General features: G+C 65.1%; 50 protein-coding genes and 1 pseudogene (1 of these 51 only partly in view). 30 read left to right on the top strand and 21 right to left on the bottom strand.

The window, feature by feature from the left end; genetic code table 11:
• Positions 1–30: 30 nt before the first annotated feature.
• A complete protein-coding gene (locus BFL43_RS14110; protein WP_084889713.1) occupies positions 31–1,173 on the bottom strand; it encodes an IS630 family transposase in 1,143 nt (380 codons plus the stop codon).
• 100 nt (positions 1,174–1,273) lie between these two features.
• On the opposite strand from BFL43_RS14110, the gene BFL43_RS14105 reads away from it, so the two are divergent.
• Positions 1,274–1,621, top strand: coding sequence for a hypothetical protein (locus tag BFL43_RS14105; protein WP_084889720.1), 348 nt, complete (start codon positions 1,274–1,276; stop codon positions 1,619–1,621).
• A 12-nt stretch (positions 1,622–1,633) separates the two neighbouring features.
• Here BFL43_RS14105 and BFL43_RS14100 read toward each other — a convergent pair whose 3' ends face one another.
• Complete coding sequence (locus BFL43_RS14100; RefSeq protein ID WP_084893149.1) at positions 1,634–1,870, bottom strand: DUF3263 domain-containing protein; 237 nt, start codon at positions 1,868–1,870, stop codon at positions 1,634–1,636.
• Between the two features lie 220 nt (positions 1,871–2,090).
• On the opposite strand from BFL43_RS14100, the gene BFL43_RS14095 reads away from it, so the two are divergent.
• The 6 genes from BFL43_RS14095 to BFL43_RS14075 all read left to right on the top strand — a co-directional run bounded on the left by BFL43_RS14095 (position 2,091) and on the right by BFL43_RS14075 (position 6,725).
• Positions 2,091–2,981 carry a universal stress protein gene (locus BFL43_RS14095; RefSeq protein WP_084893148.1) on the top strand — a complete coding sequence of 297 codons (891 nt, stop codon included), beginning with the start codon at positions 2,091–2,093 and terminating at the stop codon, positions 2,979–2,981.
• 1 nt (position 2,982) lies between these two features.
• Entirely contained in the window at positions 2,983–3,939 is a 957-nt protein-coding gene (locus BFL43_RS14090) for a bile acid:sodium symporter (RefSeq protein ID WP_084893147.1), read from the top strand.
• 99 nt (positions 3,940–4,038) lie between these two features.
• Complete coding sequence (locus tag BFL43_RS14085; RefSeq protein WP_084893146.1) at positions 4,039–4,566, top strand: hypothetical protein; 528 nt, start codon at positions 4,039–4,041, stop codon at positions 4,564–4,566.
• Entirely contained in the window at positions 4,535–5,698 is a 1,164-nt protein-coding gene (locus BFL43_RS14080) for a type III PLP-dependent enzyme (protein ID WP_084893145.1), read from the top strand. Before BFL43_RS14085 ends, BFL43_RS14080 begins: the two co-directional genes overlap by 32 nt.
• 91 nt (positions 5,699–5,789) lie before the next feature.
• On the top strand, positions 5,790–5,942 hold the full coding sequence (locus BFL43_RS28980) for a hypothetical protein (RefSeq protein ID WP_168176634.1): 153 nt from the start codon (positions 5,790–5,792) through the stop codon (positions 5,940–5,942).
• A 6-nt stretch (positions 5,943–5,948) separates the two neighbouring features.
• The gene (locus BFL43_RS14075) at positions 5,949–6,725 is read left to right on the top strand and encodes a glycoside hydrolase family 16 protein (protein ID WP_206186666.1); all 777 of its coding nucleotides are present in this window, start codon (positions 5,949–5,951) and stop codon (positions 6,723–6,725) included.
• On the opposite strand, the gene BFL43_RS14070 is transcribed toward BFL43_RS14075, so the two are convergent.
• Positions 6,716–7,678 carry a hypothetical protein gene (locus BFL43_RS14070; RefSeq protein WP_084893144.1) on the bottom strand — a complete coding sequence of 321 codons (963 nt, stop codon included), beginning with the start codon at positions 7,676–7,678 and terminating at the stop codon, positions 6,716–6,718. The genes BFL43_RS14075 and BFL43_RS14070 overlap by 10 nt on opposite strands.
• The gene (locus BFL43_RS14065; RefSeq protein WP_143695316.1) at positions 7,675–8,703 is read right to left on the bottom strand and encodes a nitronate monooxygenase; all 1,029 of its coding nucleotides are present in this window, start codon (positions 8,701–8,703) and stop codon (positions 7,675–7,677) included. The genes BFL43_RS14070 and BFL43_RS14065 overlap by 4 nt, the downstream gene beginning before the upstream one ends.
• 47 nt (positions 8,704–8,750) lie before the next feature.
• On the opposite strand from BFL43_RS14065, the gene rnhA reads away from it, so the two are divergent.
• Complete coding sequence (gene rnhA, locus BFL43_RS14060; protein ID WP_084893143.1) at positions 8,751–9,215, top strand: ribonuclease HI; 465 nt, start codon at positions 8,751–8,753, stop codon at positions 9,213–9,215.
• On the top strand, positions 9,212–10,153 hold the full coding sequence (locus tag BFL43_RS14055) for a D-isomer specific 2-hydroxyacid dehydrogenase family protein (RefSeq protein WP_240498254.1): 942 nt from the start codon (positions 9,212–9,214) through the stop codon (positions 10,151–10,153). Before rnhA ends, BFL43_RS14055 begins: the two co-directional genes overlap by 4 nt.
• Before the next feature lie 4 nt (positions 10,154–10,157).
• On the opposite strand, the gene BFL43_RS14050 is transcribed toward BFL43_RS14055, so the two are convergent.
• Positions 10,158–11,894 carry a sodium:proton antiporter gene (locus tag BFL43_RS14050; RefSeq protein ID WP_084893141.1) on the bottom strand — a complete coding sequence of 579 codons (1,737 nt, stop codon included), beginning with the start codon at positions 11,892–11,894 and terminating at the stop codon, positions 10,158–10,160.
• Positions 11,895–12,082: 188 nt separating this feature from the next.
• On the opposite strand from BFL43_RS14050, the gene BFL43_RS14045 reads away from it, so the two are divergent.
• On the top strand, positions 12,083–13,198 hold the full coding sequence (locus BFL43_RS14045; RefSeq protein ID WP_084893165.1) for a PQQ-dependent sugar dehydrogenase: 1,116 nt from the start codon (positions 12,083–12,085) through the stop codon (positions 13,196–13,198).
• Between the two features lie 75 nt (positions 13,199–13,273).
• Here BFL43_RS14045 and BFL43_RS14040 read toward each other — a convergent pair whose 3' ends face one another.
• On the bottom strand, positions 13,274–14,026 hold the full coding sequence (locus BFL43_RS14040) for an isocitrate lyase/phosphoenolpyruvate mutase family protein (RefSeq protein ID WP_084893140.1): 753 nt from the start codon (positions 14,024–14,026) through the stop codon (positions 13,274–13,276).
• A gap of 208 nt (positions 14,027–14,234) precedes the next feature.
• On the opposite strand from BFL43_RS14040, the gene BFL43_RS14035 reads away from it, so the two are divergent.
• From BFL43_RS14035 to BFL43_RS14025, 3 genes are read left to right on the top strand one after another with little or no spacing between them, the layout of a single operon-like run.
• Positions 14,235–14,633, top strand: a complete 399-nt coding sequence (locus BFL43_RS14035; RefSeq protein WP_143695315.1) for a VOC family protein — start codon at positions 14,235–14,237, stop codon at positions 14,631–14,633.
• 12 nt (positions 14,634–14,645) lie between these two features.
• Complete coding sequence (locus BFL43_RS14030; protein ID WP_143695314.1) at positions 14,646–17,552, top strand: DEAD/DEAH box helicase; 2,907 nt, start codon at positions 14,646–14,648, stop codon at positions 17,550–17,552.
• A complete protein-coding gene (locus BFL43_RS14025; RefSeq protein ID WP_143695313.1) occupies positions 17,549–18,292 on the top strand; it encodes a hypothetical protein in 744 nt (247 codons plus the stop codon). Before BFL43_RS14030 ends, BFL43_RS14025 begins: the two co-directional genes overlap by 4 nt.
• Here BFL43_RS14025 and BFL43_RS14020 read toward each other — a convergent pair.
• A complete protein-coding gene (locus BFL43_RS14020) occupies positions 18,282–19,139 on the bottom strand; it encodes an SDR family oxidoreductase (RefSeq protein ID WP_084893138.1) in 858 nt (285 codons plus the stop codon). The two genes, BFL43_RS14025 and BFL43_RS14020, sit on opposite strands and share 11 nt — an antisense overlap.
• A 125-nt stretch (positions 19,140–19,264) precedes the next feature.
• Here BFL43_RS14020 and BFL43_RS14015 point away from each other — a divergent pair, with 125 nt between their 5' ends.
• The 3 genes from BFL43_RS14015 (at position 19,265) to BFL43_RS14005 (ending at position 21,237) form a co-directional block, all read left to right on the top strand.
• Positions 19,265–19,642 (top strand): helix-turn-helix domain-containing protein, encoded by a 378-nt coding sequence (locus BFL43_RS14015; protein WP_084893137.1) that lies wholly within the window; start codon positions 19,265–19,267, stop codon positions 19,640–19,642.
• A 107-nt stretch (positions 19,643–19,749) separates the two neighbouring features.
• Positions 19,750–20,703, top strand: a complete 954-nt coding sequence (locus BFL43_RS14010) for an alpha/beta fold hydrolase (RefSeq protein WP_084893136.1) — start codon at positions 19,750–19,752, stop codon at positions 20,701–20,703.
• A 96-nt stretch (positions 20,704–20,799) separates the two neighbouring features.
• Entirely contained in the window at positions 20,800–21,237 is a 438-nt protein-coding gene (locus tag BFL43_RS14005; protein ID WP_084893135.1) for a DoxX family protein, read from the top strand.
• Between the two features lie 24 nt (positions 21,238–21,261).
• Here the strand turns inward: BFL43_RS14005 and BFL43_RS14000 are convergent, their stop codons facing one another.
• From BFL43_RS14000 to BFL43_RS13980, 6 genes are all read right to left on the bottom strand, one after another.
• Positions 21,262–21,873, bottom strand: a complete 612-nt coding sequence (locus tag BFL43_RS14000) for a response regulator transcription factor (RefSeq protein ID WP_143695312.1) — start codon at positions 21,871–21,873, stop codon at positions 21,262–21,264.
• Positions 21,870–21,995, bottom strand: a complete 126-nt coding sequence (locus tag BFL43_RS29770; protein ID WP_276206111.1) for a hypothetical protein — start codon at positions 21,993–21,995, stop codon at positions 21,870–21,872. Before BFL43_RS29770 ends, BFL43_RS14000 begins: the two co-directional genes overlap by 4 nt.
• Positions 21,992–23,077 carry a histidine kinase gene (locus tag BFL43_RS13995; protein WP_168176638.1) on the bottom strand — a complete coding sequence of 362 codons (1,086 nt, stop codon included), beginning with the start codon at positions 23,075–23,077 and terminating at the stop codon, positions 21,992–21,994. Before BFL43_RS13995 ends, BFL43_RS29770 begins: the two co-directional genes overlap by 4 nt.
• Positions 23,029–23,871, bottom strand: a complete 843-nt coding sequence (locus BFL43_RS13990; RefSeq protein WP_240498253.1) for an ABC transporter permease — start codon at positions 23,869–23,871, stop codon at positions 23,029–23,031. The genes BFL43_RS13995 and BFL43_RS13990 overlap by 49 nt, the downstream gene beginning before the upstream one ends.
• A 4-nt stretch (positions 23,872–23,875) precedes the next feature.
• Positions 23,876–24,787 (bottom strand): ABC transporter ATP-binding protein, encoded by a 912-nt coding sequence (locus tag BFL43_RS13985; RefSeq protein WP_084893162.1) that lies wholly within the window; start codon positions 24,785–24,787, stop codon positions 23,876–23,878.
• Between the two features lie 114 nt (positions 24,788–24,901).
• Positions 24,902–26,026, bottom strand: coding sequence for a citrate/2-methylcitrate synthase (locus tag BFL43_RS13980; protein WP_084893132.1), 1,125 nt, complete (start codon positions 26,024–26,026; stop codon positions 24,902–24,904).
• Between the two features lie 100 nt (positions 26,027–26,126).
• On the opposite strand from BFL43_RS13980, the gene BFL43_RS13975 reads away from it, so the two are divergent.
• The 3 genes from BFL43_RS13975 to BFL43_RS13965 are packed head-to-tail and all read left to right on the top strand — an operon-like array spanning position 26,127 to position 28,554.
• On the top strand, positions 26,127–27,365 hold the full coding sequence (locus tag BFL43_RS13975) for a citrate synthase (protein WP_084893131.1): 1,239 nt from the start codon (positions 26,127–26,129) through the stop codon (positions 27,363–27,365).
• Between the two features lie 31 nt (positions 27,366–27,396).
• A complete protein-coding gene (locus tag BFL43_RS13970) occupies positions 27,397–27,804 on the top strand; it encodes a carboxymuconolactone decarboxylase family protein (RefSeq protein ID WP_084893130.1) in 408 nt (135 codons plus the stop codon).
• A gap of 3 nt (positions 27,805–27,807) precedes the next feature.
• Positions 27,808–28,554, top strand: coding sequence for a DUF429 domain-containing protein (locus BFL43_RS13965; RefSeq protein ID WP_084893129.1), 747 nt, complete (start codon positions 27,808–27,810; stop codon positions 28,552–28,554).
• Positions 28,555–28,566: 12 nt separating this feature from the next.
• Here BFL43_RS13965 and BFL43_RS13960 read toward each other — a convergent pair whose 3' ends face one another.
• Both BFL43_RS13960 and BFL43_RS13955 read right to left on the bottom strand, forming a co-directional pair.
• The gene (locus BFL43_RS13960) at positions 28,567–29,052 is read right to left on the bottom strand and encodes a PPOX class F420-dependent oxidoreductase (RefSeq protein WP_084893161.1); all 486 of its coding nucleotides are present in this window, start codon (positions 29,050–29,052) and stop codon (positions 28,567–28,569) included.
• An 81-nt stretch (positions 29,053–29,133) separates the two neighbouring features.
• On the bottom strand, positions 29,134–30,657 hold the full coding sequence (locus tag BFL43_RS13955) for an acyl-CoA synthetase (protein ID WP_084893128.1): 1,524 nt from the start codon (positions 30,655–30,657) through the stop codon (positions 29,134–29,136).
• Positions 30,658–30,754: 97 nt separating this feature from the next.
• Between BFL43_RS13955 and BFL43_RS13950 the strand changes: the two genes are divergently transcribed.
• Positions 30,755–32,275 (top strand): amidohydrolase family protein, encoded by a 1,521-nt coding sequence (locus BFL43_RS13950; RefSeq protein ID WP_084893127.1) that lies wholly within the window; start codon positions 30,755–30,757, stop codon positions 32,273–32,275.
• 175 nt (positions 32,276–32,450) lie between these two features.
• Positions 32,451–33,950, top strand: coding sequence for a SulP family inorganic anion transporter (locus tag BFL43_RS13945; RefSeq protein WP_084893160.1), 1,500 nt, complete (start codon positions 32,451–32,453; stop codon positions 33,948–33,950).
• A 2-nt stretch (positions 33,951–33,952) separates the two neighbouring features.
• Here BFL43_RS13945 and BFL43_RS13940 read toward each other — a convergent pair whose 3' ends face one another.
• Positions 33,953–34,162 carry a dodecin gene (locus tag BFL43_RS13940; protein WP_084893126.1) on the bottom strand — a complete coding sequence of 70 codons (210 nt, stop codon included), beginning with the start codon at positions 34,160–34,162 and terminating at the stop codon, positions 33,953–33,955.
• A 326-nt stretch (positions 34,163–34,488) separates the two neighbouring features.
• Between BFL43_RS13940 and BFL43_RS13935 the strand changes: the two genes are divergently transcribed.
• The 4 genes and pseudogenes from BFL43_RS13935 to BFL43_RS13925 all read left to right on the top strand — a co-directional run bounded on the left by BFL43_RS13935 (position 34,489) and on the right by BFL43_RS13925 (position 37,801).
• Positions 34,489–36,633: an FUSC family protein gene (locus tag BFL43_RS13935; RefSeq protein ID WP_084893125.1), complete on the top strand. Its 2,145-nt coding sequence runs from the start codon at positions 34,489–34,491 to the stop codon at positions 36,631–36,633.
• A 144-nt stretch (positions 36,634–36,777) separates the two neighbouring features.
• Positions 36,778–36,951: a hypothetical protein gene (locus BFL43_RS28975; RefSeq protein WP_168176637.1), complete on the top strand. Its 174-nt coding sequence runs from the start codon at positions 36,778–36,780 to the stop codon at positions 36,949–36,951.
• On the top strand, positions 36,941–37,303 hold the full coding sequence (locus BFL43_RS13930; RefSeq protein ID WP_084893124.1) for a hypothetical protein: 363 nt from the start codon (positions 36,941–36,943) through the stop codon (positions 37,301–37,303). Before BFL43_RS28975 ends, BFL43_RS13930 begins: the two co-directional genes overlap by 11 nt.
• Positions 37,304–37,444: 141 nt before the next feature.
• Positions 37,445–37,801, top strand: a pseudogene (locus BFL43_RS13925) (UBP-type zinc finger domain-containing protein).
• A 34-nt stretch (positions 37,802–37,835) separates the two neighbouring features.
• On the opposite strand, the gene BFL43_RS13920 reads toward BFL43_RS13925, so the two are convergent.
• Positions 37,836–38,261: a VOC family protein gene (locus tag BFL43_RS13920; RefSeq protein ID WP_084893123.1), complete on the bottom strand. Its 426-nt coding sequence runs from the start codon at positions 38,259–38,261 to the stop codon at positions 37,836–37,838.
• A 103-nt stretch (positions 38,262–38,364) separates the two neighbouring features.
• On the opposite strand from BFL43_RS13920, the gene BFL43_RS13915 reads away from it, so the two are divergent.
• The 5 genes from BFL43_RS13915 (at position 38,365) to BFL43_RS13895 (ending at position 43,966) form a co-directional block, all read left to right on the top strand.
• On the top strand, positions 38,365–38,952 hold the full coding sequence (locus BFL43_RS13915; protein WP_084893122.1) for a TetR family transcriptional regulator: 588 nt from the start codon (positions 38,365–38,367) through the stop codon (positions 38,950–38,952).
• A 66-nt stretch (positions 38,953–39,018) separates the two neighbouring features.
• A complete protein-coding gene (locus BFL43_RS13910; protein WP_084893121.1) occupies positions 39,019–39,894 on the top strand; it encodes an NAD(P)H-binding protein in 876 nt (291 codons plus the stop codon).
• A gap of 64 nt (positions 39,895–39,958) precedes the next feature.
• Positions 39,959–40,846: an alpha/beta hydrolase gene (locus BFL43_RS13905; protein ID WP_084893120.1), complete on the top strand. Its 888-nt coding sequence runs from the start codon at positions 39,959–39,961 to the stop codon at positions 40,844–40,846.
• Positions 40,847–41,034: 188 nt separating this feature from the next.
• Positions 41,035–42,600: an MFS transporter gene (locus BFL43_RS13900; RefSeq protein ID WP_084893119.1), complete on the top strand. Its 1,566-nt coding sequence runs from the start codon at positions 41,035–41,037 to the stop codon at positions 42,598–42,600.
• Between the two features lie 220 nt (positions 42,601–42,820).
• Positions 42,821–43,966 carry a hypothetical protein gene (locus BFL43_RS13895; RefSeq protein ID WP_143695311.1) on the top strand — a complete coding sequence of 382 codons (1,146 nt, stop codon included), beginning with the start codon at positions 42,821–42,823 and terminating at the stop codon, positions 43,964–43,966.
• A gap of 24 nt (positions 43,967–43,990) precedes the next feature.
• Here BFL43_RS13895 and zwf read toward each other — a convergent pair whose 3' ends face one another.
• The 4 genes in view from zwf to BFL43_RS13875 are tightly spaced (at most 46 nt apart) and all read right to left on the bottom strand, a layout consistent with a single transcriptional unit that may run on beyond the window.
• Positions 43,991–45,463, bottom strand: a complete 1,473-nt coding sequence (gene zwf / locus BFL43_RS13890; protein ID WP_084893117.1) for a glucose-6-phosphate dehydrogenase — start codon at positions 45,461–45,463, stop codon at positions 43,991–43,993.
• Positions 45,464–45,509: 46 nt separating this feature from the next.
• Positions 45,510–46,061 (bottom strand): NAD(P)H-dependent oxidoreductase, encoded by a 552-nt coding sequence (locus BFL43_RS13885; RefSeq protein ID WP_240498252.1) that lies wholly within the window; start codon positions 46,059–46,061, stop codon positions 45,510–45,512.
• Positions 46,045–47,328, bottom strand: coding sequence for a hypothetical protein (locus BFL43_RS13880; RefSeq protein WP_084893116.1), 1,284 nt, complete (start codon positions 47,326–47,328; stop codon positions 46,045–46,047). The genes BFL43_RS13885 and BFL43_RS13880 overlap by 17 nt, the downstream gene beginning before the upstream one ends.
• A protein-coding gene (locus BFL43_RS13875) for an alpha/beta fold hydrolase (RefSeq protein ID WP_168176636.1) crosses the window boundary here: on the bottom strand, positions 47,325–47,546 show its 3' end. 528 nt of this gene lie beyond the right edge of the window; the window shows 222 of its 750 coding nt (coding positions 529–750); its start codon lies off the right edge, out of view; it ends in the stop codon at positions 47,325–47,327. The genes BFL43_RS13880 and BFL43_RS13875 overlap by 4 nt, the downstream gene beginning before the upstream one ends.

Below are 47,546 nucleotides of genomic sequence, written 5' to 3'. Positions count from 1 at the left end.
AGTGGTCTGAGCCGTTAGTTCGTCGGGGGGTCATGCCGCCTCGCTGCTTTGATCGATCAGTTTGAGTTGGCGGTGGAGGTCCCGGCGGGTGTATTTCCAGGCGAAGGGTTCGGCGGTGCGGTTGTAGCGTTCGGCGAAGGTGTGCAACCGGTTCTCGACTGAGGTGAGGTCGGGAAAGTCATTGGGCGTGAGGACTTTGCGTTGGACGATGGAAAAGTAGATCTCGACTTGGTTGAGCCATGATGCGTGCACCGGGGTGTGCACCATGACCGCGTTCGGGTATCGGGCGGTGAGGCGGTCGATCGATGCTTGTCCGCGGTGCGAGGAGCCGTTGTCGACGACCCAAAACACCCGGTCGGCGGACGCGTACGGTTCGCTCGTCATGACCTGATCGACGAGGGCGGTGAACTCGGTGATGCCGGTGCTTTGCTCGCAGCGGCCGAAGACCCGTGCGGTGTGGACGTCGTAGGCAGCGAGGTAGGTGAGCGCGCCGCGGCGGCGGTAGTCGTGGCTGACGCGCATCGGGCGACCTGGTGCGGCGGCGGTGGTGCGGTGGCAGCGGTCGCGGGCTTGGATCGACGGCTTTTCATCGGCCGAGATCACAAACTCGTTGCTGCCCAACGGTTTGCCTGCGTAGCGGCGTGCGTACAGGTCGAGAACGACAGATGCTCTCATCTCGAAGTTCGGGTCGCGGGCGGCGATCCAGGAGCGATGCTGCCACGGTTTGAGCGCATCCTCGTCCAGCCACCGGCGCACCGTCGACACCGAGACGGTCATGCCGTCGCGTGCGAGTTGGGCGGCGAGTTCCGGGGTGGACCACCGTGCGATCGGAATATCGTGATCGGCCGGGATCTGACACGCCCACGCTTTCACTGCAGCGATGTCAGCGGGGGTGTAGATCGGTGGCCGGCCCGACCGTGGTGCGTCGGCGAGGGCATCGATACCGTGATGGTGGAACCGGCTGCGCCACTTACGGACCGTGTCGGGATGAACGTCGAGTTCGATGGCGATACTTGCGTTGGTGCAGCCGTCCGCGGCGAGCAGCACGATCAGAGACCGCAGCACTGTCTTCTGCGGTGTCGACCCACACCTCACCCATGTTTCGAGAACCTGACGGTCGCTGGTGGACAGGACGATCACGCAGGCCGAGGGTCGAGCGGTTTTGTCACTCATGCCTCAAAAGGACACCTGAGTCACACCTGTCTCGGGCCGCGGCACGCCGATGATCCGCGAAATGTTGGGTGGACCACACGGATCGGGCACGATCGGATGCGTGCCGACACCACCGGAATCGACGAAAAGCTCACTGCGCCTCAAGCTCAGCGGCCACGCCCGAACGAGGTGGCCGCAACTCGCGCGAGTCAACGTCCGATTTCGTGGCGCGTTCGCCTACGTCGACGGTGTACTACCGGACGAGTCGGTCCTGGTGTTGATGCGGCTGCGATACAACGGCTCCGCTAGCAGATGGGGCTTCGCGATCCACCTCGCGTCCAAGGGCAAGTACGAAGATTCGCTGCTGCCTACAGGCGACTTCACCGGCAGCCCTGAAGACGCACTCGACACCGCATGCGGGCTCTACCTCGGCGACCCGACAGCCTGGCAAATACCCCCGACGAACTAACGGCTCAGACCACTAAGTCGCCAGGCGATCGGCAGCGACCTGTTTCATCGCAGCGAAGGTCGAGCGATCGACGTCCGCCGCCTCGTTGCCGTCGAGGATGTCGCTCAGTCGCCGAAAGTACTCTCGTTCGGCGATGCCGAACTCGACGAGGATGTCTTCGGCGGTCCCGCCGCCGTACGGATACCAGCGTCGGGCGAAGTCCAGAATTTCGAGATGCCCGGCCGGTAGGTCATTGCCTGTGATGGTCATACCTCAATTATCCAGCTGTCCAGAGAATTTCGCATCCTTGATCCCCTAAGTCTGGCCAAAGGGATTAAATAGATGAATGGGCCATGAACTGCGGATTAACGTGGTGTGAGCCTGGAGCAAGAACCCGCCACCGGTACTGTCATGTCCAGTTCGGTGAGCACCGAGCGCCGGGAATCGCCCAGAAACCGACGACCCCGGCCGCCAGAAACGAGGACGTGAGATGAGTACCGACACAGGCGCGGTGGTCGTGGGTATCGACGGATCAGAGGCTGCGCTCGGCGCAGCGCGCTGGGCCGCGGACTTCGCCGCCAAGAGCGGCTCACCCCTGCAGTTGCTGCATGCAATCCCACGACTCGAGTGGTACTTCGCCAATGCCATGGTGTTCAGTCCGGACGCGCTCGCCGATGAACTCGCCACCGACGGCGACAAAAAACTCGACGTGGCCGAAGCCGAGATCCGCGCCTCCCATCCCGAGTTGCCGGTCACGAGACGGATTGTCAACGAGGCGGCCGCCAAGGCATTCGCGGTGGCATCGGACACGGCCCGGCTCATCGTCATCGGGTCTCACTGGTCCAGCGCTGCAAGTGACCTCATCCTCGGCGGTCACGTCATCCGTATCGTCAACCAGGCCACGTGCCCGGTGTTGGTCTGGCGAGAGACGGAAGCGACGCGGACGGGTAAACCCCTCCCCGTCGTCGTCGGTGTCGACGAGTCCGACAACTCGCTGCGAGCCCTGCGTGCCGCGTTCGCCACCGCTGAAGTTCTCGGTGCGCCACTGACCGTCGCCCACATGTGGGAGACCGGAGCGGCCGTCGGCCTCGGCTACGGCGAAGGTCCGGTCGACTGGAACCTCCTGCATCTGCTGCAATCGACGCAGGAAGAGAAGCTCAACGAAATCGTTGCGCCGCTGCGCAAGGAATTCCCCGGCGCGCACGTCCACAAGGTCTACACCGACGTCGGACCGGCCAAGGGCCTCAAGGATCTGTCGAAAGAAGCCCAGCTGGTGGTCGTCGGCAGCAAGGGCCACGGCAAACTGTCCGGCGCCATACTCGGCTCGGTGAGCCAGAGCCTGATCCACCACGCGGAGTGCTCAGTCCTGGTGACGCCCTGAGGTGAGCGGTCTGGTCGACCGCCTCGAGCACCACCAGGTCGCGATCTATCTGATCGCCATCGCCGCGGGCGGCGCAGTGGGCTGGGCGGCAACCGATCTCGGCCCTGTTCTCGAGCATGCGATCAACCCGCTGCTCGGGGCGCTGTTGTACGTCACGTTTCTCCAGGTGCCGATCGCCGACCTGGGTAAAGCGCTGCGCGACACCCGGTTCCTGTCGGCGCTGCTGGTGATCAACTTTGTGGTCGTGCCCCTGGTGGTGGCGGTGATGTTCACGATGTTGCCTGCGCAGCAAGCCGTGCAGATCGGCGTGCTGCTGGTACTGCTGTGCCCCTGCGTCGATTACGTCATCGTGTTCTCGGGGCTGGCCGGGGGCAGCAGTACCCGCCTGATCGCGGCCACCCCACTGTTGCTGGTGGCCCAGATGGCGCTGCTCCCACTGTTTTTATGGCTCTTCCTCGGTTCCGAGCTGGCCAAGATCGTCGAGTTCCGGCCCTTCGTGGTGGCGTTCGTCGTTCTCATAGTGGTCCCATTGGCTCTGGCCTGGGCCACCCAATGGTGGGCGGCGCTCAGACCTGCCGGCGCGCGTGTCACCGAGGCGGTGAACACCACCATGGTCCCGCTGATGGCGGCGGTGCTGTTCGTGGTGGTTGCCTCCCAGGTGCCCGCGCTCGACGGAAACCTCTCCGATGTCGCGTCCGTCGTGCCTTTCTACGTTGCCTTCCTGGTCATGATGGCGCTCCTCGGAACAGCACTTGCAGCCGCGTTCCGCCTCGACACCGGGCGCGGGCGAGCGCTCGTCTTCAGTGGTGCCACGCGCAACTCACTGGTGGTGCTGCCATTGGCATTGGCCCTGCCTGCCGGATTCGAGGTCGCGGCGATCGTCGTGGTCACCCAGACGCTGGTCGAGGTGATCGGCATGGTCATCTACGTGCGCGTCATCCCGCGACTGGTCGCCTGAGCACGAGAGCTCTACGCGTGCTCGCCGCCCTCGCGACGCCGGACTGAGGTAGCGCGCTACCCGTGTGCCGCAACCCCTGCGCCGGGCAGGGTCTGTCGTATGGACTCGAAGCCCAGTCGCGGCGCGAAGCTCAAGGAATGGATCCGCCGGTACCTGCCCTGTGAAATTGCCGGAACGATAGGAGAATTCGGGGGCGCCGGTCTGGTGTATTGGACCACCGGATCTCTGGCCGCAGCTGCTTTGGCCGGGACGATCGGCGCGTCCATCGGCTACTACGCCATCGCCTTCGGTACGGCCGCCCGGCGCTATCACCACGCCGATTCGCGGCGCAGCGGTCCGCTCCGTGGGGTGGTCGCGGCGCTGCTCGCCCTGCGTAGTCTGCTGGTCGAGTTCGGGCCCGCAGAGGCGGTGGACTCGCTCGCTGTCCGACCGTTCGCCTTCTACGTCGGTCCGCTGCTGCTGGGCAGCACCATGGCCGGCTGGATTGCCGCAAAGTTTTTCGCCGACATCATCTTCTACCTCTGCACCATCGTCAGCTACGAGCGATTCGGTTCGCTCATAGCCAGGAAACAGACCATCCCCGAGGAGGCACACGATGGATCCATTGATTCGATCACGGTTGCGTGAAGAACTGCGCGACGTAGCCGCGACACACCACTGGGACGACCTGCTACGTCAGCACGGCACCCCGCTGCTGATACTCGACCCCGCCCGCGCCGCCACGCGGTATCGCCTCCTGCAGGCACATCTGCCGGATGTCGACCTGCACTACGCGATCAAGTCCATGCCCCACCCCGCGGTGATCAACGCGGTGGCCACCTGCGGCGGATCCTTCGACGTCGCCAGTGCCGGCGAAGTCGATCACGTTCGCTCCCTCGGTATTTCGATGTCGCGGTGCATCTACACCCATCCGGTGAAGAAGCCACACGACATCGAGCACGCCTATCAGGCGGGGATCCGCCGGTTCGTCGTCGACAATCCCGGCGAGGCCCACAAGTTCCGGGGCCGTCCACCCGACATCGAGATCCTGGTACGCCTCGCCTTCGCCAACCCCGATGCCAAGTCCGACCTGTCGGTGAAGTTCGGTGTCGACGTCTCGGAGGCGGAGCAGCTGGTCAAGGACGTCCTCGCCACCGGCGTCCGCTTCATTGGCTTCAGCTTTCACGTCGGCAGCCAAAGCGCATCAATACAGCCGTTCCGGACCGCGCTCGCGGCAACCTCGGACATCATCGACCAGGTCGAAGCTGCTGTGGGCGTACGGGTTCAGGTACTCGACATCGGCGGTGGCTTCCCGGTGACATACCGCGATCCGATGCCGTCGATCGCCGAGGTGGGCGCGGTGGTGCGTGAGATCCTGGGGCCGAGGCCACGCCGACTGCGCATCCTCGCCGAACCCGGACGGTTCATTTCAGCGGCGTGCGGCACCCTGCTGACCAGTGTGGTCGGGACTGCGATCAGGAACGGGGCAACCTGGCACTACCTCGACGACGGCCTGTACGGCAGCTACTCCAACGTCCTGACCGAACATGTCCATCCACCGCTGCTGGCCCTGGGTGAGATCACCGGTTCGGCCACCGTCGCCGAACCCGTCGTCCTCGCCGGACCCACCTGCGACAGTGTGGACGTCATCGCTCGGGACTACCCGATGCCGGTGCTCCGGGTCGGCGACGTGGTGGTCAGTCCGATGATGGGCGCCTACACCACGGTCACGGCCAGCGGATTCAACGGGATCAACCCGACACCGGTCGTCGTCGTCTGACTCGCCGCAAACTGTTCTCGGATCCTCAACCTGACGCGGGTATCGGTGCCGCGACGTACGGTGGAGTGCAGAAACACACACACTGTGAGGCGTGATGACATTTCCATTCGAGGACTCGGAACCGATCGGCGAAACCGAGGAACTGCGCAAGCAGTCGGCCGTCTACGAAGCCGGCGAACACGGCCATGAGATCAATCGCGGCCACGCGCTCGGTGGAACCGAGGGTTCCACCGACGGGCAGTAGCCGTCGGTGGGCGTTCAGTCCGTCGGCCGCACCCTGGTGTTCTCCGAAGAGTTCGATGACCCCGACCTCGATCTAAATGTCTGGCTACCTCACTACCTGCCTGCCTGGAGTTCCCGAGCGACGACCGCAGCGACGTACTCCCTCTCGGATTCATGCCTGCACCTGAGCATCCCCCGCGAGCAAAGCCTGTGGCCGGCCGAGCAGCACAGCCCACTTCGGGTCTCGGCCGTCCAGTCCGGCAACGGCTCCGGTCCGGTCGGCGGAACACTCGGCCAGCAGCCACCACACGCCGGTGCCGTTGTTCGCGAAGAACAACCCGCGTTCGCCGGCTGGACACCGTCGGGCGGCTACCTCGAGACCCGCATGCGTGCGACCATCTCGCCGCGATCGATGTTCGCCTGGTGGATGGTCGGCCTCGAAGACATCCCGGCTCGCAGCGGCGAGATCTGCGTCGCCGAGATCTTCGGCGACACCGTCACTGCGCGGCCATCGGCGGCCATCGGTACCGGGCTACACCCTTTCCGGGACCCGGATCTGATCGACGACTTCGAGGCGCTGGCGGTACCCATCGACGTCACCGAGTTCCATACCTACGCGGTGGACTGGACGCCCGACGCCACAGCCTTCTACGTCGACGACGAACTCGTTCGACGCTGCCCGGATCCACCGACCTACCCGATGCAGATGATGTTTGCTGTCTTCGACTTTCCCGATCGGTCCGACGGCAACGATGACCACCTCGTCCCCGAGCTGGTCATCGACTACGTGCGCGGCTACGCCTGACGAGTCGGTCGTAGCAGCGCCAACGACCGCAGCGCGATACCGCCGACGATCGCAGTCGCCACCCCGAAGAGCAGCCAGATCCAAGCGATCTCGCCCGGAGGATGCGTCAACGCCAACCAGTGGATCCCATACGTCGCGGCCGCAGCAGCCGTGAAGGTGAAGGACCAGAAGCCAAGGGAAAAGCGCACTCTGCGGTACCGCGGCAACAACAGCAGCTGACTGCCGATGAGCAGTACTGCGATACCCAGCAATGCGATCTGAATACGGTCGTCGGAGCTGTCCGGTGCCGTGATCGCAAACCAGGCGTTGCCCCCGACCACGGGTGGGGCTGCGAAGATCGCCATCGTGGGCACCAGCGCATCCGGTAGCGGCGCGAAGAAGGCGTGCCTCGCCACGAGAGCAGCGCCGACGAGGAACCAGGCCAAGACCGCTGCGCCGAACACCCCGATAGCGGTGTTCGGTGCACCGATGGTCGCCAGCGACTGTGCACCGACGAATCCGGCCGCGACGATCGGCAGAAGGTGACCCGAGTGCAGGTCTTCTATCGAACCCATCCCGAGCAGTACGTTGTGGATGAAGCCGAGCGCCAGCACCACCGCGACGACGAAGCCGGCGATCACCACACCGCGTCCAACTGCTGGAGCTTCAGCAAACAGCCGGTCTCCCAGCAACATTGCGGTTGCCGGTGCCAGCGCGACAAATGGGCCGGTGACGGGGTACCGGAAGTGTTCCACGTAGTGGACCGGGTTCCCCGCACGAGCGCAGAAGCGGACGACGTTGATCACGAAGACGACGGTGGTGATGATCCACAGCCCGTCGGCCGCACCCACCGGCAGCCCGGTGTGCGCGGCGGTGATCGTCCACGTACCAGACAGACCCGCGAGTCCGAATCCCACCCCGAAGATGCCGGGGGACAACCCCTTCGGCTGAGATTTCGCCCCCGTCTCGCTCATCGCCGAACGCGGCTGCTCAGCGCTTCGACGATGGCCGCGGCGGCATCCGGCCGGGCATTGGCGAAGCCGGTACCCGCCCAGTGGTTGGTCGCGTGGGCGTCACCCGCCTGCACTGCGGCGCGGCGCAACGGTCCGGTGAGATAGTGGATCTGCGGGTACGCCAAGGGCGCGGTCTGATCGTGGTTCTCCATGAACCGGTTCTTGAGACCTCGGGCGTAGCGCCCCGAGAATGCCTTGGTGACAGCGGTTTCGGTGAACTGTGCATCCTGCAGCGCTGCCCGCGACACCGGATTCGTGCCGGCCTCGTCGCTCAGCAGCAGCGCCGTTCCCACCTGTGCCGCCACCGCCCCGAGACCCACGACCCGCTCGACCTCTTCGGGGGTGCCGATCCCACCTGCCGCAACCACCACGGCGGCGCGCTCGAGAACTGCCGCGAGCAGAGCTTCGAGCGAGTCTGTCGCCGGCTGCGCCAGCGGATCGAACGTGCCGCGGTGCCCTCCGGCGCCCGGACCCTGCGCCACGAACGCATCGACCCCACGGGCCTTCGCGATCTCGGTTTCGGCCTCCGTGGTGACCGTTGCCACGGTCGTGATCCCCGCGGCTCGCAGCCGGGCGATGTCGTCGGCACTCGCGCAGCCGAAGGTGAAGGAGACGACCTCGGGTTTGAGGTCGAGCAGCACCTCGACCTTCGCCGGGTAGTCGTCGTCGGTGTAGCGGGGCTCGCCGAGTTCGACCTCGAATTGCGACGCCAGTTCCGCGAGCTCCTCGGCGTACTCCGCGATCTCCGCCGGCTTTCCGGTGTCGAACTGCGGCACAAAGAGATTGACCCCGAGTGGACCGGTGGTCAGGTTCCGCGCGGTGTCGATGTCCGCGGCCAGTTTTTCTGCTCCCAGCAATGCGCCCGCCAGAAAGCCGAGTCCGCCGGCTCCACTGACCGCAGCGGCCAGCGCCGGAGTGCTCGGACCGCCTGCCATCGGTGCGCCGACGATCGGGGCGTCGAGCCCGCGTAGGTCGAACATGGTCACCACCCGCCTCCTCCATCTTGTCCTGAGGCGACGGTAGCCTTCTCGCCATGGCGGACGACAACGATGTGACCATTCCGGTCGAGATCTCGACCGACGGCGCATGCCTCGGCAATCCCGGTCCCGGCGGTTGGGGTGCCGTCCTGCGATACAAGAACCACGAAAAGCGGATCTCCGGACCGGAACCGGCGACCACCAACAACCGGATGGAACTCACCGCCGCCATCAAGGGCCTCGAGGCCGTCACCAAGCGGTCGACGGTGATCCTCTACACCGACAGCACCTACGTCCGGAACGGCATCATGAAGTGGGCCGCGGGCTGGCAGGCCAACGGTTGGCAGACGAAGGACAAGAAGCCCGTCAAGAACAGTGAACTGTGGCGCGAACTCATCGCCCAGTGCGAGCGGCACGACGTCGAGTGGCGATGGGTCAAGGGTCACGCGGGCGACAAATACAACGAGATCGCCGACGAACTGGCGACCTCTGCGGCGCGCACCCTGAAGGAGCCCGTGTGACCGGCGCCGAACCGACATCCGGCGGGTTGATACCGGTCGCCCTGTTGCCCGACACCGACCCGTACATCTCCGAGGCGATCCTGACAGCGGGAGGCGAGCTGACCGGGCTCGACGACGCCCGGGTTCTGGTCTGGACGGGTGACGTGGCCGGTTTCCCCGAGCCGCTCCCCGATCACATCGAGTGGGTGCAGCTGCGCCTGGCCGGGATCGAGTCGTTTCTCAACGCCGGGTTGCTCGACGACAAGCGGATCTGGACCAACGCGTCGGGCTTCTACGCCGAGAACGTCGCCGAACACGCCCTCGCCCTGCTCCTGACGGGTCTTCGGCAGATCAACACCGCAGTACGTACGCGCTGGGACAAGGACGCCGTGGACACATCGGTGCGCTCACTGCACGGGTCGACGGTCGCCATCGTCGGCGCAGGCGGTATCGCCCGGTCACTGATCCCGAGGCTGGCCGCGTGCGGCGCCGCCGTGATCGCGGTGAACCGTTCCGGGCGCGATGTCGAAGGCGCGATGGAGACGTTGCCGTTCGATCGGCTCGACGAGGTGTGGTCGCGGTGCGACCACGTCGTACTCGCGGCGCCGTCCACCGACGAGACCCGGCACCTGATCAACGCGAAGGCTCTGGCCGCCATGCGCTCTCACGCGTGGCTGATCAACGTCGCCCGCGGGCCACTCGTCGACGAGAATGCCCTGCACCGGGCCCTGGTTGACGGTGAGATCGCGGGCGCCGCACTCGATGTCACCGATCCTGAGCCACCCGCTGCCGACAATCCGCTGTGGGATCTGCCGAACGTGATCATCACCCCGCACGTGGCGAATCCGTCGTCGGGCCTCACACGAGCCTTGGCGCCGTGGGTCGGCGAGAACCTGCGACGATTCGCGGCCGGTGGCGACGACATGCTCGCCAGGGTGGACCCGAACGCCAGCTACTGACTGCTCACTCCGACTCGTCGTCGCTGAGCTGTTCGAGTCGGGCTTCTTCGAGGTCGAGCAGGTTCTGCGCGTGAGTCAGTGACTGCGAGCTGTACACACCGAGCTTCCTCGCCTTGAGCAGTGCCTCGCGTTCGGCGGCGAGCACCAGCAGCCGCAGCGCGAAGTATTGCGCGCGGCCTCGCTTGTTGGCGTCGGCAGCGTTCTCGTCCGCGGCTTCGCGGCTCGATTTGACCCGGCCGACGATGCTGTCGGCCCGCACCAGATCGATCACCACGTCCGGTATCGATTCACCCACCCCACCGAGCACCGCTGGGTCGACCAGCGCCTGCGACGCGGCGTCCTGCAGTTCAGTGACCAGCTGTGAGTACTCGTCGCGTAACCGTTCCGGATCGTCCGGGGCCACTTTCGCCATCCGGATCACGCTCGGGAGCGTGAACCCCTGCAGCAACAGGGTCGTCGCTGCGACGACGAACGCGATCAGGATCAGCTGGGGTCGGTGCGGGGTGTCCTGGGGCAGGGTCTGCGCGGCGGCGACCGTGATCGCACCTCGCATCCCGGCCCACCCGAGCACCACCCCGCCGCGCCACCCGAGCGTCTCGTTGAGGTGGAACGCGAGATCGGCGGACACGCGCGCCACGCGCGTCTCCATGTAGTCCAGCCGACGTTGGGTGAACCGTTCATCGGGCTCTCGGGCGTCGAGACGGGCCTGGATCTCGTCGAGCCGCCCCACCGCGTCGGATGCGCGCCGGGTGTCGCGTCGGAGCAAACCGACCATCGGGCCGACGAAGGCGATCCGGAGCGCGATCACGATGGCAGAGGCGACCAGACCGATCGCGACCGCGGTCCAGGTGCTGAACTCGCTCTCCTGCACCTGCTCGACGGCTTTCTTGAGTTCCATCCCCATGAACAGGAACACCGCGCCCTCGAGCAAGAACGCGAGGGTGCGCCAGTTGGTCGTCTCCGCGAGCCGATCCTGCGCCCGCAGATACCGCGATCCCAGGTGCCCGGTGATCAGTCCCGCAACCACCACCGCGAGCACTCCCGAGGCGCCGACCTCCTCCGCAGGTATGTAGGCGACGAACGGCACCACCAACGAGATTGCCGTCGTGAGCACCGAATCGTTCAGCAGACCACGGATCCGCACGTTCACGTAGCCGACGATCGCACCGACGACCACGGCTGCCAGCACCGCGAAGACGAAGTCGCCTGCGACGCCCCACAGGGTGACCGTGCCGCCCAGGGCAGCGACCGCCGAGCGGAGCAACACCAGTGCGGACGCGTCATTCACCAGCCCTTCACCCTCGAGCACGGCGACCACCCGCGAGGGCAAGCCGAGCTTTTTGCCGATCGAGGTCGCCGCAACGGCGTCGGTCGGGCTGATCACCGCACCCAATGCCAAGGCCGCCGGCCAGCCGATGTCGGGAATCAGCGCGTGAAAGAACCAGCCTGTCCCGACGGTCGTGACCAGGACGAGCACCACCGCGAGCGCGCTGATCGGTTTGAAGTTGCGGCGGAAGTCCTGGGCGGGCATGTTGACCGCGGCCGAATAGAGCAGCGGGGGCAGCACCCCGGCGAGGATCAGCTCCGGCTCGACCTCGAGGTCCGGGACTCCGGGCACGAAGCTGAGCCCGACGCCGACGATCACCAGGAGCAGAGGGGCCGCGACACCGAGCCGTCCGGCGAAGACCGCCACTGCGACGACCGCGATGATCGCGACCACTCCGACGAGAGTCAGCTCCACGCGATCGTCTCCACCACTGGCGCCTCTCCTCTACTGCCGTGACCGGTCCGCTGTCGCCCCCATCGTCCTGCATCTGATCCACCGGTGAGATGTGACCCGCCGTCAATTCGCTGTGAGAGGTGGCCGGAGCGCTTCGCGTACCGTTTTCGATAACGGTCGGAAACGGACATCTCTCACCGAAGGTGGTCATGCGAAACAGAACCGGACTGATCATGTCGATAGCCGGAGCAACCCTGATAGTCGGGTGCGGCAGCGATTCCGGAAGCAGCCCGGTGACGACGTCTGGGACCCCGTATCCGCCGGGTTACTCGTCGTCCGCTGCCCCACCGGCGGTACAGCGCAACGCGGTTCCCGAAGACCTCGTCACCGGACTGGATGCACCCTGGTCGATCGTCTTCGCCGATGGCACCCCACTGATCAGCGAACGCGACTCCGGCGACATCCTCGAGGTGACCGGCAACTCGACCCGCGTCGTCGGAGCCGTTGGAGACGTGGCCCCGGCCGGCGAGGGCGGCCTCCTCGGGCTGGGGGTCCAGAACAGAGATCTCTACGTCTACTTCACCGCCGCAGACGGTGACAATCGGGTCGTGCGCTACCCATTGACCGGGTCTGCAGGCACTCTCGGCCTCGGCGCACCCGAGGAAGTGATCGCGGGCATCCCCGGCGGACGCACGCACAACGGTGGGCGCATCGCGTTCGGGCCCGACGGCATGCTCTACATCAGCACCGGCGACGCCCAGAACCGGCCGAGCGCGCAAGATCTGGGCAGTCTGTCCGGAAAGATCTTGCGGATCAACCCTGATGGGTCGGTTCCGGCGGACAACCCTTTCCCGGGCAGTCCCGTGTGGTCGCTGGGCCATCGCAACGTGCAGGGTCTGGCGTGGGCCGCGGACGGCACGATGTTCTCGTCCGAGTACGGCCAGGACACGTGGGACGAGCTCAACGTCATCACCCGCGGCGGCAACTACGGGTGGCCGCAGGTCGAGGGGATGAATGGCGATGTGAGCGGCGACAACGTCTTCGTCGATCCCGTTCAGCAGTGGAGTCCCGACGACGCCAGCCCGAGTGGGATGACGATCGCCGGGGACACCATCTACATCGCGAACCTCAAGGGCGAACGCCTCCGCGCCGTCCCGGTCAGCGATCCGGCCGGCGGCGACGACCTCTACGCAGGTGAGTTCGGCCGCCTGCGCGATGTCGCGGTCGCGCCCGACGGGTCGCTGTGGTTCCTCACCAACAACACCGACGGACGCGGCGATCCGAAAGACGGCGATGACCGGATCAAGCGGGTCGAGCTCGGCTGACGCAAACACCGAAAATGTGCCCCTTTGGCGAAGAAAACCCCAGGTGGGGTCCGCCAAAAGGGCACATCATCGGGGCTACTTCCAGGCGGCCAGGACGTCGTTCGCGCGCTCGGCCAGCACCAGCTGGAACAGCGGGCCGAAGCTGACCCGGGCGATCCCGAGAGCGGCCAGCGCCGACTTCTCGTTGCTCACCGGATGTCCGATGGCGTTGACCGGCAACGGCAGCTCACTGGTGAGCCGCTTGTGGACCTCGTCGGTGTGGAAGCCGACCGGGTAGAGCACATCGGCCCCCGCCGCGGCAGCCAGCTTCAGCCGCTCGATGGCCCGCTCGACACGGTCGGACTCGTCGCCGACCTGTTTGACGAACAAGTCGGTGCGGGCGTTGATGACCACATGCACATCCGTGGCATCCGACGCGGCGCGCAGAGCACCGACGAAGTCGGCATGCTCCTGGCCCTCGCGCAGGCGGCCACCTTCACTGTGGACGGTGTCCTCGATGTTGAGGCCGACCGCGCCCGCGGTGATCAGTCCCTCGATGAGCCGCTTGGGATTTTCGCCGTACCCCGACTCGATGTCGACCGAGATCGGGACGTCGACCGCGTCGGTGATCTGCTTGATGCGGGTGGTGAGCTCGTCGAAGGTGATGCCCTCGTTGTCGGGCTTGCCGATCGAGTCGGACACCGGATGACTGCCCACGGTCAGTGCGGTGAAACCCGCGGAGACGGCGAGGTTCGCCGACCATGCGTCCCACACCGTCGGCAGGATCACCGGGTTGCCTGGCTGATGGAGTTCGAGCAGCGTCTTTGCCTTGCTTGAGAGATCAGTCATGTCTCCCACAACTACGCCGGATGACCCAGACATTCCATGGTTTGGAACATCGGCCAATGAATTCTTGTATTCGACGCGGGAACGTGCTGACCCGAACAATTCGCGCGGCCTGCACACGTACGAGCCGGTTTCAACGGGAGCGGCTGCGTACGTGCGGAGCATTCCGCGAGCGACCGGCGATGTCGGTACCTCGGCCTATCGTCGTCGCATGACCGATGCCGCCACACCATCCGCGCCCGTCTCGACGATGACGATCGGTGCCGTCAATTTCGCGGCGGCCGACCCGGCGACACTCGCCGCGTTCTGGATCTCCGTTCTCGGTGGCGAGGTGGCGGGCGGCGACGGCCATGACTTCGTATACGTCTCGGCGGCCCCGGGTGGGGTTCCGCTGTTCTGCCACCAGAGCAACGACATTTCGTCCGGCCCGGGCCGGATCCACCTCGACCTGAGTACCGAAACCGGCCGCCGGGAGGAACAGGTCGAACGGGTCCAGGCGCTGGGTGCCGTCCGCAAGTGGGACGTCCTCGACGAGGTCCCGTGGGTGGAGTGGACGACCATGGCGGATCCGGAGGGCAACCTGTTCTGTGTCAGCTGCCCCCGCACCTGACACCATGAACCAGTGACCGAGACCCCCGCCGCGCATGCTCTGTGGCGCTCGGGCATAGGTCTGTCACTGTGGTTCACCGACGCCGACGGTGAGCCGTGCACTGATCGGGTTCCCGACGGTCTGCCCGCACCGATCGAGGCCGCGATCGGTAAACGGGCGCTGCGTCGCACGATCGCACTGGCCGGCCCCGGGCCGCTGCGCCGCGACATCGCCTCACTCACCCTCGGCCCCGCGGCCACCGTCGAACTGCTCCAATCGATCGACTCACCGGACGAGGTCGGCGGTGAACTGCGCTATTACCGATTCCTGGTCGATTCCACCGACCGATTCGTGCGGTCTGGGGCCATCGCGCCGTCGGTGAACTGGGTGGCCGGTGAGTGGGCGGTGCGCTGGGCACCCCTGACGACTGCGAGCTGGCGAAACTGGCTGTCCACAGCCGTCGCGGCGGCGCCCCCGGTGATCCTCGACAACGGGGAATCCACCGCGATCATGGATTTCTGCGGTGCGATCACAGACCAGTTGTGCCGCAACAGCTGTACCGAGGTCCGGCCGTCGTCCGTACGTTCTTCCTTCGTGCGCGCCCTGCTCCCCGACACAGACGCACCGGCGATGTCAGCGGACAAGGCCGCGTCGGCGGCATCGGCGTGGGCGAACTGGGCCGACGGTTTGCGACAGGGCGAATCGGCGCTGGTCCTGCGGCTGAACGAGCCGGGTGGAGAGGAAGGCGACGATGCGGAGCAGTTCGAGTACGAAGACACCCGCTGGCGATTGCAAGTCTGCAGGCGCACCCTCGACCGTCCGGACGAACCGGTCGAACTCCGCCGTCTCGACACCCACGAGATCGATCAGATCACCACCGACGTCGCCCGTGCGGTACGCGCGTTCCCCGATCTGAAATCCGCGCTCCACGATGATCATTCGTTGGACTTCCTACTCACCACCGACGTCGTGCTGAGCCTGTTCGACACCGGCGTCGCAGCCCTGGCCGAGGCCGGCTTCGAGGTACTCCTTCCCCGCTCGATCGCGCATGTGCGTCCCACGCTCGCACTGCGGGGGAAGCCGGAAGGCGGTTCGAGGCAGCGCAACGTCATGGTCGGGCTCGGCGAGATACGAGACTTCCAGTGGCAACTTGCGCTCGGCGAGGACGTGCTCGACGCCTCCGAACTCGATGCGCTGGCGCGGCAGAAGGGAGACCTGGTCAAGGTCCGCGGCAAGTGGATCCGGGCCGACAACTCCGCGCTCTCACGGTCGGCTTCCTTCATCCAGGCCCAACGCGCCCTTGCCGAATCGGGTCAGCCCGCGGACATGGGCGAACTGTTCAACCTGGTCACCGACGGTGACGACCGGCTGCCACTGCCGGTGACCCAGGTCGACGGACTGTCCTGGCTCGACGAGATCAAACGTGTCGGCCGGATGGCACCGCCTGCTCTGGCTGCCCCGACTTCACTCAAGGCCGAACTACGTCCCTACCAGCAGCGCGGTATGGAGTGGCTCCGCCATCTCAGTTCCCTGGGCATCGGGGCGGTCCTCGCCGACGACATGGGTCTGGGCAAGACCATCCAGGTGCTGGCCCTGATGCGGAGCGAAGCGGAAGCCGCCGATCCTGCCGAGGAATCGGGCACCACGCTGCTGATCTGTCCGATGTCGGTGGTGGGCAACTGGGAAAGGGAGATCGCCAGATTCGCGCCCGACACCTCGGTGCTGATCCATCACGGTCCGGCTCGGCTGCGCCAGCCACATTTCGGTCCTGCAGCAGCTCGGGCCGATGTCGTCATCACCACCTTCGCCATCGCCTCTCGCGATCGGAAGATGCTGAGCCCCATGACGTGGGACCGCCTCGTCGTCGATGAGGCGCAACACATCAAGAACGTCGCGACCGCGCAGTCCAAGGCGGTGCGCGCTCTCACCGCCCGACACCGGATTGCCCTCACCGGCACTCCCGTCGAAAACCGGCTGGAGGATCTGCGGTCGGTCATCGATCTCGTCAACCCCGGGTTGCTCGGCACCGCGTCGACGTTCAAGTCGCGTTATGCCGAACCCATCGAACGCGAGCGGGACAAGGGCGCAGTGCGCCGGCTCAATGCCGTCACCTCGCCGTTCATCCTGCGCCGCGTCAAGACCGACCCCGCCGTCATCTCCGACCTCCCTGAGAAGACGGAGCTGACCGTACGCGCGAACCTCACGGTCGAACAGGCTGCGCTCTACCGGGCGGTCATCGACGACCTGATGAACGCCTTGGGCAAGGGTGAGGACCCTCAGGGCGGGAGTGAGCGGCGCAGAACGGTGTTCGCGGCATTGACTCGCCTCAAGCAGATCTGCAATCACCCGGCGCACTACCTCGGTGACGGCTCACCCATCATGCGTCGGAACGAGCACCGCTCGGGCAAGGTCGAGTTGTTGGCCGACATGCTCGAGAACATCGTCGCCGACGGCGAGCGCGCGCTGGTCTTCACTCAGTTCACGGCCTTTGGCGACATGATGCAGCCATGGCTGGCCGACCGCATCGGCGCGGGGGTCTCGTTCCTGCACGGCAGCCTCAGCCGATCCGCGCGCGACACCATGGTGACCGAGTTCAGTGAGAACGACGGCCCACCGGTCATGCTCGCATCGCTCAAGGCCGGCGGCACCGGCCTGAACCTGACTGCGGCCAATCATGTTGTTCACCTGGACCGTTGGTGGAATCCCGCCGTGGAGAACCAGGCCACCGACCGCGTCTACCGGATCGGGCAGCAACGCCGGGTCGAGGTGCGCAAGTTCGTGTGCGTCGGCACCCTGGAAGAACGGATCGACCAGCTCATCCGCGACAAACGTGAACTGTCCGACCTCACCGTGGCCACCGGCGAGAGCTGGCTCGCGGCCTCCGATAACGACGAGCTGTACGAACTCATGCGCCTGAGTGACGAGGCGGTGAGCGAGTGAGTGCGAAGAAGAAGCCCGCGCCCCGCGGCTACGGTCTCTCGCCGTGGTCGAAGGGGTTCCTGCTGGCCGTGGAGAGCCCCGCCGAGCTGCGCAAGATCACCAAGGCCCGCACCTACTTTCGCGACCGCAACGTCATAGACCTGGTCGTCAGATCAGGCCGCGTGACGGGGCTGGTGCAAGGCAGCCAGCTTGATCCCTTCGAGGTCGAGATCGAGGCAGGCCCGGCTGATCCGGCGACGGTGGTCTCCATGCTCCGCGAACGGGGCAAAGCCGACGAGCTCGTCTCGGTGACCCGCGGCAAGCAACCAGACTTCTTGGGGTCGCTGGTGATTCCTGCGGACTCGGCGGACATACGCACCGAATGCAACTGCCCGGTGGACGACGACCGCTGCATTCACGTCCTGGCCGTCAGCTACGAGCTGGCCGCGTCGATCGACAAGGATCCGGCGACCCTGTTGACCATCATGGGCGCGGACCTGCCGCTGCTGCTGGCCCATCTGCGCGACGGTGCCAGCCGTCCCGACGCGCAGCCGGCGGACGCCCCGGCACCCTCGGACGTCGACTTCTACGGCGACGGCCGCCAATTGCCCGGACTGCCACACCCGCCGCCGCTGGACGTCCTGTCCGAACTCGACACCACTGCCCTGTCGGCAGCGCTGCGACGGTCCGGTGCCGCCGCGATGGATGTGGCCCAGGCGATCGACGAACTGGCCGAGCTCTACGCCCGGATCACGCGATAGCGGCCTTGATGACGTCGGCCACAGGGGTCGAGGGTCGGCCGATCAGCGTTTGCAGATCTCCCGAATCGGTGTCGAGTTCGCCGCGCGAGATACCTGCATCCGCTCCGGCGAGCATCGTCGCGACGGGTTCTGGAAGGCCTGCCCCCGCCAGCGCTGCGGCATAGTCGCTCTCAGAGAGATCGGCGTACGCGATGTCCTTACCGGCGACCTCACCGACGATCTTCGCGAACTCTGCGTACGTCAACCGCTCGTCGCCGCCGAGTTCGTAGGTCTTGCCACCCTGGTCGTCGAGCGTCAGGACAGCAGCTGCTGCCGCCGCGAAATCTGCGCGGGAGGCCGCTGCCAGCCGACCGTTGCCCGCCGCGCCGTAGAGCGTTCCGGACTCGATGGCCTGGGGCAGCGCCGATCCGTAGTTCTCCCAGTACCAGCCGTTGCGTAGAAGCACCGCTGGAATCGACGAGGCTGCCAGTCGTTCTTCGGTGGCCAGATGCTCGGGCGCCAGGGAAACGCCGCTCGAATCGGCCTTGAGCAGACTGGTGTACGCGATCAGCGAGACGCCGGCCGCCTCGGCGGCTTCGATGACGTTGGTGTGCTGGGGAACCCGTTGCCCCACCTCGGAGCCGGAGATGAGCAGCAGTTTGTCGACGCCGTCGAGTGCGGACTTCAACGCTGCCGGATCGCTGTAATCGGCGACGCGAACAGTGACACCTTTGTCTGCAAGTGGTGCCGCCTTCGCGTTGTCGCGGACGATCGCGACGATCTCACCGGGAGCAACGCCCCGCTGGAGAAGATCGGTGATGACAAGACTGCCGAGTTGTCCGGTGGCTCCGGTTATCGCTGTGGTCATGGCGGTGCTCCAATTCGATTGATTACAGAGTTCGCTGTTGCGCTTCTCCAACAGTATGCACTTACTATTAGTAAGCGCAACCCATTCGGTAACCAAGCAGGTCATCGCTGCGTTATGGTGGATGAATGACCGAGGACACCAGCAGTTCACTCGAGGCAGATGTATTCGCCCGGGACTGTTCCTCGCGCGAAACACTGCAAGGTGTCACTGGGCGTTGGGGCATTCTCGTGCTCGCCGCCCTCGGCGAGGGCAGCTATCGGTTCAGCGCGCTCCGGCGACGAGTAGATGGGGTCAGCGAACGGATGCTCTCGCAAACCCTCCAGAATCTCGAGCGCGACGGCATGATCACTCGCACGGTTCTCGAGGCCATTCCACCCAAGGTGGAATACGACCTCACCCCACTCGGGCGTGAGGTCGCCGATCGTCTCGTCGGGTTGATCGAGGTCGTGCAGTCGAACATGGACGACGTCTACGCTTCGCGGAATCGGTACGACAGCCGCTGACCTGTCACGGTCTGGGATCGAATCTGCGAATCCGTAGCGCGGAGATTCTGGCTCCGGCTAACTTGCATGCAGTAGTAATCAGTTGCGGGTTCATCGGCGGGAGCAGGATGCGGCAGGCGCGGGCGGTCGGAGTGGTGATCGCTTCGATACTTTTGTGCGTCGGAACCGTCCTCGGCACGGCTCCCGCGGCCGCCAAAGATCCGCTACCCGTGACCTACAACTTCTTCGCCGGTATCCCGAACGAGCTGGCGAACCCCGGTGGTTCGCTGCCGGGGGCCAACGACTGGAACTGCAAGCCGTCGCCCGAACACCCGGAGCCAGTGGTGCTAGTGCACGGTACCGGCGGCGGCGCCCAGACCAACTGGGGCACCTACGTCCCGCTCCTAGCCAACAACGGCTACTGCGTCTACACGCTCAACTACGGAACGATTCCCGGCGCACCCTGGCCGATCAGCGCGATCGGCGGCTTCGGTCCCATCGAGAAGAGCGCCGCGGAGCTGTCCGCGTTCGTCGACCGGGTGCGTAAGTCCACCGGCGCGAAGAAGGTCGACATCGTCGGCCATTCACAGGGCACCCTGATGCCGACCTACTGGATCAAGTTCCTCGGCGGCGCCGACAAGGTCGACAAGTACATCTCGCTGGCACCGTTGTGGAACGGCACCAACGTGGCCGCCGCGGGCGAACTGACCGCATACGCGAAAGCCCTCGGTATCGATCAACTCCAGCAGGACACCATCGGATTGCTCTGCGGGGCCTGCCTTCAGATGGCCAAAGGATCGGACATGATGAAAAGGCTGCAGGCGGGCGGCATCCTCGATCCGGACATCACCTACACCAACATCATGACTCGCTTCGACGAGCTCATCGTCCCTTACACGAGCGGATCTCTGCGGGCCGCGAACTCCACCAACATCGTCGTGCAGGACGGTTGCTCGCAGGACTATTCGGAGCACGCGGGCATCGCCGGATCGCGACGCGCAGCCACGTTCGTGCTCAACGCCCTCGATCCCGAGCATCCGCGCGCGGTGCCCTGCGAATTGGCCCTGCCCTTCACCGGTTGAGCTTTTCAGTCGAGCGTCCCGAGGTAGTCGCGACGCCGATGAGTTTTTTCGCGGTCGCTGGTCTCCATTGACAACACCATCGACAAAGGAGCGATCATGACCACCGCCGCCAACCACGAAGCAACCGCTGCACCGACTTCAACCCCCGTGATCAGCCGCCGGGCACACCTGGCCGGTTGGATCGTCACCGGAATCATCAGTGCGCTACTTCTCGCCGACGCCATCTCGCACATCCTGATGCCGCAGGGCGTCAAAGATGCGTCCTACGACCTCGGTTTCACCGATGGTGACATCCTCGCCATGGGACTGGTGCTCCTGGGATGCCTTGCCCTGTATCTCTTCCCGCGCACCGCAATTCTCGGCGCGGTACTGTTGACCGGCTATTTCGGCGGCGCGGTGACCGCACTGATGGTCTCCGAAGAGTCCTTCGCCGCGGGCGCGTTCATGCCGATCCTCGCCGGTGCCATCGTGTGGGCCGGACTGTGGCTTCGCAACGAGACCGTCCGTTCGATCCTTCCGTTGACCCGCAACTGAGCCACCGGCACCCTGCCGCGACGGTCACAGCAGACCCTTTTCGAAGGCGACGCGAACCGCCGCGGCACGGTCGCGTACCTTCAACTTCGAATAGATGTGCAGCAGATGAGTTTTCACGGTCGATTCGCTAACCACAAGCTGCTGCGCCACCGAGCGGTTGGTCCCGCCGGCCGCGATCTGCTGCAACACCTCGATCTCCCGACCGGTGAGTTGATCTTCCTGCCTTCGCGACATCAGGCTCTCTGCCGCGGCAGGCGCCAGCACACTCCGCCCGGCCGCTGCATCGATGACGGCTTGGATCAACTCTTGTCGTCCGAGGGCCTTGAGCACGTACCCGTTGGCACCGGCATCGATCGCGCTGTGAATGTCACGATCGGTGTCATAGGTGGTCAGCACAAGGATCGCCGGCCGGGTGGGACGTGTACGCCGGATCTCGGTGATCGCTGCGACGCCGTCGCCGCGGGGCATCCGAAGATCCATGAGCACGACGTCGGGGTCGTGGCGGCCGACCTGCGCTACCGCTTCCGGCCCCGACGACGCTTCCGCCACCACCTCGATACCGCTGTCCGTCTTGAGCATTCCCATCACGCCGTCGCGGACGATGGGGTGATCATCGGTGACGATGACAGTGATCATGCCGGCACCACCGCGCTGACGACGCATCCGGATCCGATCGAGGCGTCGACCTCGACCGTCCCACCCGAACCCCGCATCCGCTCGCGCATCCCACGCAATCCGTTTCCTTCCGTGACGCTCATCGGATCGAAGCCTGTGCCGTCGTCTCGAATGTCGAGGATGACGCCCTCGTCGACATAGGACAGCCCCACTGAAACATCTTGGCCGCAGCATGTCTGGACACATTCGACAGTGCCTCCTGGCAGATGCGTAGTAGATTCTGATCGTCTTCGGTAGACACCGGGTGACCCTCGATCTGGACGTCCGCCGAGATCGCATTGACTGTGGACCACGCATGCACCACATCCGCGAGAGCAACCGACAACGGCTGACCATCGAGCATCGGCGACTTCAATGCATCCACCGCTCGCCGCGCCTCCCCCAACCCGGACCGCGCCAGTCGTTTGGCGGTCTCGACGCGCTCCGCGGCAACATCGCCCGGCTCGATGGCCTCGAGTTGGCTGACGATGGCGACGAGATCCTGCGCAACGGTGTCATGGATCTCGCGGGACAACCGTGCCCGCTCCTCGAGAACGCCTTGCTCGCGGGCTCTCTCGAGTAGTTGGTCGTGCAGTTCCGCGTTGCGCTGCTGTGCCTCTTCGAGTTTGCGGAGCGCAATCTCACGTTCGTTCATCTCGCGTGCTCGGCGGGTTCCGAGCCACTGCACCACGATGACGATCGCGGCGTTGACCACCAGCAGGGCAACGAAAGCACCTGGAGCGGAGGGGATCTGCTTGAACCCGCCGATCTGGGACGCAGCCTGTATCGGCGCTATCGCGCAGAACGCGACCACCAACGCGGCGCCGTCGAACAAGAGCATCGCGGTGATGTACGCGATGAAACCGTAGATGCCGTAGAACGGGCTGAACCAGACCAGGGCAGCGGTCAGGCCCAGCTGCGCCGCGAACACGAGGATGCGAGGCCCGACCGCGAGTGTCCGCGCACGGATCCACGAGAGGTGGACACCGAACGCCGCCACACTCAGTACCGCCATCGCGATCAGCGCGGATCCCGAGCTCGACAATCCGGCCATCAAGCTGACGCCGAACGAGGCCACCAGCAACACTCCCGGCACCCAGGTCAACATCACCGGCTCGGCGTCGATCATGTGCCAGTTCAGTGCCCTGGGCTCGTTGCGAGTCTCTGCAACGGTGGAGTCGCACATGGAGTCCATTTTCCACTACTCCCAGCGAAAGAGACGGACTGCGGCGATTGCCAGGACCCCGGACCTGCCAGGAGAACACCGATGTGGAGCAGATCCGGCCATCCGCCGTTCACCGCATCGGTGATCGTCGCAACGGACGCACCCGTCGGAGTGAGGTCCGAGATCGTCCGCAACCAGTCCGGCATCGTGGCCTGCGGTAGCCACAGGCCCGCGAAGAACTGAAGCACGAAAAAGAGCACCGTCCCCACCGCCCCGGCAACCTTGGCACTGCGGAATGCGCTGGCCAGCACCATGCCGATGGCCATCATGCAGAGCGCGGACAGAACGAACGCGATCAGGAATCCGATCATGTTCTGTGGCAGCGGCGCGCCGATCACGGCAGGTATCACCACAATGATGGCCATCACCACGACCTCGACGACAAAGGTGATGAGTACCTGTGCGCCCAGGAGCGAGACCGGCGACGCCGGCGTGGTCCGTAGCCGTTTGAGGATTCCCTGCTCGCGATACCGGGTGAGCACGTCGGGCAAGATCTGCGCGCTCAGCAGCATCGTCGAGAACATGATCAGCACGGGTTGGTACATGGTGAACCAGCTCAGTCCGCCTGCCTCTGGGACGGCATTCTGAGTCGCCGGAATGGCGGCGAGGACGATCGAGGCCGCCACCGGCAAGATCGCCACCCAGATGAGCAGGGCCGGACTCCGCAGTAGTAGGCGCACCTCGCTGTGCAAGATCGCTTTGAGCCCGGTGAGGTGCGAACGCTGCGCGGTGGGTGTCGGAGTGAAGGTGGTCATGTCATCACGCTCCCGGCGCCTGCTGGGTGGTTAACGAGACAAATGCGTCTTCGAGATTCGACTGCTCGATGCGCAGACCGTCGGCACGAACACCGGCGTGGGACAGCCCGACGAGGACATCGGAGATCACCGACTCGGACCCGACCACCGACACGCGTCCGGCGTGCTCGGAGATCGTCTGCACCGAGCCGAGTGCACCGAGCACACCGAGATCGATCTCCTCGGACAGCCTGAAGTTCATGCGATTCTCGACGAGCGTCGCGGCGGCCAAACCGTCGGGGGTGTCGAGGGCGACCACCCGGCCGCGGTCGATCACCGCGACCCGATCGCACAGTCGTTGCGCTTCCTCCATGAAATGGGACACCAACAGGATCGTCACCCCGGTCGATCGGAGGTCCTCCAGAAGTGCCCAGACCTCGCGGCGGGCCTGCGGATCAAGCCCGGTCGTGAGTTCGTCGAGTATGGCCACCCGGGGCCGCCCGACCAGTGCGAGCGCTACAGACAACCGCTGCTTCTGCCCACCGGATAATCGACAGAAGTAGGTGGTGCGACGGTCGCCGAGGCCGAGCCGTTCGATGAGTTCTGCGGGGTCGGCGGGGCGTTCGTAGAACGACGCATAGAGGTCCACCGCTTCGCGGACGGTGACCTTCTCCGGCAACAGGCTCTGCTGCAACTGGATACCCAAGATCTTTCGGAGCGCAGTCGGCTCGGTTGCCGGGTCGTGGCCGCCCACGTGGATGGACCCGCCATCTCGTCGACGGAGTCCACCGACACACTCGACTGTGGTGGTTTTGCCTGCGCCGTTGGGACCGAGTATTCCGAAGATCTCGCCTTCGTCGACGCTCAGTGAGATCCCGTCGACCGCGACCTTGCCGGGATACGACTTCTGTAGGTTTTGCACGGTGATCATTGCCATGTGTCCAGCCTTGCGGCCGGCGGGGCGGGTCACATCATCCGTCCGGTCAGAGGTGGATCAACCGATCGGTGGATGCGTGCAATGGTCGGACTGCGCGCGACGGTCTCGGCGAGCTCACACCACGGGCGGGCCGACGTACCTGGCACTCGGCCGGATGATCTTCCGGTCCTCGGCCTGCTCGAGGATGTTCGCGCACCAGCCGACGACTCGGCTGACCGCAAAGGTCGGTGTGAACATCGTCCGCGGCACCCCACATCGGTCCATCACGACACCGGCGTAGAACTCGACGTTGGCGTAAAGACTTCGGTCCGGGTACGCCTCGGCGAGGACTGCGACGACGTCCTTCTCCACCTGCACCGCGAAGTCGACCAGAGGGCCACCAAGATCGATCGCGATGTCGCGCAGCATGTCCGAGCGAGGATCGGTGGTTCGGTACACGGCGTGACCGAAGCCCATGATCCGGCTGCGCTGCGCCAGCTGTTCTTTGGCCCAGGTGGTGGCATCACCGACCTCGGCGATCTCGTCGAGCGCATCGAGCGCCCGGTCCGGAGCACCGCCGTGCAACGGACCGGAAAATGCCCCGATCGCGCCGCAGACCGCGGAGACCACGTCGGCACCCGTCGAAGCGATGACCCGGCCGGTGAATGTCGAGGCGTTGAAACCGTGGTCGATCGTCGCGATCATGTATTGCTCGATGGCCCGCGCCGCCCCGGGCTCGGGTTCGTTCCCGGACAGGCAGTAGAGCCAGTTCTCCGCGGTCGACAGATCGTCGCGGGGCGAAACCGGATCTTCTCCGCTTCGGATTCGATGCAGCGCGGCGAGAATGGTCGGGGTGACGGCGGCGACGGCCAACGCGTCGGCAACCCGTTGCTCTGGGCTCGAATCCCACATAGGGAGGCTGTGACGCGTGAGTGCGGTGGCCGACAGGATCGTCCGCAAGCCGGCGAGCAACTGGCGTTCGCCGCCGGCGAGGGCCACCGTCCGTAGCAGCGACGTCAGCTCGGGTGGGATGGTGCGGAGCGCTCTGGTCGCGGCGCAGAATGCGGCCAGTTCGCCGGGATCGGGAAGCCTGCCGTACACCAAGAGGTGCCATACCTCTTCGAAACTCCGGCTGGTCGCGAGCTCGATGGCCGAGTACTGCCGGTATTGATAGAAGCCTTCATCTCCGTTGACATCGCCGACCTTCGTATCGGCCACCACGACCTTGCTCAAACCCGGTGGTGCCACCATCATCGACATCGCATTCTCCGATCCATGTTCTGACGTTGTCCTACAGAAACATTCGACCCAGGGACTGATGTGTGTCAATGTTGATCAAATCAATGTCCGAGGAGGAGAGATGCCTGGTACATCCACTGGGCGCCGACGCGGCCCCACCACACCGCTTCGCCACGACGGCCGCGACTACCTGACCACGGCTCAGGTCTGTCGAATGCTCGGGGTCAAACCACAGACGGTGTACGCCTACGTCAGTCGTGGTCACCTCACCAGTGGGCGGATCGACGGTGTGCGCGGAAGCGTCTTCCTCGTCGACGATGTCGATGCACTCACGCGGCGGTCGGTGAGCAGGCCGCCGGCCGGGATGGTCGAGCGAATCCGTACCCACATCACACTCATCGACGATGACCGCCTCTACTACCGCGGTCAGGATGCCACCGTCCTCGCTGCTGAACGCGACTTCGAGAAAGTCACGGAACTACTGTGGGACGTGCGCCCCGAACGGGAACCACAACTGCTGTCGGCAAAAGCTTTTCGACAGATCGACGGTCTTCGTCGCGCACAGGATCGCCGCATCGACGTCATCCGCATCGTGGTGGATGTCCTCGGCTCCCGGGATAGGTTCCGCCACCAGAACGCACCCGTGGACGTCGTGGCCCGGACCCGCGACATCTACGCCAACTCGCTCAGCGCTCTTCCCGTTCTCGACGATCGTCCCGTCCGGGGCACCAGCTTTGCTGCACAGCTCTGGCCGCGGCTCACCGAGGTTCCTGCCAACCCCAGACGTGTCCGGGTACTCAATGCCGCGCTGGTACTGCTCGCCGATCACGACCTGTCTGCCGGCACTGTCGCTGCGCGGGTCGCGGCAAGCGCACGCGGAAGCATCTATTCGGTGATCAGCGCCGGCCTCGGTGCCCTCGACGGGACGCTGCACGGTGGCGCGGCGACACAGGCTTATCGCTTCCTCACAGCAGCGCTCCGGGACCCTGTCGACGCACTCGCTCCCTACACCGCCGCAGGCCTACCGATTCCTGGCTGCGGGCACGTCGTCTACCAGCATTGCGACCCTCGCGCAGAGACCCTGTTCGCGATGCTCGAGGCCACCACCGGTGGCGATCCCGCTGTGGCCGGCGCCCTCGATGAATTGCGTCCGCCGTTGGTGCGCGCCGGTGCGGGTTTCATGAACTCGGACATGGCATTGGCCGCACTGGCTGTGCGGTTCGAGATGGGTCCGGATGCCGCCGAGACCATCTTCGCGCTGGCTCGCATCGCCGGGTGGGTGGCCCACGCGCTCGAGGAATATCAGGAACCGCGGCTGCGCTTTCGCCCCGAGGGCGTGTACGTCGGTGTGCGGCCGTGAACCGTCCGTACACCGTGGAAGGATTGACAGCATGACTTCTGATGACACCACCGGCGACAGCCGCTCGCGTTACGAACCCGGACTCCGGGTGCGCCGTGAGGTGATGGGCGACGAGTTCGTCGACAGGGCCCTGTCTCGGACGCGGGGCACCGAATCCGAAGCAGTGCAGACGGCCATCACCGACCTGGTCTGGGGTGGAGTCTGGACCCGGCCCGGCCTCGAGCGACGAGATCGCAGCCTGCTCAACATCGGCCTGCTGACCGCGTTGCGAGCGCACGAGGAACTCGCCGGGCATGTACGAGGAGCACTTCGAAACGGACTGTCCCGCACTGAGATCACCGAAGCGGTCATACATACCAGCGGATACTGCGGCGCCCCGGCCGCGATGTCGGCCATGCGGATAGTCCAAGACGTTTTCGACAACACCCCTGCCGACTGACCGATGCGCACCCTCGGCATCGATCTGGCCTCCCAGCCCGAGCGCACCGCGATGGCGACGCTCGACTGGTCTCCTGCCGGTGCGACGGTCATCGACGTCCGCACCACGGTCACCGACGAGATGATCCTGGACGCATTGCGTGCCGCCGACCGGACCGGCATCGATGCGCCGTTCGGCTGGCCCGATGCTTTTGTCGACGTGGTGTCGGCACATCACATCTACGACAGCGCGAGCGAGAACGAGTTGTTCACCGAACCCGGCGTCACTCGCTTCGTACGGCGGATGACCGATGAATGGGTACGCGCCAGAACGGGTTTGGTCCCGTTGAGCGTGTCGGCCGACCGCATCGCCTACGTCGCACTGAGGGCGGTCCGCCTACTCGCCCGGGCCGATGACCCCGGATTCGACGCCGGCCGAGTGAACGGCACCGCGGTCGAGGCGTACCCGGCTGCGGCGCTGAAGATCTGGGGATTGAGCCACAACCGGTACAAGGGAAAGACCAACCACCAGGTCCTCGCCCGGCTCATCGACGATCTGTGCGATCTCGCACCCTGGCTCGATTTCGGGCCCCACCGTGCGTTGTGCACTGTCAGTGACGACGCCTTCGACGCGGTGGTCACCGCAATGATCGCGCGCGCAGCGGCGCTCGGTATGACCGAATTGCCCGATGCGGCGGGCACGCTCGTAGCCGAACGCGAAGGCTGGATTCACGTGCCCAACCAACCATTGGGAGCGCTGGCGCCCAGCTGAGGGCTCGAGACGCTATCCGTCCTGCGAGTCCAGCTTGGCGGCTATGTCGGATTGGAAACCACCGGTTGCCAACGGTCCCCATCTGGTCGGGGTCACCCGAATCAACGACTTGTTCTGCAATCGCATTGCGGCCCGGTACTCGTCCCAGTCGGGATGCTCGCCGGAGATGCTGCGGAAGTAGTCGACCAAGGCGTCCTCGGCCTCTGGCATGTTCAGGACCTCCGCGGTGCCGTCGACCTGCACCCAGGCACCATTCCAATCATCTGACACCACGCAGACGCTGACGTTCTCGTCCCGGCTCGCATTGTTGGCCTTGGCGCGACCCGGGTACGTCGAGATCACGATGCGCCCCTGGTCATCGACCCCGCCGGTCACCGGCGAGAGCTGTGGGCCACCGTTTTTTCGGACGGTGCTGAGCAGCATCTTGTGCCGCGGCCGGATGAAATCCAGCAGGGCAGCGAGATCGACGTCGGTGTTCGTTGCAACTGTGCGGGCCATGCCGTCCACCCTAGCCGCGGTGTATTGGCCACCGTCTACCCGAATCCGCCTCCGACATCGTGAGGCCCAGCGCGCGGAAATCTACAACTCCGCCCGCAACTCCCGCTTCAACAGCTTTCCGCTCTGGTTCCTCGGAAGCTCGTCCACGAACACAACGCGTTTGGGGACCTTGAACGGAGCGATCTGCTCTTTGACGTGGGCGATCAGGTCCTCGGCCGCGACCTCACCGGCATCAGAGCGCAGCACGACCACCGCGGTGATCGCCTCGATCCACTTGTCGTCCGGGGTTCCGACCACCGCGACCTCTGCGACCCCTGGATGGGTGTAGATCACGTCTTCAACCTCACGCGAGGCCACGAGGATGCCGCCGGTGTTGATCACGTCCTTGATCCTGTCGACCACCGTGATGTAGCCCTCGGCATCACGCGTGACCAGGTCGCCGGAGTGAAACCAGCCGTCCCGGAATGCTTCTGCAGTCGCGTCAGGATTGTCCCAGTAACCCTGGCACAGCTGAGGCGAACGGTAGAGCACCTCACCGGCGGTCCCGTCAGGGACGTCGTTGCCCTCCGTGTCGACGACACGAGTCTCGACGAAAAACACCGCCTTGCCGCAGGAAGCCGGGCGCTCGGCGTGATCTTCCGGCTGCAGAACCGTTGCCAGCGGACCGATTTCGGATTGGCCGAAGCAGTTGTAGAACTTGATTGCCGGGTAGCGTTCCCGCAGCCGGCCCAGCACCGTCACCGGCATGATCGAGGCGCCGTACTGTGCCTTCGTCAGCGACGACAGATCCCGGGTATCGAGGTCCGGATGCCCGGCCAGCGGCACCCACACCGTCGGCGCCAGGAACAGGGAGCCGATCCTCTCCTGTTCGATCAGCCGCAGGATCTCAGGGATGTTCGGGGTCTCCATCAAGCTGACAGTCGCGCCCACCGCCAGGTACGGGAGCATGAACACATGCATTCCCGCAGAGTGGTACAGCGGCATCGCGATCAGCGGGTTGTCAGCCGCGGTGAACGACAGCGCGATCACCGACGACACGTATTCGGCCACCATGCCACCGTGGGTCATCATGGCGCCCTTGGGCTTCGAGGTGGTTCCCGAGGTGTACAGCAGCTGCACCAACGTTGATTCGTCGACGTCGGCGGACACCACCGGCACCTCCCCTGCCGACACCGCATCGAGGAGTGACCCCTCCTCGTCCCGCAAGGTGATGACCTGGTCGATCCCCAGCTCGTCCGCGACAACCGTCAGGTTCCCCCGCAGCGCAGGGTCGACCAGTACAGCGCGACTGCCGGAGTTCTGGATCAGGTACGTCAACTCCCCTTCCTTCAACGCGTAGTTGACGGGGACGTGGATCAAACCTCCACGTGCACAGGCGAGAAACCCGATCACATAGGCATCGGAGTTGGTGCCGTAGGCCGCTATCCGGTCGCCACCGACAAACCCGAGAGACAGCAGGTGCGCGGCGGCCCGCGTCACTGCTGCATCGAGTTCGGAGTACGTCCACGATCGATCGCCGAACCGGAGCGCAGTGCGGTCCGGAAACTGTGCGGCGGATCTCCGTAATACACCGTCGACGGTGCTGGCCCGCAGTAGTGAACTCATGGCCCAAACTTTATAGGAACTCCTAGTAACGGCGGGAGCACTCGCCGATCTCGACGTACGTTGCGCCACGCTCTTTTCTCCTGAAAAGTGGGCAACCGTGCCAACATCGACTCTCATCCGCCGCGCGCGCCTGGTTCCGGTACGAACGAACGCTGCACCGGACTCTCCTGTCGACATCAGGATCAGCGATGGTGTCGTCACGGAAGTCGGTGCCGATCTGCGTCCGGGCCCGGATGACAACGTTCTCGACGCCGCCGGACGCTGGGCAGTTCCCGGCCTGTGGGATGCGCACGTCCATCTGACCGCATGGGCGCAGTCCCGGGCAAAACTCGATGTCTCTGGGACCGCGAGCGCCCTCGAGGTGACCCGGATCGTCGCCGACCATGTCGCATCCCTGCCGTCGCCGTGGCAGGGCGGAGCGATCGTCGGCTACGGATTTCGTCCCGCGACCTGGCCCGCCGCCCCCACTGTCGCCGAACTCGACGCGGTCAGCGGCGCGCATCCGGTGATCCTCGGCAGCGCCGACATCCATACCGGCTGGGTGAACTCCAAAGCACTGGCACTTTTGGGCGTCGGGCCCCGCACGGGTCCGCTGCTCGAGGGCGAGTGGTTCGATCTACAGCCCGCCGTTGCCCGGCTGACCGCCGCCGGCGGCGACGCCGACCTCATGCTCCGGGCCGCCGTCGCCGACGCCGCAGCCGTCGGTGTGGTCGGTGTGGTCGACTTCGAGATGGCCGCGAACCACCTCGACTGGCCACGCCGCTTCGACGCCGGGATCGACCAACTGCGCGTGCGCCCGGTCACCTACGCGGAGCACCTCGACGACGCCATCGCCGCAGGTCTGCGCACCGGCGCCGAGTTCTCATCCGGCGGCGGGTTGCTGACCCAGGGCTCGCTGAAGATCTTCTCCGACGGGTCGCTCAACACCAGGACCGCCTACTGCTGTGAACCGTATGCCGATGCCCATGCCCTGGAATCCCCACGTGGCCAACGGGTGTACTCGCTCGCTGAGCTGGAGGCCCTGCTCACCCGCGGGCGCCGCGGCGGCTTCGACATCGCGTTGCACGCCATCGGTGATGCGGCCGTCGATCAGGCACTCACCGCATTCGAGTCGACCGGCACCCGCGGCTCCATCGAACATGCGCAGCTGATCCGGCTCGAAGATGTCGCCCGGATGCGTGCGCTGGGAGTCCGCGCCAGCGTGCAACCTGGTCACCTCCTCGACGACCGCGACGTCACGAACCAATGCTGGCCCGACCGCGCCGACCGCTGTTTCGCGTTACGGTCGATGCTCGACGGTGGGGTCGAGCTGGCCCTCGGTTCCGACGCGCCGGTGTCACCTCTTGACCCGTGGGGTGCCATGGCCGCCGCCGTCCACCGCGCGAGCGGCGACGACGATCCCTGGAATCCCGACGAATCGCTGACCGCCGCACAGGCGCTCGCGGCCAGCACCGATGGTCAGGGCACGATCGTTGTGGGGAGTCGAGGGGACGTCGTCCTCGTCGACGAAGATCCGCTGAGATCCACCGGCAGCACCGCGGACACCGCACACCTGCTCAGGAACATCGGAGTCGCGGCGACGGTGGTCGCAGGCCGGGTCACCCATCTGGCGATGTGATGATGTTGCCTTGCAAACCGGCAAATATCGAGCGCCCGAGGGCACATACCCCTCGACGGGCCCCTATTTGCCGGTTTTCAGGGCAGCCCTCGGTGAGCGCGCTCGGTTCGCACCGGCGACGCCGCAAGGGTTAGGTTTTCCCGTGCCCACTTCCAAGCCCGTCCTGCATTCGCAGATGCCCCCAGCGACGGTGCGTTCACTACTCCGCTCCCCGTCTCAGTTGCGTCGCGAGATCCTTGCCGGACTCGTTGTCGCACTGGCGCTGATCCCCGAAGCGATCTCGTTCTCGATCATCGCCGGGGTCGATCCACGGGTCGGTCTCTTCGCGTCTTTCACCATGGCTGTGACCATTGCGTTCGTCGGTGGTCGCCCTGCGATGATCTCCGCGGCGACGGGTGCCGTCGCGCTGGTCGTCGCCCCGGTGGTCAGCAAGTACGGTCTCGACTACCTGATCGCGACAGTGCTGCTCGCAGGGCTTCTACAGATCGTCTTGAGTCTGATCGGCATCGCCAAGCTGATGCGCTTCGTGCCGCGCAGTGTGATGACCGGATTCGTCAACGCTCTCGCCATCCTCATCTTCATCGCACAACTACCTCACCTGTTCGGCGACGACATACCGTGGCTCGTCTACCCACTCGTCGCGGTCGGATTGGCGATCATCGTGCTGCTGCCCAGGATCACGTCGGCGGTACCGTCACCGCTCATCGCCATCCTGCTCATCACCGGCGTCGTCACCGTTTTCGGCTGGAGCGTCCCGACCGTCGAGGACGAGGGCGCGCTCCCCGATTCGCTGCCGTCGCTTCTGTTGCCCGATGTGCCGTGGACGATGCACACCCTCTCGGTGATCGCGCCGTACGCCCTCGCCATGGCGCTGGTCGGTTTGATGGAGTCGTTGATGACCGCGAAGCTGGTCGACGACATCACCGACACGCACTCGAACAAGACCCGGGAGGGCTGGGGCCAGGGCATCGCGAACCTGGTCACGGGTTTCTTCGGCGGCATGGGCGGTTGCGCGATGATCGGGCAGACGATGATCAACGTCAAGCAATCCGGGGCCCGCACCCGATTGTCGACATTCCTGGCAGGCGTCTTCCTGCTGATCCTCGTGGTGGTGCTCGGCGACGTCGTCGGCGTGATCCCGATGGCAGCTCTGGTCGCGGTGATGATCATGGTGTCGGTCGGCACCTTCGACTGGCACAGCATCCATCCGCGGACGTTACGCATCATGCCGATCGCCGAGACCACGGTCATGGTGGTGACAGTGGCCGCCACCGTCGCCACCGAGAACCTCGCGATTGGTGTCGTGCTGGGTGTGCTGACCGCGATGGTGATGTTCGCGCGGCGAGTAGCACATCTGACGTCGGTCGATGCGGCCACAGAGGTCGACGACAGCGGCGTGGAACCGGCCGAGGTGCGTCGGTATCGGGTACGCGGCGAACTGTTCTTCGCCTCCAGCAACGATCTCGTCTACCAGTTCGACTACGCCGGCGACCCGAATACCGTGATCATCGACCTCAGCGACGCCGACGTCTGGGATGCCTCGACCGTGGCAAGTCTCGACGCCGTGCTCGGCAAGTACCGCGCACAGGGCAAGACTGCCACCATCGTCGGACTCGAGGGCCCGAGCCTGGAGCGGCTCGAGCGGTTGTCGGGCCGGCTCGGCGCCGTCGACTGACGTCAGTCCTCGAGTTTGAACCCGATCTTCAAAGTGACCTGGAAGTGCGCGATCTCGCCGTTCTCGACGTGGCCGCGGGTTTCCTTGACCTCGAACCAGTCGACGTTGCGCAACGACTTGTTGGCCCTGGTGACTGCACCCTTGATGGCATCGTCGGTGCTGACCGTCGAAGTACCGACGATTTCGGTGACCCGGTAGACGCTGTCGCTCATGTGCTTCTCGATTCTGTTGTGCCGGTGATCGATCGCTTACACACTCCAACGTTACTGATCGAAGGCGGACGCGGCGGCGATCACGCAACATCCGTCGCAACCCGACGGGCCGGGGATGATCGAGCCGGCGGCGCTGCCAGCGGGGATGCCCGAGGAGAACTGTCAGCTGATTGTTGTCAATATTCACGACCTCCGTGGTTTGCTGCGACCAACAGTCCTGGGAGCGGACGGCTTTCAAGTGTTACCGCGTCGCCGCACCCTGAGACGACCGCCCGGCGGCGTCGGTCCTGAAGACGCGCGTCTGGTTTTGCAGTTACGATTCGCCCATGGGCACCCGCGTCCACCGATCCCTGCCGGCGTTCGGAGACGCCGTGCGTCGGCGTGACCCTGGATTCGATGCCCTCCGCCGCGCGATCCGGCCGGCGATCGTCGTTCCTGTCGGTGCCGCGATCGCCGTGCAGTTGGGCGGCGCACAGACCCCGCTGTTCACCATCTTCGGCTCGTTCGCACTCCTTGTGCTCGTCGACTTCCCTGGCACACGGGGACGCCGGGCAGTGAGCTACACGGTGCTGGCCGTGGTGGGCTACGCATTCATCTCGGCTGCCACGTTCTTGGCGAAGCCAGGCTGGCTCGGTGCGCTGTCGATGCTTGTGGTGGGCGTGGTCGTCTCCTACGCGGCGATTCTCAGTTCCAGTTTCTCGGCGGCGCAGCGGGCTGCCTTGTTGCTCTTCGTGTTGCCGGTCGCCTCCCCAGCGGGACCGCTGTCGGACCGGTTGCTCGGCTGGACTCTCGCACTCGTCTTCAGCGTCCCCGCAGCGCTGTTCTTGTTGCCGCCTCGGCACCACGACGAACTCCGCGAGCGGGCCCGCGACGTATGCGCCGGCCTCGCCGGCTACCTCGATTCGCGATCTGCCGACGCTGATCCTGACGACATCGCCGCAGCCATGGACCGGCTGCGTCAGATCTATCTCGGCACCGATACCCGGCCATCCGGACTGACCGCAGGCAGTCGGGCACTGATCCGAGTGGTCGACGATCTCGAATGGCTCACCTCGCAGGTGAGCAAACCCCAGGCACCACTGCCAGACCCCATGCGCGAGCACGCAGTCAGCGTCTTGCAGCGCTCGGCCGACGTGCTCACCACCGACACCGCGGCGTCGCGGGCTGCGCTCAGCGACGCCGTGGCCGCACTGACATCGCTGCTGCACAACCGGTTCGGGGCCCACATCGAGTTGATCGTCGCCGACGAGAGCGAGACAGACGCCGAGTCGACCGGCGTGCGGTTGCTGAGCGCCCACACGGTCTGCAGCACGATCGCCCTGATCGGACGTACGGTCGCGTGGGCCTCGGCCGCCGATGCACGGCCGATGGTCAGCAAGATCCTGGGCGGTCAGTTGCCGCCAACGGGTATGGCCGATCTCGTCCTCTCCGAATATGCCGCAACCCGGATGTCGGTGTCGTCCACGGTGATCAAGGACTCTGTCATCGCCCGCAACGCGCTGCGTACCGGGTTCGGCCTGGCCGCTGCGGTCGCGCTCATCCATGTCGTGCCTGTGCAACACGGCTTCTGGGTCGTTCTCGGAGCGATGTCGGTCCTGCGGACCAGCGCGCTGACCACCGGATCCAATGTCGCGCGAGCCGTGCTCGGCACCGCCGCCGGCTTCGTGGTGGGCGCTCTCATCGTCACCGCACTGGGTACGAACGAGGTCGCCTTGTGGATTGCGCTGCCGATAGCAGCATTCGGCGCCGCGTACATCCCCAAGGTCATCTCGTTCGCTGCCGGGCAGGCGGCGTTCACCGTTCTGGTCATCACTCTGTTCAACGTGCTCGACCCGACCGGCTGGCGGATCGGATTGATCAGGGTCGAGGACATCGCGATCGGATGCGCGGTCGCGGTCGTCGTGTCGGTGGTGATGTGGCCGCGAGGTGTGGCGGCCACGGCGCGGGCAGCGATCGACAGTGCCCAAGATGTATTCGTGCGTTACCTGGTGGCGGTCACCACCAGGATCACCGCTGGTTCGACACCCGCCGGTGAGACCGAGATCGAAGACCTGCGCGCACAAGGCCTGCTGGCATATCGCGCAGCCGACGACGCTGCGCGCCAATACCTTTCCGAAACCGGAACTGCCGTCGAGAAGCGGACCCCAGTGGTGCGGGCCGTGAGCCGGGCCAATCGGTTGCGCGTTGTCGCCGATTCGATCGCCGACCTCACCCCCACCGCGACCCCGGCCGACACCGGCCCCCGACTGTGCGCGGTGATCGACGCCCATGCCTCCCGGATCGGCGCGGTGGGGGTCGACGGCGCGGGGAGGATTGCGGCTGAAGCCGTTGCCGCTCTGCGTGCCGACACCGAGGAGAACGGCATCAGCGTCGCCCAGGCCCGTCCTCTCATCGCCACCACGGCCTATCTCGGCGAGCTCGAGCTCGTCGAGTCACCGGCACTCGCATCTGACGCGGCACTTACCGAATAAATCGGTTGCCCGCACCTATCTGGGTGCTCAACACTGTCCTGACCTGCACAACCACCCCGGCTCAGCAGGGTTTGGCAGAAAGTTTGCCAATACTGTCAATTCAGCCACTGTTGGCAAGAAGTTTTTGAACGGATAGTTACTGCCATGGAACTCTTGGTGATCTTCGGACCGGCCGTTGTGGTCGGATTGATTGCGACGTACCAGAATCGGTCGTCGCTCGGGGCGCCTCACGGCGTCGGGTTCGAGCCGGATTCCGGCCGCGCCCAGCTGGAACTGGAATTGGTGAACCGGCGCGAGACGGTCAGCCATGCGCGATGAGCTCACGCGTCGGCAGACATCTGCCCTGACCGCAGAGATCGAACTTCTCAGGTCATTCAAACCATATGCAGCCCTCCGCAGTTCGCTCGATTGGCGTTTTCCGGGCACCCGCGACATCAGCCCGTTCGTGTCGCTCCGCGGCCTCACCGGGTACAGCGATGACGTGGCGCGCGACATCGTCGAGACGGCCACCGCCGGACTCGGACTTCGGTTCGGCGACGACCAGATTGCCGCCTTCGGGACCCACCTGGCCGACCTCGCCGACCTGATCGACCATGCGGTCGCCGGCCGGCTGAACCGCCTGTATCGAGCCACCTCTCGCCGACGTCCCACTTCTCAGCCCCACCCTTGACGGGCAAGATGCGCTCTCAGGACTCCTCGAGCCTGAGGCGCCGACTGATGCGCGCGAACTCCGGCGGTCTTGTATGAAGGAGTGGTCTGGACCGCATCTCGTGGTCGCGTTCGGACAGCAGAGACGAGAGGTCTGCCTGACATGACTACGCCTGAGATCGACCCCACCGTCCCGCCGAGCGGGACCGGCTGCCTCGACTGCGAAGGCACCGGTGGATGGTGGTTCCATCTGCGCCGATGCACCAGTTGTGGGCACATCGGTTGCTGCGACGACTCGCTGTCCCGACATGCGTCGAAGCATGCGACGGAGAGCGGTCACCCGATCATCCGTTCCTTCGAACCCGGTGAGGATTAGTTCTGGAACTACGAGACCAACGACTACTACAACGGACCCGCGTTGGCGCCCCCGCAGTCGCGACCTGCCGACGAAACCGCACCGGGCCCCAAAGGGCACGTTCCCGAGAACTGGGTGAGTCTGCTGCAGAACCGATCCGACTGATCGCGAGATAGTCGAGATCCGGCACAGCCGGCGGTCAGTGCACCTCGGCTGCCTTGACCGCGAACGCCGTCGCGAAGTCCTCGCTTGGCTCGATCGGCGTGATGACATCGATGAGGATTCCCTCCGGGCCGGCCACGATGAAGTGGCGCTGACCGAAATCCTCCGACCGGATCGGCAGCAAGGCCTCGAGTGGCCCGTCGGTCACCAGCCGCCGATACTCGGCGTCCACATCGTCGACCTCGAGATTGAGCAACACGCCTGCCGACACGTATCCGCCGCGGCCGTCGGGAATCGTCTCGTGCGAGGCGTCGAGCACCGCGAGTTCGAACTGATCGCGTCGCATGCTCACGTACCAGTCCGCCTCGAAGGTGACGTCGAACACCAGATGGTCGCGGAAGAAGCGCGCGGTCGCGGCTACATCGCTGGTCATCAGGACGGGATAGAAGCTGGTCAGTGCCATGACGATTCTCCTTAGAAACTTTGTGTATGTATATTCGCATTTCTATACATACACGGCGTATGTATAGTTTGGCAACGGGTGAGAATTCGGAAAGGTGTGGTTCATGGGAAGGGCGAGCAAAGAGCAGAGCGAGTTGACCGCGGCGCGCATCCTCGACGTCGCGATCGACGCCTTCGGTTCCCGCGGATTCACCGCGGTCAGCCTGGAAGACGTGGCTGCGGCCGCCGAGGTGACCAGAGGTGCTGTCTACCACCACTTCCGCAGCAAGTCGGGTCTGTTCCGGGCGGTGCACGCCGAGACGCAGCGTCGCGTCGGCCAGGCGGTCGACGACGCGACATCCGGCATCGGTGACCCATGGGAGGCACTGGAGACCGGCTGCCACACGTTCCTCGAGGCGAGTGTGCGGGCGGACCGACGACAGATCATGCTCATCGACGCGCCCTCGGTCTTGGGCTGGGATGTCTGGCGAGCCCAAGACGCCGACAACTCCGGGCGATTGCTGCTGGCGGTTCTCACCAAACTCGACACCGCCGGTCTCCTCGACGTCGCGTCGGTCCCAGCGGCCAACGCGCTTCTGACCGGTGCGATGAACGAAGCTGCACTGTGGATCGCGGCGTCGGAAGCACCTGCTCAGAGCACCGAGGACGCCTGGCGCACCCTCCGCAAGATCGTGCGGTCGCTCCACTCCTGAGACGACGTTGTCGGAGCCCGGAGGCACCATGGCCGCACCAGAGTTTCCGGCGAGAGAGAGGTGCCCATGACCATCGTGGTGACAACTCCGACCGGACGCGTGGGATCACGCGTCGCGGAGTTACTGATCCAGGCAGGCGAACGTCCACGTCTGCTGGCCCGTGACGCCGAACGCGTCGATCCGGCTCTACGCAGATTCAGCGAGATAGTCGAGGTCGACCTCGGCGAGGCTGAGGACGTGGCCGCCGCCTGCGCGGGCGCAGACACCCTCTACTGGGTCGATCCGCCCACCACCGACGACGACCCGATCGCCGGTTACGACCGGATGGGAGCCAGCGCTGCGCACGCGGTCGAGAACAGCAGCGTCAGCCGCGTCGTGTTCCAGAGCAGCGTTGGCGCCGAGGCGCGCGGCGGGTTCGGCGAGATCGACGGCCTCGGTGCCACCGAAGAGCGATTGAACGCGACCGGCGCCGACGTGACGCATCTTCGGTGCGGATATTTCTTCAGCAATCTGCTCATGGATCTCGACTCACTGCGCGCGGGTCATCTGTTCACCACCCTCCCGCTAGGGCAGGCCCTACCGTTCGTCGATCCCAGGGACATCGGGGATGTCGCAGCAGCGCTGTTGCTGTCCAGATCCTGGTCAGGCCGCCGGACACAGGGTGTGCATGGCCCTAAGGACCTGTCGTTCACCGACGTCGCGACCACGCTCACCCAGACCCTTGGACAACAGATCACCGCGGTGCAGGTCAGTGATGACGACGTCGCGCAGCAACTCGGTGGACTCGGCATGACTGCCGCGCAGGTCGACGGCATCGTCGGCATGATGCGCGGCACCCGCGAAGACTTCATTGCCGAGGATCCTCGCGACATCCGCACCACCACCCCGACAACACTTGCGGCGTGGAGTTTTTCGACGTTGCGGCCGGCATTCCTTGGTTGACCGGGCACGTCGGCATCCGGTGGCCGTAGCCTACGGGTGAGATTTTGCCGCCGAGAGGACCCCGATGCCCACCGAATTCGACCTGCTGCCCGACAACGCGAACGAGATCGGCCTCCCGCCGTCTCCATTGCCGGCAGTGACGCGCGTCGGCACCGAGGTCGACGGTCACCTTGTGAGCGCATTGAAGTGGACCGCGGACTCGCCCCGGATCGTCCTGCTGCACGGAGGCGGCCAGAACGCGCACACCTGGGACAGTGTCCTGCTCGCCCTCGGCGTACCGGCGCTGGCCATAGACCTTCCGGGACATGGTCATTCGGCCTGGCGCGACGACCATGACTATCGCCCGCTCCCCAACGCTCCGTTGGTTGCCGCAACGATCCGCGAGCACGCGCCCGATGCCGAACTCGTGGTGGGGATGTCGCTGGGTGGACTGACGACGATCGCGATCGCGGCACAACATCCCGATCTCATCTCGCGGGCGGTCCTCGTCGACGTCAGTCCCGAGTCGCCGAGGCGGTTCGAGCAGCTCAGTGGCAAGGACCGGGGCACCGTCGCCCTGGCCGGCGGGGGTCCGGACACCTTTGACGACCTCGACGAGCTGATCGAGTTGACGGCGACGGCCGCACCCAACCGGAGCAGGTCCTCGATCCGCCGGGGAGTCATCCACAACACCCGCCGGCTCCCCGACGGGCGCTGGCAGTGGCGTTACGACCGCATGCGGGAGAACATCGATTCCGAGCCCCTCTGGGACGCCCTCTCCGCGACCACGATTCCGTACACGCTGGTGCGCGGAGGAGCCTCCCACTTCGTGGCCGATGCCGATGTCGACGAGTACCGGCGCCGACTGCCCGACATCGACGTCATCACCGTTCCGGGATCCGGCCACTCCGTGCAGAGCGATGCCCCACTCGAACTGGCGGACATCATCCGCGCCGTGCTCGACAAGGCCTGACAGCAACCCACCGGACTCCGTCGCCGCCGCAGCAATGGTGTGAGCACCACGGATCGCCCGAGCCGGTCAATCGCTACACCGGGTAGAACAACGCTCGCCACAAACTCTTTCGCGATACTCTCGTTCCGACCTGTGCAGATCAGCGCGGTCTCAGGTGGTGCGTCAAGCGCCGACGAGGGGAGTCATCGATGGCGGCCGAGATCGTCGACAAGGCGCCGCCCAAGGCGAAGTTGGTACTCGGCACCCTGATCTTGGTGGCCGGTGTCGCCAACATCAACCTCGCGGTGGCCAACGTCGCGTTGCCCGACATCGGAGAGGCGTTCGACGCCAGTGCCGTGGGCCTCAATCTTGTCGCCGTCGGCTACTCGCTGGGGCTGGCTGCCTCGGTCCTGTACTTCGGCGCTCTCGGCGACCGGCACGGACGCAAGCGGATGCTCGTCATCGGCATGAGCCTGTCGATCCCGGCATCGCTGATCGCCGGCTTCGCGCCCAGCATCGAGGTGCTCTTCGCAGGTCGGCTCCTCGGCGGTATAGCTGCGGGCCTCGCCTATCCGACCACCCTCGCGATCATCACCGCTTTGTGGCAAGGGGCCAGCCGCACCAAGGCAATTGCCGCGTGGTCAGCACTCGGTGGCGCGATCTCGGCGCTCGGGCCGGTGCTCTCGGGCGGGCTGCTCGAGATCTTCAGTTGGCATTCGGTCTTCCTGGTGACCATGCCGCTCGCGGTGATCGCCCTGGTCGCCGCGTGGAGGTTGGTGCCTGCGGACGGTGGAGACGCCAGCGAGAAAGTCGACAACCTCGGCGGTGTCTTCTCGATCCTGTTCATCGGCGCGATGGTGCTGTGCCTCAACTTCCTCCCCATGGCCGGCGCAGGTCTGGCCGCCGCGATCCTCGGTGCGGTGTCGGTGAGTGCGGGCATCGCCTTCTTCATCCGCCAGCGCCACGCGAGTACCCCACTGTTCGATCTCAAGATCGCGGCTCGCCCGACCTTCTGGGTCGCGGCCATGGGTGGTGTCGTGGTCTTCGGCACCCTGATGGGCGCCATGTACATCGGCCAGCAGTACCTGCAGAACGTTCTGCACTACTCGACGCTGGCCGCGGGCTCTTCGGTCCTGCCTGCTGCGATCAGCATGGTGGCGGTGGCACCGTTCTCGGCACGCCTGGTGGAGGCCCGCGGATCCCGGCTGACATTGCTCCTCGGAATCGCGATCATCGCCGTCGGCATGGTCGCGGCCATGGTCCTGTGGACCGAGACAGCACACTACTGGCGGGTCGCCTTCGTCTACATCTGTATCGGGCTCGGGGTCGGCATTGCAGGCACTCCGGCGTCGCGCTCACTCACCGGATCTGTACCGCTGTCCCGGGCGGGCATGGCCTCAGGAATGTCCGACCTCCAGCGCGACCTCGGCGGGGCCATCATGCAGTCGATCCTCGGTGCCATCCTCACCGCCGGCTACGCACACAATCTCTCGAAACAGATCGCGGGGTCGCCGGACGCGAGCACCATCCCCGACCAGACGCAGGCAGCTCTGACCAAGTCGTTCTCCAGCGCCGAGGATCTGGCCGCGCGCTACCCCGACCACGCCGACGAAATTCTGTCCGCGGCTCGAGAAGCCTTCGTACACGGCGACTTCCTGGCCTACGGCGCCGCGATCGGCGTAGTCCTGGTCGGCGGACTCGTGGTGTTGTTCTGCTACCCGAACGCCGCCAGAGAGCGCGAGCTGATGAAGGAGTATGCGGCGGAGAAACGCTGATTTCACAGCGAGCTCGGTGTATTTCGATAGCACGTCCTCTTCTTAGATGTGAAAAGTAAATAGCAACCGGGATCATCTGTCGCGGTGAATATCTCGCATACCTCGAATTGTCACAGTCGGTGTGTCAAGCTCTGCGTCAACACTTGACGGCGGGAACAGAATGAACTTGAGAGCATCGGTAAGCTCCCTACTCTTGGCCGCGGCGACCGCGGCCCTACTGATGCCGATCGCCGCGTCGGCATCACCTGCCGGGACAACGATCGACGACCTCACCCCGAAGCTCAGCGAGTCCGACTCCGGTTACACAGTCTCGCTTGGCTTCACCAACTTGACCGACGCGCCGATCATGCTTCGGGCCGTGCCGATCGCAGCTGACGTCGGTTGTGCAATCGAACTGAGCCCGGCCACCGTCCCGGCGGCCACCCACCAATCGGTGACTGCCGCGGTTCCCTCCACCTGCCCAGTGGAGAAGGACGGTTTTGACTTCAATGTCATATCGGATACCGAGCAGCGTTTTGATATAGCGTCAGAGATCGAGCCATCGACCACCCCCGACTGGTACATGCTTCTTGCCTTTCCCACCGCACTGGCCGTTGTCGCCGCGGTTCTGCTGATCGCGCTTCATTTGTGGACGCCGCATATCGGACGGCCAACACATGGCGACCCAGATTTGAACAAGCCCAGGCTGCGATGGGAACTGAAGTATTTGGGCGCGACTTACAATTTCCGCGACGGTTGGGTCACCAACACCACTGCGTTGCTCGGCGTGTTCACCGCCATCTTTGGCACCACTGACGCGGCCACAGCCCTATTCGGCGACGACGCGAAGGAGTCGCTCAATCTCGCGATAGTCTCGGCTGGAATCGCACTCGCTTTCATCGGTGCCGCACCACTCATCCTGGTCGCACTCAAACGGACGCGTGTCGAAATGGTAGACGTGCCTGGCGCCGAGCCTGCGGCGAAAGCACCGCTGGACGTCGAGACGGACGAAGTCTACGGTTTCGTTGTCGCTTCGACTTTCACCATCGCTGGGGCTTTGGGTCAACTCTTCATATTCTGGCAGCTCTCTGAAGGACTGAATCTCCCGCGGTTGTTGAACTGGGTGCCGTTCGCGGTTTTTGCATTCACCGTGGTGATCTTGGGAATGTTCGCAGTCACAACGATGTGGTCGACCATTCGAAGAGGAATCACCAAACCGGTAGCTGTCGAATCCGACACCATCCTGGCCGCAAGATTGCTTGCAACCGCCATCAAACCTGATGCGGTCAACACTTTCGTTCAGGCCCTACCGCCGGATACGATCTGGCCCTTGACGAGCTCTGGAGACTCCGGGGGCGCACCTCACCAACCGGGCACGCTCATGTAGGTCTCACCGGGCTAGGCACAGGGCTCAGGTTTCCTTGCGACCCCGCCAGATCCGTTCGAAAGGGAGTCGCCACGCGTGCGGAGCGATGAGCTGGTGAATCGCGTTCGGACCCCACGAGCCCTGGTCGTAGCTACGCACCGGCGGCGGATTCTCGAGCAACGGAGCCGAGACCTCCCAAAGCCTTTCGATACCCTCCGCGGTCGTGAAGAGGGTGTGGTCGTTCTTCATCGCGTCGAGGATCAGTCGCTCGTAGGCCTCCAGCACGAGTCCGACCTGATCGGTGTCCTGCATCGCGAACTGCAGACTCAGCTTGTCGAGCTTCATACCTGGGCCGGGCTTCTTGCCGTAGAACGACAGCGACACCTTGAACGCGTCGGCGAGGTCGAAGGTCAGGTGATCCGGGCCATGTTGTCCCACACCGGATCCCTCCGGGAACATACTCTTCGGCGGCTCGTGGAAAGCGATGGAGATGATGCGCTGGCCTTCACCGAGACTCTTGCCGGTGCGCAGATAGAACGGGACGCCGGCCCAGCGCCAGTTGTCGATCTCGGCCTTGAGCGCCACGAAGGTCTCGGTCTCGGACTCCGGGGCCACCCCGGGCTCATCGCGGTAACCCGCGTACTGACCGCGCACCACGTTGTGGGGATCGAGCGGCCGCATCGACCGGAAGACCTTGTTCTTCTCCTCACCGATGGGGCCAGGGGCCAACGCGGTCGGCGGTTCCATGGCGACGAACGCGAGGATCTGGAACAGGTGGGTCACCACCATGTCCCGGAATGCACCGGTCGACTCGTAGAAGTGTGAACGCCCCTCGAGCGACAGCTTTTCCGGCACGTCGATCTGGATGTAGTCGATGAAGTTCCGGTTCCAGATCGGTTCGAACAGACCGTTGGCGAACCGGAAGGCGAGAATGTTCTGCGCCGATTCCTTGCCGAGGAAATGGTCGATACGGAAGATCTGTTCTTCTTTGAACCACTGGTGGATCGACGCATTCAGTGCCACCGCGCTGTCATGGTCGGTACCGAACGGCTTCTCCATGATCACGCGCGATCGTTTCACGAGATTCGCCTCGTGCAGCATCTCGAGAACCGCCATCGCGGCCTTGGGCGGGACGCTCAGATAGTGCAGCATCCGGGCCTCGCTGCCGAGCACGTCGAGTTGCTCCCGCACCGCTGCGGCCAGCGCCTCGGCGCCCTCACCCTGCGGAACGTAGGTCAAGGTCGCACCGAACTCGGCGGCGGCCTCCGGGGTGAACACCCGGCTGGAGAACTCACTGCACGCCTTGACCCCGATCTCCCGGAAGCCTTCGCTGTCCATGTCGTCGAGCGAGGTTCCGACGATCCGCATCGGCGGGGCAAGTTTCGACATGAACAGGTGAAACAGCCCGGGCAGGAGTTTGCGGCGCGCCAGATCGCCTGTGGCCCCGAACAACACGACGACGTGCGGGGAGAGTTCCCGCTTCTCTTTTGCCCCGCGGGGCTCGATCACATCGGTCACACCGTTGATCGTCCCACTTTCGCACCGTTCGGGCGCGACAACCGGATCAGCCGACCGCGCGCGCCACGTTCGTGAGTGATGCGAAGACCGCCGAGTAGTCCGCGGCTGCCTTCTTGATGAAGTCGTCGAGCTGCGGCAGATCGTCGATCACGAAGTACAGCCCACGGCCGGGTATCGCGGCACCCAGCTCGAGCAACAGCGGCGCGAGAGTTGTCTGCGGAGCCAATGAGTGCGTCAGGTCGCCACCCGTGAACACCGGGATCGCCACCACACCCTTGAGGCCGTCGGTGCCGTACTGATCGAGGAAAGCCTTCAGCAGACCGGTGTATGACGCCTTGTAGGTAGGGGTGGCGAAGATGACCAGATGACTGGCCGCCACCGACGTCTTCGCGGCGGTGACCTTCTCCGAGCCCCACTGAAACAATTCGTCGGCAAGATCGGCGAGTTCGATGACCTCGAGGTCGTAGGTTCCCTCGGCGAGTAATGCCGGGACCAGCGCCTCGGCGACGGTACGGGTCCGCGACTGCGGCTTCGGATTTCCTACGACTACAGAGACCTTCACAGGGTCGGACATCAGGTTGTCAGCTCCAGACTTCATCGTGGTGGGTATGGGTCGGCAGGTAGGCACCGGGCCCGAACTTCTGATCGTAGAAACCTCGGTCGAGGTTCTGCGCTTGCAGGTACATCAGCACATGAATGGTCGGCACGGTGCCGGGCAGCTTCCCGAACCGCTGGTAGATGTACTCGGCCTGCAGGGTGACGAGCTCTTGAAGACCCTGTGCCGGAAGATATTTCGACCGCACCTTCGGCGAATCCGACCACGGTCCCGGGGTGTCCGGATGTCCGGGGCCACCGGGGCCGAACTTGCGCTGGTAGTACTTCTCGACGCCGGCGGTGACCGAGTCGACGAAGGGTGGCACGAGGGTCTCGAACACCCCCTCGAGCCCGGTCGCATTCGGGAATGGCCAGCGATCGTCGGTGTCGTACGAGAATCCCAGACCCGGCGCCTTCGGATCGCCACTGGCACCGAGGACACTGAGCCGGTCGAGGCCGTCGAACATCCAACCGCCCAGGCCCAGCCCCTGCAGGAGCAGTACGCCGGTGTTGGTGGCGGTCGCCAGCTCGGCGCTCGCCTCGGCCAGCGTGTATTGCTCGACAAACGAGAGCGGCACCGGATCGTCGAAATGCGCCAGCGAGGAGAACTTCTCGATGCCGGGGATGGGGTTGTCGTGCACGTCGTCGTAGATGACATATCCGTTGGCGGCAAAGAAGTTGAGGTTGGCCACCAGATGCTCGGAGAGATCGGCGACAGGGAACGCCAGCAGACTGCCGGGCCAGTTCGCGATCCAGGTGTTGTGGCCTTCCATGTACGGCTCTTCCCGCGGCAGCACCAATCGCTCTGACGACAGCTGCCGATAGCTGTCGGCGGTCGAGGAGATCCAGGATTCGAGATCGGCCGGCTCTGCGGCGCGGTTTTGTTGCGGCGCCGCATCGCGCGAGCCGAAGAAGTAGGTTCCCGAGTCATCGGTGAAGAACAACTGGCTCGTGTGAAGGGCCGCCGCCGACGGGAACGTCCTACCGCCCGCCGACCCCGGGTAGTTGGGCACGTTCGGCGCATACCCGGGATGGCGTGTGATCCCGTAGTTCCAGCCCGTCACCCCGGCCAGAACACTCACGATGAGTGCGCGCTCGACGTCCGTGATCGAGCGTGGAGGCTCGGTCGATTCGTAGGCCAGCGGCCCGTCCGGGATACTGCCACCCACGGGGAATCTCCGCGAACGGCGACCTACGATCGCGTCGATCAGTGGAAACTGCCCCAGTTCGGCCAGCGCCTTACGGTGTTGCTCCGAGATCTCCAAAGTCATTCTTGTAGTCCCAACACGAACTCGACGATATCCCCGGCGACCTCCGCGTGCCCCACATCATTGAGCAGGTCGTGCCTGATGCCCGGATAGACGATGAGGTCGGCGCCCGCGATCTGAGCGAAACTCCGGGCGACCGATACCGGCACCACCGGGTCGTCGCCGCCGTGTAGAACAATCGTCTTCACCGGCAGCGGACCGGTCAGCCGGCCCCAGGGGGC

Origin of the sequence: Williamsia sp. 1135 (assembly GCF_002095395.1) — a bacterium.
Lineage (GTDB): Bacteria > Actinomycetota > Actinomycetes > Mycobacteriales > Mycobacteriaceae > Williamsia.
This window is presented reverse-complemented; position numbering and strand designations above follow the sequence as displayed.

Excerpts from the sequence above, each read along its gene's own strand:
- BFL43_RS14110 (WP_084889713.1), bottom strand. The coding sequence starts at position 1,173 with ATGAGTGACAAAACCGCTCGACCCTCGGCCTGCGTGATCGTCCTGTCC.
- BFL43_RS14100 (WP_084893149.1), bottom strand. The coding sequence starts at position 1,870 with ATGACCATCACAGGCAATGACCTACCGGCCGGGCATCTCGAAATTCTG.
- BFL43_RS14095 (WP_084893148.1), top strand. The coding sequence starts at position 2,091 with ATGAGTACCGACACAGGCGCGGTGGTCGTGGGTATCGACGGATCAGAG.
- BFL43_RS14085 (WP_084893146.1), top strand. The coding sequence starts at position 4,039 with ATGGACTCGAAGCCCAGTCGCGGCGCGAAGCTCAAGGAATGGATCCGC.
- BFL43_RS14080 (WP_084893145.1), top strand. The coding sequence starts at position 4,535 with ATGGATCCATTGATTCGATCACGGTTGCGTGAAGAACTGCGCGACGTA.
- BFL43_RS14070 (WP_084893144.1), bottom strand. The coding sequence starts at position 7,678 with ATGAGCGAGACGGGGGCGAAATCTCAGCCGAAGGGGTTGTCCCCCGGC.
- rnhA (WP_084893143.1), top strand. The coding sequence starts at position 8,751 with ATGGCGGACGACAACGATGTGACCATTCCGGTCGAGATCTCGACCGAC.
- BFL43_RS14045 (WP_084893165.1), top strand. The coding sequence starts at position 12,083 with ATGCGAAACAGAACCGGACTGATCATGTCGATAGCCGGAGCAACCCTG.
- BFL43_RS14040 (WP_084893140.1), bottom strand. The coding sequence starts at position 14,026 with ATGACTGATCTCTCAAGCAAGGCAAAGACGCTGCTCGAACTCCATCAG.
- BFL43_RS14035 (WP_143695315.1), top strand. The coding sequence starts at position 14,235 with ATGACCGATGCCGCCACACCATCCGCGCCCGTCTCGACGATGACGATC.
- BFL43_RS14020 (WP_084893138.1), bottom strand. The coding sequence starts at position 19,139 with ATGACCACAGCGATAACCGGAGCCACCGGACAACTCGGCAGTCTTGTC.
- BFL43_RS14015 (WP_084893137.1), top strand. The coding sequence starts at position 19,265 with ATGACCGAGGACACCAGCAGTTCACTCGAGGCAGATGTATTCGCCCGG.
- BFL43_RS14010 (WP_084893136.1), top strand. The coding sequence starts at position 19,750 with ATGCGGCAGGCGCGGGCGGTCGGAGTGGTGATCGCTTCGATACTTTTG.
- BFL43_RS14005 (WP_084893135.1), top strand. The coding sequence starts at position 20,800 with ATGACCACCGCCGCCAACCACGAAGCAACCGCTGCACCGACTTCAACC.
- BFL43_RS14000 (WP_143695312.1), bottom strand. The coding sequence starts at position 21,873 with ATGATCACTGTCATCGTCACCGATGATCACCCCATCGTCCGCGACGGC.
- BFL43_RS29770 (WP_276206111.1), bottom strand. The coding sequence starts at position 21,995 with ATGAGCGTCACGGAAGGAAACGGATTGCGTGGGATGCGCGAGCGGATG.
- BFL43_RS13995 (WP_168176638.1), bottom strand. The coding sequence starts at position 23,077 with ATGTGCGACTCCACCGTTGCAGAGACTCGCAACGAGCCCAGGGCACTG.
- BFL43_RS13990 (WP_240498253.1), bottom strand. The coding sequence starts at position 23,871 with ATGACCACCTTCACTCCGACACCCACCGCGCAGCGTTCGCACCTCACC.
- BFL43_RS13985 (WP_084893162.1), bottom strand. The coding sequence starts at position 24,787 with ATGGCAATGATCACCGTGCAAAACCTACAGAAGTCGTATCCCGGCAAG.
- BFL43_RS13980 (WP_084893132.1), bottom strand. The coding sequence starts at position 26,026 with ATGTCGATGATGGTGGCACCACCGGGTTTGAGCAAGGTCGTGGTGGCC.
- BFL43_RS13975 (WP_084893131.1), top strand. The coding sequence starts at position 26,127 with ATGCCTGGTACATCCACTGGGCGCCGACGCGGCCCCACCACACCGCTT.
- BFL43_RS13970 (WP_084893130.1), top strand. The coding sequence starts at position 27,397 with ATGACTTCTGATGACACCACCGGCGACAGCCGCTCGCGTTACGAACCC.
- BFL43_RS13965 (WP_084893129.1), top strand. The coding sequence starts at position 27,808 with ATGCGCACCCTCGGCATCGATCTGGCCTCCCAGCCCGAGCGCACCGCG.
- BFL43_RS13960 (WP_084893161.1), bottom strand. The coding sequence starts at position 29,052 with ATGGCCCGCACAGTTGCAACGAACACCGACGTCGATCTCGCTGCCCTG.
- BFL43_RS13955 (WP_084893128.1), bottom strand. The coding sequence starts at position 30,657 with ATGAGTTCACTACTGCGGGCCAGCACCGTCGACGGTGTATTACGGAGA.
- BFL43_RS13945 (WP_084893160.1), top strand. The coding sequence starts at position 32,451 with ATGCCCCCAGCGACGGTGCGTTCACTACTCCGCTCCCCGTCTCAGTTG.
- BFL43_RS13940 (WP_084893126.1), bottom strand. The coding sequence starts at position 34,162 with ATGAGCGACAGCGTCTACCGGGTCACCGAAATCGTCGGTACTTCGACG.
- BFL43_RS13935 (WP_084893125.1), top strand. The coding sequence starts at position 34,489 with ATGGGCACCCGCGTCCACCGATCCCTGCCGGCGTTCGGAGACGCCGTG.
- BFL43_RS28975 (WP_168176637.1), top strand. The coding sequence starts at position 36,778 with ATGGAACTCTTGGTGATCTTCGGACCGGCCGTTGTGGTCGGATTGATT.
- BFL43_RS13930 (WP_084893124.1), top strand. The coding sequence starts at position 36,941 with ATGCGCGATGAGCTCACGCGTCGGCAGACATCTGCCCTGACCGCAGAG.
- BFL43_RS13920 (WP_084893123.1), bottom strand. The coding sequence starts at position 38,261 with ATGGCACTGACCAGCTTCTATCCCGTCCTGATGACCAGCGATGTAGCC.
- BFL43_RS13915 (WP_084893122.1), top strand. The coding sequence starts at position 38,365 with ATGGGAAGGGCGAGCAAAGAGCAGAGCGAGTTGACCGCGGCGCGCATC.
- BFL43_RS13910 (WP_084893121.1), top strand. The coding sequence starts at position 39,019 with ATGACCATCGTGGTGACAACTCCGACCGGACGCGTGGGATCACGCGTC.
- BFL43_RS13905 (WP_084893120.1), top strand. The coding sequence starts at position 39,959 with ATGCCCACCGAATTCGACCTGCTGCCCGACAACGCGAACGAGATCGGC.
- BFL43_RS13900 (WP_084893119.1), top strand. The coding sequence starts at position 41,035 with ATGGCGGCCGAGATCGTCGACAAGGCGCCGCCCAAGGCGAAGTTGGTA.
- BFL43_RS13895 (WP_143695311.1), top strand. The coding sequence starts at position 42,821 with ATGCCGATCGCCGCGTCGGCATCACCTGCCGGGACAACGATCGACGAC.
- BFL43_RS13885 (WP_240498252.1), bottom strand. The coding sequence starts at position 46,061 with ATGAAGTCTGGAGCTGACAACCTGATGTCCGACCCTGTGAAGGTCTCT.
- BFL43_RS13880 (WP_084893116.1), bottom strand. The coding sequence starts at position 47,328 with ATGACTTTGGAGATCTCGGAGCAACACCGTAAGGCGCTGGCCGAACTG.